Genomic DNA, 57,671 nt, shown 5'->3' on the forward strand with positions numbered 1-57,671 from the left:
GTACAGGCGCAGCCGCTGCTCGTCCCAGGCGGGATCGGGGCCGGTGCCGCGTCTGTCCAGGCCGGTGAGGGGGCGGACGTAGAGCGGGTAGAGGTAGAGCTCCTCGGGCCGCCAGGCCAGGGCCGCGTCCAGGGAGTGCAGCCAGGTCTGTTCGGTCTGGCCGTCGATGCCGTAGATCAGGTCTATGTTGAGGACCGGGATGCGGGCGTCGCGGACACGGGCGAGGGCCGCTTCGACGTCGGCGCGGCGCTGCGGGCGTACGGCGGCGCGGGCCTCGGAGTCGACGAAGCTCTGCACACCGAGGCTCAGCCGGGTGGCGCCCCGGTCGGCCAGGACGGCGAGGCGGTCGGCGGTGGCCGTCGCCGGCGAGGCCTCGACGGACAGCGGGACCGCGCGGAGGTCGGCGCCCATGCGGTGCTCGGCGATGTCGCAGAGGCGGTCCAGCTCGGCGGCGGTGAGGAAGGTGGGGGTGCCGCCGCCGAAGGCCGCCGTGGCGAACCGGACGTCGTCCGTCTCCCCCAACGCCTCCCGCACGGCGCTCGCCTGCCGCTCCAGGGCGTCCAGGTAGGCGCCGGTGAGGCCGTCGGGGGCGCCGATGCGAGTGAAGAGGTTGCAGAAGCCGCAGCGGACCTCGCAGAACGGTATGTGCAGGTAGAGGGAGAGGGCGTCCTTGGGCTCGGCCGCCCAGAGGTCCCGCAGCAGCGGACGGTCCGGCAGTTCGCGGTAGGCGGTCTTGTGGGGGTAGGCGTAGACGTAGTGCTGGTACGGGCTGGTGCGGACGGCCGGTTCGGCGGTGGTGGTCATCGGGCGGCCTCCGTCGGACGGGGTGCGGGGTCGAGGAAGAAGTGGGCGTACGGCACGGTCCACACGCACTCGTGGCCGAGGCGGTGGCCGGTGTAGCCGTCGTCGCCGTAGGCGGTGCCGTGGTCGGAGCAGACGATGGCGAAGCAGCGGCGGCGGCTGCTCGCGGCGGCGAACAGCCGGCCGATGTGCCGGTCCACGTACTCCAGCGCGGCGGCGTGCGTCTCGCGGCTGTCGCCGGCCTCACGGGTCGCGCCGGGCAGATGGAACCAGCTCGGCTGGTGCAGGGCGGACACGTTGACGAAGAGGAACAGCCGCTGTTCGTCCGGGAGTCGGCGTACGACCTGCTCGGCGCGGGCGATCTGGTTCTCGAAGGAGTGGGGCGAGGTGACGCCGAACTCCGTCGCCCAGTGGGACTCGTGGAAGAGGCCGGGCAGCACCGAGCCCAGCGGTCCCTGCTTGTTGAAGAAGCCCACTCCCCCGATGCACACGGTGTGGTAGCCGTCCTCGGCCAGGCCGGTGACGAGGTCGGGGGTGTCGTAGACGTAGGTGCCGTCGGCGGTGGTCTCGCTGCCGGCGAAGCTCGCCGCGAACAGCCGCGGATGCGGTCCGGGAGCGGCCGGGGTGGGCAGGAAGCCGGCGAAGATCGCCTGGTGGGAGGCGTAGGTGAAGCTGCCCGGGGCGTGCCGCTTCTCCCATCGGCCGCCAGGGAGGTGGCGGGCCAGGTTCGGGATGCGGCCGGCCGCCGCCAGCTCGGCGGCCACGTCGTGGCGCAGGGTGTCGAGCGTGACGAGGAGGAGGTCGTGGCTGCCCACGATCTCGTTCATGTCCGGCTCAGGCATTCAGTGTTCCTGTTCTGGGTCGGGCTGCTGTGCTGGGCGCGGTCACGCAGGACCGCGGCCACCTGGGCGGCGTAGGTGTCGAGGCCCTCGGCGCCGCTGCCGGGCAGGCCGGTGAGGCGGGGCAGCAGGTCGCCGAAGGCGTTGACCTCGCCGACCGCCGCTCTGCGCCAGCCGACGGCCGGCAGCAGATCGACGCCGACGCACAGGGTGCGCGGAAAGCAGGCCGCGGCCTGCTCGCACACGCCCAGCAGGTCGGCCCAGCGGGCGCCCGCCGCCTCGACGGCCGCCCGGGCGGCGTCCAGGTCGCCGCGTCGGCCGCCGAGGTGGAGGTTGGTCAGGGGCGAGCGGCTGGTGCGGACCACCGCGTGGGTGGCGCGGCCGGCCACCACGACGACCCTGAGGTCGGCGGCCCGGCCGTCCTGGGAGGCCTTCGGCAGCCAGCGTTCGAGGTGCAGGCCGTCCGGGGCGAGCGCGTCGACGATGGCCGCGATGTCGTGTTCGCGGTCGTAGCGGCTGACTCTGAGGGAGTTGTACAGGCGGCCGTCCGGGGCGAGTTCGACCGAGGTGGTGGCCCGGATGCGGCCGCCGCCGCCCGACTCGACGGCGAGGACGCCCGACGCGGACGATCCGTGCGCGGGTTTGACGAACAGCCGGTGCATCCGGTGCTCGCGCATCAGCGCCCGTACGTCGTCCCAGCCGCGCACCGGAGCGGCCGACGGGCCCGAGGTGGGCGATTGGGGGACGGGGACGCCCGCCGCGTCCAGGACCGCGTGGCAGCGCCGCTTGTCGAACAGCACGGCGAGGTCGTCCGGGTCGTCGAGGCGGATGCCGCCTCGGAGGCCGCCCAGCAGGGCGCTGAAGCGGGCGTACCAGCGGGCGGATCCCTCGACCCGGGTGGGGTCGTCGGTGCCGCGGAGCAGGCGGTCGATCTCGGCGTTCTCCCCCGGGGAGTCGATGCGGACGATCTCGTCGGCGGCGAAGTCGGCTCCCCCGTCGCGCACGACGTCCGTCCAGGCGACGACGCGCGGGCCGGGCAGGCCGGCCGCGCGCACCGCGTCGCCGAAGAGGGTGACGCGCCGGTTCTCGGGGTTGCCGACGACCGCGAAGCGCGACCCGGGAAGCGTCTTCACTCGCCCACGGCGACGTAGCGCCACACCGTGCCGTCGTCCGCCGTGTACTCGTCGGCGTCGCCGGCGTCGAGGTCCACCTCGACGCCGGCGGGCTCCAGGGTCTGCCGGATCCGGTCCTCGAACGGCTTGGTCAGGTAGTGGTGGTGCAGGTCGAGCTTGGTGAGGTGGGTGAGCGGCCGGCCGCCGAGCAGGGCTGCGGCCCCCGCGTCGGTGAGGATGCCCATGGACAGGTCCAGCACCTCCAGTCGGTCGACCATGGGCGCGGAGGCGACGGCGGCGGCGACGGCGTCCTGCGTCTCGCTGTTGCGCAGGGCGAGGTGACGCACCTTCGGCAGGCGGGCGCCGGACAGGATCGGCTCGAGGTCGGCGACCTCGCTGTCGCCGCCGTAGTTGGGGGTGCCGAGCCACAGGTCGAGGTGCTCCAACGCCGGCAGGTCGCTGCCGCCGACCCCGCGCACGACCTCCGCGGGCAGTCCGCCGGTCTCCAGAACGAGCTTGCGCAGCGCGCCGTGGGTGACGGCGGGGAAGCGCAGCCCGGATCCGCCGCGCACGCCGAACTCCTCCAGCTCGGGGAAAGCGGCCAGGAGGGGGGTGACGTCGGTCTGGTTGATCCAGGAGATCTCGCACTCCTCCCCCACCATGTCGCCGAGGAACACGGCCCGCAGCGCGGGGAAGCGGTCCCGGGCGGCCGTCAGCGCCTCGATGACGGCGGAGGGTTCTTCCTCGTACGCCTCCTCCCAGGCGCCGACGATCAGGGCCTTCACACGGGTGGTGTCGACGGCGGCGCAGAACCGGGCGAACGCGTCGGTCCAGCTCTCGCCGGAGTCGTAGACGTCGCTGCTGATCCGCCAGGCGACCGAGTCCGGCTCGACCGGGCGGGGCTTGTGCTCGACGCCGGGGAACGTGTAGGCGGGCAGCCCGTACAGCGCGTCGAGGTGGTGGCCGATGGTCATACGGCGCTCCTGAGGAGAAAAAGTGTGCGGTCCGTGATGTGTCCGCAGTTCTACCAACAGGCACTGACAACACCCCTCGCCGGGGCCTCGGTTCGGGGCCGGTTCGGCCCGCTACGGGGCGGCCCGGCGCCGGCCCACCCCGACCGGTTTCGCCTGGCAGGCGTGGCGTGGCATGGCGGTGCCGGCCGACTTCCTGCCGGAGCTGCCGGCCCTCTCCCCGGAGCGGATCCGCGCCGAGGAGAACGCCGAACCGCGCCGGGTCATGCCGGCTGCGGGCGCCCGTGCGGCAGACGTGAGCCGGAGGGTGCTGTGGGTGGGCCTCAGATGCCGGCGGCGCGGGCCAGCACGTCGGCGACCTCGTCTCGGACAGCATCGCGGGCCGTGGCGGGCAGGGCGCCCAGGTCCGTGCCCGCCAGGGTCTCGAGGACCTGGGCGGCGTCGGTGTCGTACGGCACGCTCTCGCTGAGCACCTCGTAGCCGTCGCGCACCGCCACGCGCAGGCGGCCGGGGCCGTTGCCGTCGGCGTGCACCGCGGCGGCGACGACGAGGGGCGGCGGGCCGCCCGCCGCGCCCTCCAGCTTGCGATAGCCGCTGGCCAGGGGCGTGCGCCAGCGCAGGGCGAGCAGCACATGACGCTTCGCCAACAGCTCGGTCAGGTCGGTCTCGTTCACGCCCTCGGGTTCCAGGACGACGGCCTTGGCGTCGAGGACGAGGGCGGCCGGGAGCAGACAGCGCAGGGTGCTGCCGACGATGTTGCCGCCGACCGTGGCCGCCCGGCGCACCGCGCCCGTGCCCACGCCGGAGGCCGCCCGGTGCAGTACGTCGGGCACGGTCGCGTCGACCTGGTGCAGTAGGACGGCCCCGCCGAGTTCCTCGGGGCCGACCGTGTTGGCCTCCGGCAGATTGCGCAGCGACACGGCCTGTTCGGGGAAGCCGTCGCGCTGCCAGCCGGCCCACACCAGTGTGGCGCCGCCCACCGGTACCGCTCCCTCGGCCAGACACCGCTGTGCTTCGGATATCGAGGAGGGAAGACGCAACTGCACGACAACCGACCTGCCTTCCCTGGAGGTTCGGGAGGAGGACCCGGTCACTCCCCCGCATGATCAATGGCAGAACGGATTCTGCCCAGGCGCGCGGGGGCGCATACAGGGCTCATGACTGCACCGCGTCGAGCCCCAGGGCCCTTTCAGCCGTTCAGGGCCAGCCAGGGCTGCGGGTCGGTGTAGGAGCCGTCGTAGATGACCTCGAAGTGCAGGTGGGGGCCGGTGGACAGGCCGGTGGAGCCGACCCTTCCGATCGGGGTTCCGGTCCGCACGGTCTGTCCGGCGGTGACCTCGATGGCCGACAGATGGCTGTACGTCGTCTCCAGGCGTTTGCCGTCGATGGCGCCGTGGTCGACGACGACGCGGTTGCCGTATGCCTTGGTCATGGCCGCGAACACGACCCGGCCGTCGCGGGCCGCGGAGACCTGGGCTCCCTGCGGGGCGCCGAAGTCGACGCCGGTGTGGAGTTTGGTGACGCCGGTGAGCGGGTGCCGGCGCGATCCGTACGGGGAGGTGATGGTGAGGGTGGTCACGGGTGGGGCCAGGATCGCGTTCGCCTGTCCGCCGCCGCTGAAGTCCTCCCGGTCGAACGCCTCGTACCGGGTGAACAGGGCTTTCACCTCGGTGAGGTAGGTCTGTGCCGCGGCGGGCACCCGCCCGGCCGCGGCCACCGCGTCCGTGCCGACGGCGTAGGCGGCGAGGGTGAGGTCCACGAGTTCGCCGACGACGGTCCCGTCGGTCCTGAGGTCCGTGATCTTCCCGGCGAGGGAGCAGTCCTGCCGGCCCAGGGCCATGATGGCGTCGGCCGGATCGTGTGGCGAGGAGCTGCCGTTGCCGTCGTCGTCCTTGCCCCAGGTCCGCCAACCGGCGGCCGTGAACGCGGCGATGCCCTGTGCGTCGGATGTCGTGGCGCTGTCGTTGTTCCAGCCGGACAGCTGGTCGATCTGGGCGGCGAGGAGGGAGGGGGTGACGACCGTGCAGGCTTCGGCCGCCTTGCGCAGCCAGGGCCCGTACGTCTCGTCGATGCCGTCGGCTGCGGGCTGCTCCGAGCTGTCGCCGGGCGTCCAGTCCGCGGGGAGACCGCCGGTCAGGACAAGGAATCCGGCCACCACCGACAGGGTGACCAGGCCCGGCAGCACCAGCAGGGTGAAGGGGCCGGGACCGCGCCGGCGGGGCCGGGGCGCGGGCGGCTGCGGTGGGGGCGGGGTCGCGGGTTCGCCGGCCGGGCGGGTCTCGAGGGCTTGCTCGTCGCTCACGCGGTGAGCTCCGGACGGTCCGTCACAAGCCGGTCCGGGAAGGTGCTGGTGTTCACGGCCGGAGGTTAGCCCGCCGGGCGGCGGAGGTCACCGGACGCGGGGGCAGAGCTGCTGTCCGCGAGGGCAGACCTGGCCGCCGGCGGGCGGTCGGCGGACCGATCCTGTCAGAGGGCCTTGATAGAACAGGCGGCGCACGGGCCGGAAACCTCCTGTCGCCGGCCGCCGTCCCGCACGGAAGGCTCCTGCCATGGCCCTGGGCCATCTCTCCGAACTGCACGGCCTGCCGGTGTTCGACTTCCCGCTCCCCGGCGAGGGCCCCGCGACCCTGCCGGAGCCGGGAGCCGTCGCCTGGCGGCTCTCCCGGCGCGGCGAGGGGGTGTTCGAGGAGGACTACGCCGAATGCTGGGATCGTTTCCTCGACACCGTGGACCCGGCCGGCGTGCGGGCGCTGGTCCTCGGCGCGGGCGCCTACGGTACCGAGCACGACGCCGCCGACCCTGGTGAGACCGCCGCACGGCTCGCCGCGGCGGCGGACCGGCTGACAGGTCTTCGGGCCCTCTACCTCGCCGACCTCGAATTCGAGGAGGCCGAGCTCTCGTGGATCGTCCAGGCCGACGTCAGCCCGTTCCTCGCCGCCTACCCCGGCCTTGAGGAGCTCGCCGTGCGCGGTTCGGGGGGCGGCTTCAGCGGCGAGCCGGGGCTGGAGTTCACGCCGTTGCGCCACGAGTCGCTGCGCGTCCTGCGTTTCGAGAACGGCGGGCTGCCCGCCCAGGTGGTGCACGGCCTCGCCGCCTCCGACCTGCCCGCCCTCGAGCACCTGGACCTGTGGCTGGGCGACGAGTCGTACGGCCGCAGCACCACGGTGGCCGACCTCGCGCCGATCCTGGACGGCTCCCGGCTGCCCGCGCTGCGCCGGCTGGGCCTGCAGAACGCGGACATCCAGGACGAGATCGCCGCCGCCGTGGCCTCCGCGCCCGTCGTCGCCCGTCTCACGGCCCTGCACCTGGGCCTCGGCACGCTCGGCGACGCGGGAGCCGAGGCCCTGCTGTCCGGCCGGCCCCTGCTGCATCTGCGGGAGCTGGACCTGCACCACCACTATCTGACGGACGCCATGATGGAACGGGTGCGGCAGGCCCTGGAGCCCCACGGGGTGGCGGTCGACCTCTCCGAGCAGGAGCGGGAGTACGCGGCCGGGGGACGGTACGTGTCCGCCGGCGAGTGAGCGCTCAGTCCACGACCACCAACAGGTCACCGCCCTCCACCTGCTGAATGCGGTTGATGGCCAGCCTGCTCACCCGTCCGGCCTTCGGGGCGGTGATCGTGGCCTCCATCTTCATTGCCTCGATGGTGGCGATCGTCGCGCCGACCTCCACCTCGTCGCCCTCCGTGACGGCCAGCGTGACCACGCCGGCGAACGGCGCGGCGACATGCCCGGGGTTGGCGCGGTCGGCCTTCTCGGTGACCGGGACGTCGGAGGCCGCCGCCTGGTCGCGCACCTGGATAGGCCGCAGCTGGCCGTTCAGGGTCGACATGACGGTGCGCATGCCGCGCTCGTCGGCCTCGCCGACGGCCTGCAACTCGATCAGGAGGCGGACGCCCGGTTCGAGGTCGACGGAGTACTCCTTGCCCGGGCGCAGGCCGTAGAAGAAGTCCTTGCTGTCGAGCACGCTGGTGTCGCCGTAGGTTTGGCGGTGGGTCTCGAACTCGCGTGTCGGGCCGGGGAAGAGCAGCCGGTTGAGGGTGGATCGGGGGGTCTTCTCCAGGCCTTCGCGGTCCTCGGCGGTCAGCTCCTGCACGGGCTTGGCGTCGGCGCGGCCCTGCAACGCCTTGCTGCGGAACGGCTCGGGCCAGCCGCCGGGCGGGGTGCCGAGCTCGCCGCGCAGGAAGCCGATGACCGAGTCGGGGATGTCGTACCGGTCGGGCGTCGCCTCGAAGTCCTGCGGGGAGACGCCGGCGCCGACCAGGTGCAGGGCGAGGTCGCCGACCACCTTGGAGGAGGGGGTGACCTTCACCAGATGGCCGAGGATGCGGTCGGCGGCGGCGTACATCGCCTCGATGTCCTCGAAGCGGTCGCCGAGGCCGAGCGCGACGGCCTGGGTGCGCAGGTTGGAGAGCTGTCCGCCGGGGATCTCGTGGTGGTAGACGCGCCCGGTGGGGGAGGCGAGGCCGGCCTCGAAGGGGGCGTAGATCCTGCGGACGCCCTCCCAGTAGGGCTCCAGGTCGCCGACGGCCTGGAGGTCGAGGCCGGTGGGCCGCTCGGAGTGGTCGGTGGCGGCGACGAGCGCGGACAGCGAGGGCTGCGAGGTGGTTCCCGCCATGGAGGCGACGGCGCCGTCGACGGCGTCCGCGCCCGCGTGGACGGCGGCCAGGTAGGTGGCGAGCTGGCCGCCGGCGGTGTCGTGGGTGTGCAGGTGCACCGGCAGGTCGAACTCGCGGCGCAGGGCGGCCACGAGCTTCGCGGCGGCCGGGGCGCGCAGCAGGCCCGCCATGTCCTTGACGGCCAGGACATGGGCGCCGGCCTCGACGATCTGCTCGGCGAGCCGCAGGTAGTAGTCGAGGGTGTAGAGGCGCTCGTTCGGGTCGGACAGGTCGGAGGTGTAGCAGAGGGCGACCTCGGCGACGGCCGTGCCGGTCTCGCGTACGGCGTCGATGGCGGGCCGCATCTGGCCGACGTCGTTGAGGGCGTCGAAGATGCGGAAGATGTCGATGCCGGTGGCGGCGGCCTCCTGCACGAAGGCGTCGGTCACTTCGGTCGGGTACGGCGTGTAGCCGACGGTGTTGCGGCCGCGCAGCAGCATCTGCAGGCAGATGTTGGGGACGGCCTCGCGCAGGGCGGCCAGCCGCTCCCAGGGGTCCTCGGCGAGGAAGCGCAGGGCGACGTCGTAGGTCGCGCCGCCCCAGCACTCCAGGGAGAGCAGGTTCGGCAGGGTGCGGGCGACCAGCGGGGCGGAGGCGAGGAGGTCCTTGGTGCGCACCCGGGTGGCGAGCAGGGACTGGTGGGCGTCGCGGAAGGTGGTGTCGGTGACGCCGATGGTGGGCGACTCGCGCAGCCACCGGGCGAAGCCCTCGGGGCCGAGGTGGACCAGTCGCTGGCGGGAGCCCGCCGGCGGCTCGGTGTCGGGCAGCGGCGGGAGCTTGGTGGCCGGGGTGATCAGTTCGGGGCGTTCGCCGTGCGGCTTGTTCACCGTGACGTCGGCGAGGTAGGTGAGCAGCTTCGTGCCGCGGTCGGCCGAGGAGCGCGCGGTGAGCAGATGCGGCCGCTGTTCGATGAACGAGGTGGTGACGCGCCCGGACTGGAAGTCGGCGTCGTCGAGGACCGCTTGCAGGAACGGGATGTTGGTGGCCACGCCACGGATGCGGAACTCGGCCACTGCACGCCGGGCCCGTCCGATGGCGGTCTTGAAGTCCCGGCCCCGGCAGGTGAGTTTGACGAGCATGGAGTCGAAGTGGGCGCTGATCTCCGTGCCGGCGTGGGTGGTGCCGCCGTCGAGGCGGATGCCGGAGCCGCCCGGGGAGCGGTAGGCGCTGATGCGGCCGGTGTCGGGGCGGAAGCCGTTCGCGGGGTCCTCGGTGGTGATACGGCACTGCAGGGCCGCGCCGCGCAGGGTGACCGTCTCCTGGGACAGGCCGAGGTCGGCGAGACTCTCGCCGGAGGCGATGCGCAGCTGGGCCTGGACGAGATCGACGTCGGTGACCTCCTCGGTCACCGTGTGCTCGACCTGGATGCGCGGGTTCATCTCGATGAAGACGTGGTTGCCGTCGGGGTCGAGGAGGAACTCCACGGTGCCCGCGTTGCGGTAGCCGATCCGGCGGGCGAAGCGCACGGCGTCGGCGCAGATGCGGTCCCGCAGTTCCGGGTCCAGGTTCGGGGCGGGGGCCAGCTCGATGACCTTCTGGTGGCGGCGCTGGACCGAGCAGTCGCGCTCGAAGAGGTGGATGACGTTGCCCTCGCCGTCGGCGAGGATCTGCACCTCGATGTGGCGGGGGTCGACGACCGCCTTCTCCAGGAAGACGGTGGCGTCGCCGAACGCGGACGCCGCCTCGCGGGCCGCCGCCTCGATGGACTCGCGCAGCTGTGCCGGGTGCTCGACGCGCCGCATGCCGCGCCCGCCGCCGCCGGCGACCGCCTTGACGAACACGGGGAAGCCGATGTCGTCCGCGGCGCGTACCAGTTCGTCGATGTCGCTGGAGGGCGCCGAGGAGCCGAGGACGGGCACTCCGGCCTCCCGGGCCGCGGCGACGGCCCGGGCCTTGTTCCCGGTCAGTTCGAGGGTCTGCGCGTCGGGGCCGACGAACGCGATGCCCGCCTCCTCGCAGGCGCGGGCCAGTTCGGGGTTCTCGGAGAGGAACCCGTAGCCGGGGTAGACGGCGTCGGCGCCCGCCCGGCGGGCGGCGGCCACGATCTCCTCGACGGAGAGATAGGCGCGTACCGGGTGTCCGGGCTCGCCGATCTCGTAGGCCTCGTCGGCTTTCAGCCGGTGCAGTGAGTTGCGGTCCTCGTGCGGGAAGACGGCGACCGTGCGCGCGCCCAGCTCATAGCCGGCGCGAAACGCACGGATCGCGATCTCACCACGGTTGGCGACCAGCACCTTGCGGAACATCCTGGGACCCCTTCAGCCTGCCGGTGACGGGACCCATCGTGGCGGTGAGTGACCGTGTTGGCCATGTGAGTCGGCCCACTCACCGCATGTCTCGCTCGTTCGGACCGTGTCCGACGACGTTCCTCCTTCACTCCACCCGATTCGTTCGACGCATCGGACATCGTTCGAGATCTCTTGACGCCACACCGTACGCCGTTTGACACTCTCGCAACATCACGTCACACGGCTGAAACGGCAGGCTCACATGGCGCACAGAGAACGACTCCGCGGACGCGCGAGACGCGGGGCGGGACAACTCGCCGCGCTGACCGCCGTCTCACTGCTCATGGGCCTCGCCGGCACGGCAACTCCCGTACACGCGGCGGATGTTGCGGATGCCGCCAACCTCTCCGACGGCCTGGCTCTCTGGTACAAGCTCGACGCCGCCTCCGGCACCACGGTGACCGACGCCTCCGGCCACAGCCGCGACGGCACGGTCAACGGCGCCGCCGGGTGGTCGTCCACCGGCCAGGGCCTCGCCTTCAACGGCTCCGACACCTACATCAAGATGCCGAACGACGTCATGAAGGGCATGAACGCGATCACCGTCGCCATGGACGTGCGGATCGACGCAAGCCAGTCGACGCCGTATTTCCTCTACGGTTTCGGCAACTCCAGCGGAAGCAACGGCAACGGTTACCTGTTCACCACGGGCAACTCCCTGCGCACCTCGATCGCCACCGGCAACTGGTCGACGGAACAGACCACCAAGCCGGCCGACTCCCACAACCTGGCCCGCTCGGTGTGGAAGCACCTCACCTACACGCAGTCCGGCACCACCGGTGTGCTGTACGAGGACGGCGTCGAGGTCGCCCGCAACACCTCGGTCACCATCACCCCCGGCACGATCGGCGCCGGCCTCACCACCGCCAACTACATCGGCAAGTCCGTCTACTCCGGCGACAGGCTCTTCAAGGGCGACATCCGCGACTTCCGTGTGTACGACCGCGCGCTGGCCGCCTCCGACGTGGAGCAGCTCGCCCTGCCCGTGGCCACGCAGGGCGTCGCCGACGACAAGGCCGCACTGGACCTCGGCGGCACCGACGCCGTCACCGCCGATCTGAGCCTGCCGAAGACCGGCACGGCCGGCGGCTCCGCGATCAGCTGGGCCAGCGACAACCCCGACGTCGTGTCGGACGCCGGCAAGGTGACCCGTCCCGCCGCGGGCCGGCCGGACGGCCACGCCACGCTCACGGCGACCCTGAAGAAGGGCACGGTCACCGACACCAAGTCGTTCGACGTCACGGTCCTGCCCGCCTTCGACGACGGGACCGCCGCCGAGCAGGCCGCCGAAGCCCTCAGCGTCCACAACCTCGACGACGTCCGCGGCAACCTCGCCCTCCCGGCGACCGGTTCCTACGGCACCTCCGTCACCTGGTCCTCCGCCACCCCGGACGTGATCTCCGCCGACGGCGTGGTCCACCGCCCCGTGCACGGCGCCGGCCCTGCCACGGTCGACCTGACCGCGACCGTCGCCAAGGGCACGGCGACGGCGACCCGCACCTTCACCGCGAAGGTCCCCGAACTGCCCGCGAAGGAAGCCCTGAAGGGCTACATGTTCAGCTACTTCACCGGCGAGGGCACCGCGGACGGCGAGCAGCTCTACGCCGCGCTGAGCAAGGGCAACGACCCGCTGAAGTGGCGGGAGCTGAACGACGGCAAGCCCGTCCTGACCTCCACGCTCGGCGAGAAGGGCCTGCGCGACCCCTTCATCATCCGCTCCCCCGAGGGCGACAAGTTCTACCAGATCGCCACCGACCTCAGGATCTACGGCAACGGCGACTGGGACGCCGCCCAGCGCACCGGCAGCAAGTCCATCATGATCTGGGAGTCCACCGACCTCGTCCACTGGACGAACCAGCGCCTGGTGAAGATCTCCCCCGACAGCGCCGGCAACACCTGGGCGCCGGAGGCCTACTACGACACCCGGCTCGGTGAGTACGTGGTCTTCTGGGCGTCGAAGCTGTACGACAACGCGGCGCACTCCGGCGACACCTACAACCGGATGATGTACGCCACCACCCGTGACTTCTACACGTTCAGCGAGCCCAAGGTCTGGATCGACCGCGGCTACTCGGTCATCGACTCCACCGTCATCCAGCACGACGGCACGTACTTCCGCCTCTCGAAGGACGAGCGCAACAACACCTCCTCCACGCCCAACAGCAAGTTCATCTTCGAGGAGAAGAGCGACTCGCTGCTGAACCTCTCCTGGAGCCCGGTCGCCGAGGGCATCGGCAAGGGCGCGATGAACGCGGCCGAGGGCCCGCTGGTCTTCAAGTCCAACACCGAGGAGAAGTGGTACGCGTTCCTCGACGAGTTCGGCGGTCGCGGCTACATCCCGTTCGAGACGACGGACCTCGCCTCCGGCGCCTGGACCCCGTCCACCGGCTACGACCTGCCGTCGAAGCCCCGCCACGGCACGGTCCTGCCGGTCACGCAGGCCGAGTACGACCGGCTGCTGCGCGCCTACCAGCCGGACCAGCTCGTCGGGAGCGTCGAGGGCGTGTCGGTGAAGACCCGGATCGGCGAGGCCCCGGTGCTCCCGGCGACCGTGATCGCCACCTACGCCGACGGCGTCAAGCGTCCGGTGGCAGTGACCTGGGACGACGTCCCGGCGTCGGCGTACGCGCAGGCCGGGACCTTCACGGTGACCGGCAGCCTGCCCGACGGCGCCGCGATACCGGTCCGGGCCGAGGTCACCGTGTCCGAGGAGGGCGCCGACGTCCCCGCCGACCTGCTGCTGGACTACGGCTTCGACGAGACGTCCGGCAACATCGCCGTCGACTCCAGCGGCCACGGCTACCACGGCACCTACGTCCGCACGCCCGACTTCGGCGCCGGCGTGGACGGCGGCTCGTTCAAGATGTCCGGCAACTCCGCGACGTCCCCCTACGTGAAGATCCCGAACGGCGTGCTGAAGAACGCCGACAGCGTGACCGTGTCGACGTACGCGAAGTGGAAGGGCGGCGACAACTTCCAGTGGCTGTTCGGGCTCGGCCCCGACAGCAACAAGTACCTCTTCGCCACCCCCTCCAACGGCAGCTCCAGCCTCTACTCGGCGATCAGCAAGGCCAGTTGGTCGGCGGAGTCGAAACTGACGGCCGGCCGGCAGCTCACGCCCGGCGAGTGGCGGCACGTCACCGTCACCCTCGACGGCGCGACCGGCACGATGATCCTCTACGTCGACGGCGTCGAGGCGGCCCGCACGACGACCACCATCAAGCCGTCCGAGCTCTACGACGCGAACAAGGACTACAGCGGTTACATCGGGCGTTCCCTGTACTCGGGCGACCCGTACTTCGGCGGCGAGGTCGACGACTTCCGCATCTACGGCCGCGCCCTGACGGCCGCCGAGGTGATGGAGCTCAGCGGCAACACGGCGGGCGTCGCCCGGGTGTCGGCCTCCGAGCTGAAGGTGGACGCGCTCATCGACAACGCGGGCAGCCGCATCACGCTCCCCGCGAAGGAGGGCACCGATCTCACCCGGCTGGCACCGGAGTTCACCCTCGCCCACGGCGCGGCGATCTCCCCCGCCTCGGGCAGCGTCCAGGACTTCAGCAAGCCGGTGACGTACGAGGTGACCGGCTCCGACGGCAAGAAGCGCACCTGGACGGTCTCGGCGCTCATCATGAAGAGCCCGGTCCTGCCGGGGCTCAACGCCGACCCCAACATCGTCCGCTTCGGCGACACCTTCTACATGTACCCGACGACCGACGGCTTCGAGGGCTGGAGCGGCACGCAGTTCAAGGCGTACTCCTCGACCGACCTGGTGCACTGGACGGACCACGGCGTCATCCTCGACCTGGGTCCCGACGTGAGCTGGGCGGACAGCAGGGCCTGGGCGCCGACGATCGCCGAGAAGGACGGCAAGTACTACTTCTACTTCTGCGCCGACGCGAACATCGGGGTCGCGGTCTCCGACTCGCCGACCGGTCCGTTCAAGGACGCCCTCGGACAGCCCCTGCTCAAGGCGGGCCAGTTGAGCGGCCAGATGATCGACCCGGCGGTGTTCACCGACGACGACGGCCAGTCGTACCTGTACTGGGGCAACGGCCACGCCTATGTCGTACCGCTGAACGGCGACATGGTCTCCTTCGACGCCTCGAAGATCACCGACATCACCCCGAGCGGCTACAACGAGGGCACGTTCGTGGTGAAGCGCAAGGGCACCTACTACTTCATGTGGTCGGAGAACGACACCCGGGACGAGAACTACCGCGTCGCCTACGCCACCGGCCCCTCCCCCACCGGCCCCTGGACCAAGCGGGGCGTGATCCTGGAGAAGGACACCTCACTGGGCATCCTGGGCACCGGCCACCACTCGGTCGTCCAGGTGCCGGGCACCGACGACTGGTACATCGCCTACCACCGGTTCGCGATCCCCGGCGGTGACGGCATGCACCGCGAAACCACCATCGACAAGCTGGAGTTCGACGCCGACGGTCTGATCAAGAAGGTTGTGCCCACGCTCACGAGCATCGACCCGGTCACCATCGTCCACGCCGGTCCGGACGCCACGGGCGTCGAGGGCGCCGCGATCGCCCTGAACGGCACGGTCTCCGGCGCGGGCGGCGCACGGTGGACGGTCGAGGCGGGCGCACCGTGCACGGTCGCGGACCCGGCCGCCGCCCGGACGTCGGTCACCTGCACCGACAACGGCGCCTACACCCTCACCCTGACGGGCGGGCGCAGCACCGACACGGCGACCGTCACCGTGACCAACGCGGCTCCGTCGATCACATCGGTCACCGGCCCGTCGGGCCCGGTGTCGGTCGGCCGGCCCACGGCCGTCACCGCCCGGTTCACCGACCCGGGCGCCGGTGACACCCACACCTGCGTGGTCGACTGGAAGGACGGCAGCAAGCCGGCCCCCGGCACGGTCACCTCGTCCGGCTGCCGGGCGGAGCACACCTACGCCTCGGCGGGCATCCGGCGTCCGGTGATCACCGTCACCGACGACGACGGCGGCTCGGTCGACAGCACGCTCCCCGAGCTGATCGTGTACGACCGGGCGGCCGGCCCGGTGGCGGGTGCGGGAACCGCCGGCAAGGCGGTCTTCTCCCTCTCCGCCGGCTATCTGGCGGGCTTCTCCGCCCCGGCCGGGCAGCTCACCTTCGATCTCAAGCAGCCCCGTCTGAAGTTCCGCTCCACCGGCTTCGACTGGCTGGTCGTCTCCGGCTCCCAGGCCGTCCTGCAGGGCTCCGGCACGATGGACGGCAAGAGCGGTTACGCCTTCCGCGTCACCGCGACCGACAACCCGGACTTCCTCCTCATGAAGATCTGGAAGAAGTCCGACGGCAAGGTGGTCTACGACAGCGGCCGCCCGGCGAAGGTCACCGGCGTCCTCACGGTCGGCCTGCGGCGCCGGTAGCGCAGTCGCCTGGCTCTTGATCGAGCCGGGCGGTTAAGGTCATGGGCCCCCTGTCCGAGGCAGGGGGCCCGATCGTTTCCTGGGGGGACACGACGCATGCCCACACCCGAGCAGATCTGGCAGGACGCCGATCTCGCGGCCCGGCGCCTGGCCGGCGTCGCGCTGAACCCCGCCGCTCCGCAGGACGTCCTGCTGCACCTGCTGGCGAACGCGCCGCTCGCCGTGCGGATGGTGCTGTGCCGGGACCGGATCCTGCCCGAGGCGGTCGTCGACGCCGTGATCGAGCATCCCGACCACCGCACCCGCAGCTTCTTCGCCCGCAACCCCCACGTCGACCCGGCGCAACGGGTGCGGCTGCTGGACGATCCGCACTGGTTCGTGCGCGCCCACCTCGCCGAGGCGCCCCGGGTCACTCCCCCGGCCGAGCCCCGGCCGCTGCCGGACGACGCCGTCGTCCACATGATGAACACCTACGACCCCGAGCACCTGGGCGGGAGCTTCTACCGGCAGTTCTCCCTCGGACTGCGCCGCTCCATGGCGACGCATCCGGACGCGAAGGTCCGCGCCTGGGGCATCGGCATGTGGGGGTGGCACGACCCGCGGACGCGGGCCGCACTGCTCGCGGACCCCGATGACGAGGTCCGCAAGCGGGCCGAGGACTGGCTGCGTCACGAGGATCCCGCGTGGGTGGAGAGCGAGCTGCCCGACCGGCCCTGTCACGCCCGCACCGGCATGCTGCTGCACGACGCTCTCAGCCGGGCCGTCGTGGACGGCGTCCTCACCGCCCCGGCCGGTCTGGAGGACCGGCGGATGATCGCGGGCAACCCCAGCCTCCCTCCTGACGTCGTGGTCCTCCTGGCCGCCGATCCGGACCCGGAGGTCCGCTGGCACATCGCGCGCCGTGCGGACCTCGGCGCCGTCGAGCGCCGCGCGCTGGTCGCGGATCCCGAACCTGACGTACGTCGGACGGTCGCCCGCCACCCGGACCTCGATCAGGACGACCGGCGTGTCCTCGCGGCGGACCCGGACCCGAAGGTGCGTCTGTCCGTGTCGGTCCACCCCGGATGGACCGAGGTGGAACGGGCGGCGATCGCCTACGAGGTCCCCCTGGACGAGCCGTTCTGCTTCTACCCCGAGCGTCTGGTGACCAGGGACCCCGAGGCCGTCCGCCGGGACGCGCTCTCCGGGCACCCGATGCTGCGCCGGGAGGCCGCGAAGGAGCACGCTCTGCCACCGGACCTCGTGGCCCGGCTGGCCGCCGACGACGACCTCGGCGTCCGTGTCCTGCTGGCCCAGAACCATCCGGACGCCCCGGCGGCCCTCCTGCTGCGCAGCTTCCTGGAGTACACCGGCCCCGAGCGCGCGCATCTCGGCACCCGGCCGCACTTCCCGACCGACGGGCTGGCCGTCCACGCCGACGACGAGGATCCGGCCGTGCGGGCCCTGGCCGCCCGCGACCCCGGGACCCCGCCGGCCACGGCGGAGCGGCTCAGCCGGGATCCCGAGGCCGCCGTGCGGGCGGCCTTCGCCCGCCACCCGAACCTTCCGCCCGCCCGGCTGACGGAGCTTCTCGACGACGAGGAGCTCGCCCACCACGCCGCCGCCAACCCGTCGTTGGGAGAAGGCGCGCTCCGCGCCCTGGCGGCGGCGCTGCCGGTCAGCTGAGGGCCAACAGCGCCGCCAGCGCCTGCGCGGTCCCCGGATGGCGGCCGAGGAGGGCCGCTCCGGACGGGGTGCCGGACGGCGAGCCGGACGTGGCGTCGGCGGTCTCCCACGTCCCGTCGTAGCCCAGCAGATCCGCCAGCGCGTCGCAGGTCGCGGGGTGGGCGGCGAGGAGCGGCAGACCGCCTGCGGCGCCCGCCGCCGACTTCGGCTGCGCGGGCGGCGGTTCCTGCCGGAGTCGCCACGGCGGAACCCAGGTGTCGAGCTCCGTGAGCCGGGCGGGAAAGACGCGGCCTGCCTCGCGGATCAGCAGCGGCGCCAGCTCGGTGCCGCTCGCGCGCAGGGTACTGATCAGCGTCGGCAGCCAGGGCAGCAGAACCGGGTCCGGGAGACGGGCGAACGCGTGGGACACGGCCTCGACGACGAAGTCGGCCAGGCCCGGCACCGGTTCCAGGGCGTGCACGAACCCGCTGAGGTAGCGGGGGTAGGCGGGGACGACCAGCGGGTTGCCGAGCAGTTCGGCGCAGCGCTCCCGCAGCGCCGTCCTCGCCAGGGTGCCCAGGTGGGTCTGCGCCGCCCACAGCAGTGCCATGCGGGAGGGCTCGGTCGGGTGGGACTGGGCGAGGGCGAGTTCGAGCTGGGCGCGGTCGCAGCCGAGGGACAGGGCGAGGCTCTCCATGCCGAACAGGAAGCCCAGCATCGCCGCGACCTGACGGACCGTCGCGTCCTCGTCGGTGAACGCCGTCGGCAGCAGGGTGCAGTAGTGCGCGTAGCCGGTCTTGACGAACGACTCGATCCAGGGCGGGAGCACCGGTTCGGCGGTGCGGTAGTGGGCCAGCAGGCGGCGGACGCGGCGCAGCACCTCCGGCGCGCCGTCGACGCTGCGTTCACCCGCCAGGACCTCCAGGGCCCGGGTGCCGAGTTCGTCGCCGAGGCGGCGGCTGCGCAGGAGGAGCGTGGCGTCCTCGACGGCCTCCAGGACCTGGGCGGCCGTGGCCTGCGGGGCGTACGCGGCACGCCGTAGCCGCTGTTCGAGGACCTGCTCGATGCTGACGCCCTCGTAGCCGAGTTCGATGAGGGCCCGCTGATGGGTGCCCAGGGCCAGGTCCCAGGACTCCTGGATGGGGCGCTCGCCGAGTCGCCGTTCGCCCATGATGGGGCGGGCGGCGCCGTGGGGCAGCAGGCGGCGCAGCATCCACAGCAGGTCGGAGCAGGGCTCCAGCTCCGGCCGTGAGGCGATGTCCAGCAGGGCTCGCTGCACTCCGCGCTGCTGGAGCCTCAGGTTCAGCGGGGCGAGCCGGTCGTGCACGTCACGGGCCAGCGGCGGCAGCGCGTCGTAGCCGACCTGGCCGACGCGGTCGCCGCCCATCATGATCTCGACCAGCCGGCCCACGTCCCGCCGGCCCGGTACGGCGTCCTTCTCGATGCAGGTGACCGCCGCGTCCTGGAAGTCGTACGGCGTCGGCTTGGCGCGGTCGCGCATTCCGGCCAGCAGGATCGACGTCTCGAAGACGGCGATGGCGTCGGCGGTGGAGGCGAGGTATCCGTTGCGGCGCGCGGCGCGCACGATGTCGACCGACCAGCCGAGCAGTTCGGCCTCGTCCAGGGCGTCGAGGGCGGGCGGGCGTTGCAGGAAGCCCGTGAGCCGGTCGGCGGGCGGGGCCGTGGGAGCGGGAACCGCGGGCAGGGCCTTCTTCGGCTTGGTGCTCTTCTTCGTGCCCGCCTGGCCCTCCAGGCGGTAGGGGCGGACGCCGGTGCGCTTGACGTTCTTCGCCCACTCGGTCGCCGCGATGGACACCGAGCCCGCGGCGAGGCCGAACTGCGCCTCGATCGCGGCGTGGCTGGAGGGGATGAGGCCGTGCCGCCACTTGGTGGGGCTCGGCGGACTGATGGTGAAGGAGTCGCTGCCGTGCACGCCGAACTCCGCGACGCGGCTGGCCGCGTGGAAGGCGCCGCAGACGTAGAGGCAGTCCGCGGGGTCGGCGCCGGTCGCGGTCAGGTGCTCGCGCATCCGCGTCCACATGTACCGCTCGCGGTCCTCGTCGACCCGCACCTTGGCGGGGTCGCCGGGGGCGAGACGGCGGAAGAGGCTGCCGATGAGCAGCATCACCTGGCGGTAGGTGTCGTGATCGCTGTCGCCAAGGGGCAGTTCGACGTACTGGTGCCACCACTCCGACCAGTGCCGCACCCGGCCGTGGCGCAGGAGGTGCTCCTCCAGTTCGGCGAAGCGCGGGCGCAGGTCGCCGATCTCCACGCCGACGGCGTCGCCGTGCAGCGCGGTCTGTTCCTCGGCCTGTGGCGCGTCGGGGTCGGCCGGCGCCGCGGGGTCGGCGTCCGGCTCGGTCTCCCACTGGAAGACATGGTCCGAGGAGCGGTCGACGAGGACCAGTTCGACGCCCGGGGTGTCGAGGGCGTAGGCGATGGCCTGGTACTCGGCGGAGGCCTCGGTGACCGGGGCGACCACCGAGAGCGGCGCCCAGTCGGCGGGGAAGCCCTCGACCTCGCTGGCGAACGCCTGGACCGCCACCGGGAGGCGGCAGTTGCGCAGCTCGGTGAGGAGGGGCGCCATGTCCTCGCACAGCTCCAGGTAGACCACCTTCGGCTGCTTCTCGCGCAGTCGGCGGGCCATGGCGATCGCCGAGGCCGGTGAGTGGTGGCAGACCGGGAAGATCTCCAGCGGTTCGCGCACCGCGCGCTCGACGTCGTCGACGATGCCGCGCAGGATGCCCTCCAGGGCTCCTGGCCCGTCGGCGAACGCCGTTGCCGCCTGGTGCAGTTGGCCGCGCAGCGCCTCGAAGGTGCCGCCGCTCCCGGCGCCGCTCACGACGCCGCTCACGACAGGGTCGCGATCGCGTCGCGGCCGCCTTCGAGGAACTCCGGCCAGGAGCCCCCTTGTTCTTTGCTGCGCGGTTCGACGACGCCGTGCAGGTACTTGTTGAGGATGGCGAGGTCCTCGGGCGCGCGCCGGGCCAGGGAGCCGACGAGGGAGGCGGCGAGGGTGTGGGCGGTCAGGGCGCGTTCGCCGAAGAAGTTGCTGTGCAGGATCGCGTCCTCTAGGACGCCGATCTGCTCGGCGGTGGACAGCGCGGACTCCAGTTTCTCGTCGTCGCTGCCGGCCGCCGCGGAGGAGGCCCGCAGGTCGGCGAAGCTCTGCAGCAGCACGTCCAGCAGGGTCGGCGGGACGTCGAGCTCGATCCGGTGGCGGCGCAGCAGTTCCTCGGTGCGGAAGCGGACGATCTCCGCCTCGCTCTTCTTGTTCGTCACCACCGGGATGCGGACGAAGTTGAAGCGGCGCTTGAGCGCCGAGGAGAGGTCGTTGACGCCCCGGTCGCGACTGTTGGCGGTGGCGATGACCGAGAATCCGGGCTTGGCGAACACGATGTTGTCACTGTCCTGGTCGCTGCCCAGTTCCGGGACCGAGATGTACTTCTCGGACAGGATCGAGATCAGCGCGTCCTGGACGTCGCTGGTGGAGCGGGTGAGCTCCTCGAAGCGGCCGATCGCCCCGGTCTCCATCGCGGTCATGATCGGCGAGGGGATCATCGACTCGCGCGACTGGCCCTTGGCGATGACCATCGAGACGTTCCACGAGTACTTGATGTGGTCCTCGGTGGTGCCCGCGGTGCCCTGCACGACCAGGGTGGAGTTGCGGGAGATCGCGGCCGACAGCAGCTCTGCCAGCCAGCTCTTCCCGGTGCCGGGGTCGCCGATGAGCAGCAGCCCGCGGTCGGAGGCGAGGGTGACGATGGACCGCTCGACGAAGCTGCGGTCACCGAACCACTTCTGGGCGATCTCCCGGTCGAGGCCGTCGGCGCGCTCGGAACCGAGGATGAACAGGCGGACCATCTTCGGCGACAGCCGCCAGGAGAACGGCTTGGGACTGTCGTCGATCGACTCCAGCCAGTCGAGTTCCTCGGCGTACTTGAGCTCGGCGGGGGCGCGCAGGAGGTCGGTCATGGGAGGGCCTTTCTCGTGACAGCGGAAGGGAGCGGAAGGGGGGAGTCCTAGGCGAGGAACGTCTTGAGTTCGTGGACGAGCTTGTTGATGTGGCCGGAGATCACCGGGGTGCCGAGGGCCTTGAACCGCTCCCGGAACCAGGGGTTGACCTCCTGGCGGCCGGAGCTGGTCACCGAGCCGACCGGGATGAACTTCACGCCGGAGCGGTGGACTTCCTCGATGCCTTCGAACAACGGCTGGGAGCGGTCGAACTCGTAGAAGTCCGAGATCCACACCAGCACGGTGTTCTTGGGTTCGGCGATTTTCGGCCGGGCCATGGCCATGGCGACGGAACCGTCGTTGCCCCCGCCCAGCTTGGTGCGCAGCAGCACCTCGAACGGCTCGTTCACCCAGGGAGTGAGGTCGAGCGCCCGTGTGTCGTACGCGATCAGGTGCACGTCGACCTTGGGCAGTCCGGCGAAGATCGACGCCAGGATGGTGCAGTTGACCATGGAGTCGACCATCGAGCCCGACTGGTCCACGACCACGATGAGCCGCTGCGGAGTCGTCTTGCGGGCGGTGTGGCGGTAGTAGAGGCGGTCGACGTAGAGGCGTTCCTCTTCGGGGCTGTAGTTGGTGAGGTTCTTCCAGATGGTCCGGTCGAGGTCGAGGTTGCGGAACACGCGCTTGGGCGGGACCGAGCGGTCGACCGCGCCGACCGTGGACTTCTCCACCTGGGTGCGCAGCACTTCGGCGACCTCGTCGACGAACCGGCGGATCAGGGACTTGGCGTTGGTCAGGGCGACGCCGGAGAGGTTGTCCTTGTCGCGCAGCAGCTGCTCGATGAGGGACATGCTCGGGGTGAGCCGCGCGGCGAGCTCGGGGTCGGCGAGCACTTCGCGCAGGTGCATGCGCTGGACGAGGTCCGCTTCGATGGCGCCGAGTTCCGCACCGATCCCGGGGGCGAGGTCGCCTCCGTCGGGCGTCGTGCCTCGTCCGCCGCGCAGCCCACCGGGCGGGCAGCCGAGGGCGCGCTCCAGCCAGCCGGCGTCGCCCTGCCAGCGGGACAGCTGCCCGGCGCTGACGGGACCGGAGCCGGTGGCGAAGACGTTCAGCAGCACCTTGGACACGAGGGCGGCGCGTCGCACCTCGGCCGCACGATCACGGGCGTCCCCGTCGGCCTCGGCCTCGGTCTCCGTCTCGGTCTCCGTCTCCGTCTCGGTCTCGGCCTCGGTCTCGGGAACCATCAACCGGTCGAACTCCGCCGCAAGTTCGGGGTGGCGTTGCACGATGGAGTCGACGGAGGTCTGCGGGTCCAGCAGTGCGGGCGGCAGGCCGATGTCCTGGACGACGGCGAGGCTCGCCGATTCCAGGCCGGCCTGCTCCTCGGGGTCGAAGAGGCGTGCCAGCAGCCGCCAGTAGAGGACCTGTCGGCGGTTGTCGTCGGGGACCGGCCCGGAGGGGTCTGTCTGTCGCATGTGGTCGCTCATTTCCGCAGCAGCCTCCCCGCCCGTTCCCGCAGGACGGTGACGGCGTCCGTGGCGGCCTTCTCGGCGCGGACGCCGACCTTGTCGGTGGTGCCGCCGGCCCACGCGCCCGCGTGCAGGGCGACGGGCTTCTTGCGCACGGTGGTCTCGACGGCGAGTGGCTGGAGACGGAACCCGCCGCCGTCCCAGCGGAGCAGGCCGATGCACGCGCCGGAGGCGGCGACGGCCTCGGGGGTGAGCGGACTCGCGGTGGGGATGCGGTCGGTGTCGACGGGGAGGGCGTGTCCGGCGACGGTGAAGGTGAGGGTGTCGCCGTCCTGCTCGCTGGTGTAGCCCTCCAGGAACACCGGCTCGGCGAGGCGCACGGGGTGGCGGTCCAGGGGCGCGGTGGGCAGGGCGTTGGCGGCCGGCAGGAGGACGCGTGCGGTGGTCAGGGCGTCGGCGGGGTCTCCCCCGCGTGCTCGGGCGTCGTCCCAGATCAGGTCGCCCTCGTCGGTGAGGGGCATGGCGTCGAGTTCCATCGCCCGGCCTTCGCCGACGGCCGCGAGCAGTGACAGATGGGGCCGCAGCAGCTGCCAGACGCCGGCCTCGACGACCGTGTCCGGCTTCGGCACCGAGACGCCGGCGCGGACCAGGCGGGGTGCGGTGCCGTCGGCGGGTTCGAACACCGCGTGGACCTGGGCCTGTGCGGCGGTGGCGTGTTCGTGCAGGTCGACGCCGAGCGGCAGCAGCCGGCCGGTGGCGGTGCCGACGCCGGTCGGCTCGGCCGCGCCGGGCCGGGTCAGCAGCAGGGCACGGGCCCACAGGTCGCCCCAACGGCGGGCCGGGATCCGTTCCAGGACGGCGCCGGGGCAGGAGGCGGCGAGTTCGGCGGCGAAGCCGTCGAGCAGGGTGGCCAGGCGGCGCAGTTCGGGGTGCGGCAGCAGCGCGGAGACGATCGGTGCGGCTCCGCCGACCAGGTCGTGGTCGATGCCCTGCCAGCCGGTGCGCGCGAGGTCCGACAGCCAGGTGCGGGCGGCGGCCTGCAGGTTCACCGTCGGGTGCTCGGCAGGGGACGCCGGTGCGCGCTCCTTGCGTGTGCGGCCCGTGATCTCGTCGACGCCTGCGGTGAGCGCGTCGTGCACGGCGCCGAAGAGGGCGGTGCGGGCGGCGGCCAGCGCCACGAAGTCGTCCTCGCCGGCGGCTCCGGCCGCGGCCTTCTCGGCGGCCTCGGCGACTCGGGCGGCCAGCGGGGTGCCGGCGACGGCGTGGGCGAGTCCGGTGAGGTCGCCCACCCGGTCGGGCCGCAGGCGCAGCAGGCCGGCGGCGAGGGTCCGGTCGAAGGCGTCGACCGCCGCCAGTGCCTCGTCCAGCCCCTCGACGGGGTCGGTGAGCCGGCCGATGCGCTCGTCGGGGCCGGCACCGGGCTCGCGCGGGGGCGCCCCCGAGGAGGCCGCGGCCCGCGTCGGCGGGAACCAGTGCAGCTCCGGCAACGGGGCGGTGACCGGGGCCAGTTCGAGGTAGGCGAGATGGCGCAGGAACCGGCTGAAGACGGGTGCGGCTGCGGCCTTGCCGTCCGCCTGCGGCGGGTGGGCACCGGTCATCGCGGCGGTGAGGGAGGCGGCGTCCGCCTCGGCGCCCGCGGGCTCGACGCGCAGGTAGCGGCCGACGCGGTCGGCGCCGTACTGCAGGACGGCCTCGGTGATCAGGGCGCGGATGTGGTTGCAGAACGAGCCGCGCGCGCCGCCGCAGGGGCGGTTGTTGTTGGTACTGCAGGCGAAGGCGTAGGTGCCGGCGGCGACCGACGAGACGTACACCCGCTCGATGTCCGAGCCGCTGGAGACCACGCCCTGCAGGCGTCCGTCGGCCAGTTCGACGAAGGGGACCTTGGCCAGCTTTCGCGGTCGCGCGGGCGGCACCACCCGGGCCGTACTAGCGTTCTCCCAGTCCGACAACGCACCGTCTCCTTTGCAGCACAAGGCTCCGCACGCCGAAATCGACGCAGCACAGGGGGGTTGTCGCACCCGATCGGCGCGACACCAACGAACTTACCGGCGACCACTGACAACGCCGTCCGACGCCCTTCATGACGCCGTCCGGGCGAGCGCGGACGACACCGTCCGCATCGCGGTCGGCTCGGGCCCGCGGCGTCCGGCTCTTCTAGAATTCCGATGATCATGCCCGGGGGCGACAGCGGGAGCATGCCGACGTGAAGGGGCGGGATTGAGCGGGGAGCAGGCGGCGTTCGGCGCGCTGCTACGGGAGTTGCGGTTGTCCGCGTCGCTCACCATCGAGGGTCTGGCCGAGGCGTCGGGCGTGAGTGTGCGGGGCATCGGGGATCTGGAGCGGGGGCGGCGGGCGGCTCCGCAGCGGCGGACGGTCGCCGCGCTCGCGGACGGTCTGGGCCTGGACGAGACGCTGCGGGAGCGGCTGCTCACAGCGGCGCGGACGGGGCGCACCGGGGGCTACAGCCCGGTGGGGGTGCGGGCGTTCCCGCGCGGGATCGACGACTTCGTCGGCCGGGAACAGGAGTTGACCCGGTTGACGGCGCTCGCCGAGCGGGGGGACGCCGTCCAGCCGGTGGTGGTGGCGGTGTCCGGGCCGCCGGGCACGGGCAAGACGACGCTGGCGTTGCACGCGGCGCGCGGCCTCGCCGACCGGTTTCCCGACGGGCAGTTGGTGCTGGACCTGCGCGGCACGGACGACGATCCGCCCCCTCCGGCCGAACTCGTGCTCAGCGTGCTGAAGGCCCTTCAGGTGTCCGACCGGGATCTCGCCCAGGCCGGGCCGGGCGGTCATCCCGCGCTGTACCGGCGGCTGTTCGCGGAACGGCGGAGTCTGCTGGTCCTCGACAACGCCAGTGACGAGGGCCAGGTACGCCCGCTGCTGCCGGCCGCGGGCGCGGGCATGGTGGTGGTGACGAGCCGTCGCTCGCTGAGCGGGCTGGACAGCGTGCACCGGATGGCGCTCGGGGAACTGAGCCCCGCGGAGGCCGGCGAGTTCCTGGCCTCTCTCGTGGGCTCCGAGCGTGCCGCCGCCGATCCGGGCGCCCTCGCCGATGTCGCCGAGCGCTGCGGTCATCTGCCGCTCGCCCTGCGGGTGGCCGGCAACTGGCTTGCGACCCGCACCGGTTGGACCGTGCGCCAGCTCGCGGACCGCCTCGCCGTCGAGGAACGCCGCCTGGAGGCGCTGGCCGCCGGGGACGTACGCGTGGCTGCCGCCTTCGACCTGTCCTACCGTCAGCTGACGCCCTCGGCGGCTCGCCTGTTCCGGCGGCTCGCCCTGGTCCCCGGCCTGGACACGGCGGCTCCCGGCGCCGCCCGGCTCACCGGACAGCCGCTGTTCGACGCCGAGGACACTCTGGAGGAACTGGTCGAGACCGGGCTGCTGGGGACGGACGGGGAGCGCTACCGGCTGCACGACCTGCTGCGGCTGTACGCCCGTACCCGGCTGGCGGCCGAGGAGGACCCGCGGGACGTGGACCGGGCCCGTGCCGCGTTCTTCCACTGGGCACTGGAGACGGCGGTCGTCGCGGGCCGTTGGTTCGAGCCGGACCACGGGGCTCCGCCGGACACCTGGCAGGCAACGGTGGACCTGTCGACCGCGGGCCGGGCCCGCGCCTGGCTGCAGGCGGAGGCGGCCAACTGGCTGGCCGCTCTGCACGCGGCCGAGGCCGCCGGTGAGCACGCCACGGTGGTGGAGGTCGCCGAGGCCCTGCACTGGTTCTCCGACCAGTGGATCTTCTGGGGGCACTGGCCCGAGGTCTTCGGCATGGCCGCCCGCTGCGCGCAGGCACTGGGCGATCCGGTCGTGGAGGCGACCCAGCTGAACTACCACGCCTGGGCGCTCCTGGTGTGCGAGCGCCGCCACCGGGACAGCCTGCTGCGCTCCGCCGAGGCCCTCGCCATCGCCGAACGGGCCGACGATGCCGGTCAGCAGGCCTGGGCCCACGTGTACCAAGGCTGGGCGCTGGACCAGCTCGGCGACCTCGGGCCCGCCGCCGACCACTTTCGCCACGCCGCCCGTCTGTTCGAGAGCGTCGGGGACCTGCACGGCGGTCTCCAGGCCCGGTCCGGTCATGCCGGCGTACTGGAGGAACTGGGCCGCCCCGAGGAGGCGCTCGCGTTCTACCGGGAGACGCTCGCCTTCCTGGAAGAGGTCAGGGACCGGCTGGAACCGCACATCGCCGACTTCACCCGGATCGGGTTGCACGCGGGCCTGGGCAAAAACTTCGGCACGCTGAAGCGCTGGGCGGAGGCGGTGGACCACCTGGACACCGCCGTCGCGATCTGCCGGACCGGCGGCAACACCGCCCTGGAGAGCCGCCAGCTCGTCCACCTCGGCAAGGCGTTGCTGTCCGCCGGACGTCCGGCGCAGGCACGCGCGGCCTTCGCGCGCTGTGTCGGCCTCGGTCTCCACGCCGACCCGCGACCGGTCGCGGAGGCCCGTGACCTCCTCGCCCGTCTCGACACGCCCTGACCCCGCCCGCCCGTTCCCGGGTCGCCGCACCACGGGGACGGGGGCGGGCTCGCGCCACCGACGGGCGAGGTCCCTCGCCGCGCCCCCATTCTGGTCGCGGGGGCTCTTGCGCGTCTTGTCCGACAGTGCACCGCGCTGTTCCCTCAGCGCACAGCGGACGGCCGTGCCGACGCCGTGCGTGTTTCTGCCTGCTTCCTGCCTGGAGCCCGCCGTGGGCCGCTGCTTGGCTGATGGCGGCGGGGAGAACGGGCCGCAGTGGCGATCCCTCTCCGCCGGTTTCGCACAGGTGGAGAGGAGAACCAGGTGGCCCTGGTGCTGTCGACTGCTTCGGTGCCCGACGGGGAGAAACGCGCCTTCTGGCAGGACGCGTTGGGCAACGCGCTGCTGCCGATGGCCGTCACGGTGCAAGGCGACGGCCCGTTCGAGGGCCGGATCGTCACCGGGCGGCTGGGGCACCTGCGCATCTCCACGATCCACGCCGACGCACAGCGCATGAGCCGCACGCCCGCCCACCTCGCCGGGGCGGCAGCGGCCCCGGCGGGGGATCAGGTGGCGGTCGCCGTCCAGACGGCGGGCACGGCGACGCTGGTCCAGGACGGCCGCCGAACCTTCGTGGGCGAGGGCGACCTCGTGGTCTACGACACGGCACGGCCGCACTCCCTGGACTATCCGCGACGTTTCTCCACCCACGTCGTGCACATGCCCCGCCGGGCGGTGGGCCTGCCGGAGGAGGAGTTGCGCCGGGTGACCGGGACCGCGATCGCCGGGACGGACAGCGTCGGAGCCCTGCTGGTGACCTTCGTGACCGCCCTCACCGCGTCGCTCCCGCCGTGCGCGCCGGCCGTCGCCCCCAGGCTGGCCACGAGTTTCGTGGACCTGTTCGCCACGTTGGTCGACGCGCGGACCCGGCGGGTCACGGCGCCCCAGGCGCACTCCGCCGAACACCTGGTGCTGCGCGTGCGCGACCACATCGACCGCCATCTCGGCGACCCGGACCTCTCCCCGCAGGCCGTCGCGGCAGCGCACCACATCTCCGTGCGCTATCTGCACCGGCTCTTCGAAGGCGAGGGCGTCACCGTTGCCCGCCTCATCCAGCAGCGTCGCCTGGAGCGGTGCGCGCGGGAACTGGCCCGACGCGACGCCTCGGTTCCCACCGTCTCGGCAGTGGCCCAGCGCTGGGGCTTCGCCAGCCCTGCCCACTTCAGCCGGGCCTTCCGCGCCGCCTACGGGCTCTCCCCGCGCGAGTGGCGCGGCACACGGAACGACCTGCTCCCGACCGGCTGAGCGGGCCGGCGGTCAGCGGCCTCCCGGGCGGTGGGACCGGCCTGCCGCAGCCCGCCCGCGGCCCGACGTCAGGGTGTACAGCACCGCCAGTCCGGCGACGGTCGCCACCGCGGCGGCCGCGCCCCGGGGGCCGCGGGCCAGGACCGAGCCGGTGGACCGGGCGGACAGGGCCGAGCCCGCGCTGAGCCAGGAGCCCACGGAGGCGAAGGAGGCGGCCGAGCCGACGGACCCCACGGACAGGAAGCTGCCGACCGAGGCGATGGACAGTGCGCTGCCCACGGAGCCGATGGAGAGGAACGAGTCGACGGAGCCGATCGACAGCGCCGAGTTCTTCGACCACAGCGAACGCCAGGAGGCGTCGGCGCCGTCACGCGTCGTCATGGGCGAACGGTCAGGCGGCGAGTCGTCATGGGTCGAGGATACGTTTGACGCGGTCACGTCGGCGGCCAGTCGCGGTAGGCGATGCGGGCCAGGTCGTGGATCTCGCCGACCGTGCCCCACTCGTCGCCGCCCAGCCGGGCCAGCGGCCGCAGACGCCGGATGTCGGGGTGGCCGTCGACGATGACGTCCTCCCGTACGGCTGCGTGCACGACCTCGCCGAGGACCAGCGTGGAGTTGCCGATGCCGAGGGTGGAGTGCAGTCGGCACTCGAGCGCCACGGGCGAGGCGGCCACCCGCGGCGGCGCCACCCGCAGCGAGGGTTCCCGCTCGATGCCCACCGCGTCGAACTCGCTTTCGTGTGCGGGGAAGTCGACGGCGCTCGCGTTGATCTGCTCGAAGAGCGGCTCGGACGCGAAGTTGACGACGAACTCTCCGGTGGCCTGCACATTGCGCAGCGAGTCCTTGCGGCCGACGGAGGTGAACTGGACGATCGGCGGGTCGGTGCAGGCGACGGTGAAGAAGGAGTGCGGGGCGAGGTTGGCGGTCGTGCCGTCCGCGGCCAGGGTCGACGCCCAGGCGATCGGCCGGGGCACGACGAGGGCGGTGAGCAGCCGGTAGAAGGCTCCGGCGCCAAGGGCCGCGGGATCGTGGTCAACGCGCATGTCGGCCAGTTCTACCCGACGGAGCCCCCGGAAGCGGAACGGGGGCTCCGCCCACGCCCTCGTTCCTTCGCACGGGGTCGTCGGGGAATCAGTCGCCCAGGCGATCGCTCCCGTCGCCGAGCAGGGGCGCGGCCTCCGCCCTGACCTTGGCCACCGCCGCGGCCACCTGTTCCTGCACGGCGTCGGCGGGCGGATCTCCCCGTACGGCAAGGACCAGGTCGTGGGCGAGGTGGTGCAGCTTGGTGTTGGTGTTCTGGGACGCCAGGACCAGGACCCGCCAGGCCTCCTCGACACTCAGGCCGAAGGACGCCATGAGGATGCCGCGGGCCATGTCGATCACCGGGCGGGTCTGCATGGCGCGTCGCAGTTGCACGACCTCGATACGCAGGTCCCGCAGGGCGCTGTCGTCCGCGGTGGTGGCGGACGCGCCGGCACGGCGCCCCTCGCCACCGTCATCCGAGTCGCCGTCGCCGTCGCCTCCGTCGTCGGAGCAGGGAGCGTCGAACAGTGTCCGGGTGCCGGTCAGGGTCAGCAGCCGTTCGACCGCCGGGCCGACCGAGCGCAGGGCGACCGTCTTCCCCTGCTTCAGGCCCTGGTCGCGCAGGCCGAGCAGGACGTTCAGGGCGGAGCAGTCGCAGAACGCGACCCCGCCGAGATCCAGGTCGACACCGCCGACCGAGGCGCCGAGAGCGGCGCGCAGGGCGTGCTCCAGCCGCTCGGCCGAGTCGAGGTCGAGTTCGCCCCGCACCACCACGACGACACGGTCGCCGTCGGGCCGGGCACCGATCTCGGGCCCGGAAGCAGGCCGCACGGATTCCGTACCGCTCGTCCTCGCCCCGATACGGGCGTCCCCGCCTTTGGCGTTCGCTTCACCGGCAGATTCCTGCATGACCGCCTCCCCCGGTCACTCCACATGTCACGTCAAGCCTCACCCCCCTGCCCGTCATACGTCAACAGATACATGAAATAAAGTTCCGGCCTTTGTATTCGTGAACGATCAGCCGTAGGATTGGCCCATGGAGGGAGTGCCCGAGTCGCACAACGGATGGACGTTTCTGACCAACCACGCCCGCGTGCTGGCCGCCATCGCGGACAATCACAGCGCCCGCATCCGGGACATCGCCGCGCACTGCCGGCTGACGGAGCGGGCCGTGCAGAAGATCATCGCCGACCTGGAGCAGGACGGCTATCTGTCCCACACGAGGGAAGGGCGCGGCAACACCTACCGGATCGAGCCCGACAAGGTGCTGCGCCATCCCGCCGAGGCAGGTCTGAGCGTGGCGGCCCTGCTCTCACTGCTGATCCAGGACGAGGCGGGGCGCGCCAGACACTCCGAGACCGACGCGCACGGCCCCCGCTCCTGACCGTCTCGCACAGCCGTTCGGCGGTCCACGGGCGAAGAGAGACGAAGGTCACGAATACGTATCGGACATTTAGCGTTTCAATCTTCACACCAGTCACACAAGTTGGCTAAGTTGACGCCCAGACCGCATGAACGACTCTGGCACGACCGCCAGGTCAAGCGGCCCAACAGCCCGACAGGGCACAGAGCTTGGGACGCCCTCGACTCGGGGAGCGTCCGGATCCGCGGGCCGGTTCCGCCCGCGGAGCACGGAAGGAGTACGTCTTCCATGGCGACGGAGGCCGACGAGCCCAGCCGAGCGGAGATCCAGCAGGCGGTCAACGCGCTGTACGACCGGGCCGAGAACGACACCGGGAAACACAACGTGACACGCGCTCAGTCGAGCGGCGGCCGCCGGTCCGGCATCTCTCTGACCCGGGGGCGCGGAGGGGCCGACCCGTCGTTGGAGGCAGTGACCCGCAAGTGGTTCGACGGGGCGCGCAACAGCATTGGTCCCACGGTCCCGGCAGTCCTGCCCAGCGACCGGATGCCGGCCCGTCCCCTCACCCCGTCCGCTCCCCGGGTGCCGAAGGAACTGGAGAGGGCCTTCGAGGGCAGTGCCTCGCGTGCGCGGCTCGAACTGGAAGCGCCCGAGCGCCGGGTACCGGAGCTGACCGCGCGAGCCGTCGCCGCGCTGCCCCCGGCGGCCGAGCAGGCGCCCGAGGCGCGCCGGGCGGAGCCCAAGGCCCTGGCGTTCGTGTCCCAGCCGTCGCCCGCGCCGTCGATGACGCAACCGATGCGTCAGCCGTTGAGACCGTCTGCCGCCCCGGCGGCGCCTGGCCCTGACGCGGCGACAGAGCTCGGCGGAGGCGGCGGCGACCAGCTGCCCGAGTTCAAGATCATGACGCCGGGCGCGGGCTCCGCACTCGGCGGCGGTGAGCGCGCGTCCGCGTTCCCGACGTCCGAATTCGGCGTCGCCAAGCCCGCGTTCAGCTTCCCGATGCCCGAAGTCGATCCCACGACGGGCACGTTCATCCTTCCCGACTTCGATGCCATGGACGCCGGCCCGGCGTCGGGTGCCCCGGCTCCGCAGAACGGCTCCGACACCGGCCCGTTCGCCTTCCCCATGCCGGACACCGCCGCGACCACGCCCGCGGCCGGCACCCCGATGCCCCAGGCCTCAGCGGCACCCGGGTTCAGCTTCCCCATGCCGGAAGCTGCCGCCGCCGCACCGGACTTCGGTGCCCCGATGCCCCAGCCCGGGCCGGCGCCCGACTTCAGCTTCCCCATGCCGGACGCCGCCGCCACACCGGACCGCGGCACCCCGATGCCCCAGGCCCTCCTCGCGACGGGCTCGTTCGGCTTTTCCATGCCCGACGCCGCGATGGCCCAAGCCGGGCCGGGAACCGGCTCGTTCGCCTTCCCGATGCCCGACGCCGGTCTCACCACCCCGGCCGCCGGCATCCCGGTCGTCGCTGCCGCGCAGGCCGGGGTCGGCTTCCCGTCCTCCCAACCCGATGCGGCGCAGCCTCCGTTCAGCTTCCCGTATCCCGCGGCCGACGCCACCGCGTCGGCCACCGGATTCCCGATGCCCCAAGCCGGACCGGAAACCGGCTCGTTCGGCTTCCCCCCGCAGGACGCCTTCTTCGCCGCACCCCCGGCGAGCGCCGCGATGCCCCAGGTCGGCTTCGCGACGCCGCCTGCCGGCATCCCCGTGCCCGAGGCGGCCCTGACCGCGGCTACGGCGGGCCTGTGGGAACCCGAACTCGTGGGCGCCGCCGCCGTGTCCGGATACCCGGCTCCCGGGGTCGGCGTCGCCGCCCCGATGCCGGGCATGGCCCTCCCCGTGACGGACGTCATGGGGGCGGCGATGGGCACCCCCGCGGGGCCGGTTCTCGTGGCGCCCGCACCCGCGCCGGCGCCGATGCCTGCTCCGGCCCCGATGCCCGCTCCCACCGCGGCCCCCGTCGGCACGACCTTCAGCGCGACCGGCACGGCCTATCTGGGCAAGGCGGACAAGGCCCTCGCCTTCGCGCGTGCGCAGATCGGGCGGCCCTGCCTCCCGGGCGCCACAGGACCGGAGTCGTACGACTGCTCCAGCCTCACCCAGGCCGCCTGGCTGGCCGCCGGGGTGAGTCTGCCGCGGTCCGCCATCGATCAGGCGAAGGCCTTCACCCGGGTCGGCCTGGACGAGCTCCGCCCCGGCGACCTGGTGTTCTTCCACGACGACCTCAGCCACGTCGGCCTGTGCACGGACGGCGCCACGATGGTCCACGCCCCGGGTCCGGGTGCGTACATCCGCGAGGAGGCGATCCTCCCGTTCGGAGAGGGTGCGCTGCGTGGTGCCGTCCGGCCCGCTTGAGCGGGCCGCCTCCGTGCCGGGGTGTGGCCGGTAAAGAGGCATCGCGGGGCCGCTCGTCCCGGTGACACTGGCCTTCGGGGCGGCGAACCGGGAGGGCGGTCCGATGGGGGACGCGCGGGACAGCGTGCGCAAGGTCGAGCGAGGGGGCGGCCGGCCGGGCTGTCCGGTGCGCCGCGGCGCGGACGGGAGCTGGGAGGTCCGGGGATACGCCGCCGCCCGTGAGGTCCTGCGTGCCACAGAGACCGTCCAGGCCGGTCTCGGGATCGAGACGGTGGAGAAACTGCCGTCCCGGATCCGGCGGCCCGTGCTCTACCAGGACGGCCCCGGGCACCGTGAACAGCGGCGGCAGACCGCCCGGTTCTTCACACCGCGGCACGTGGACACGCACTACCGCGAGCTGATGACCCGGGTCGCCGAGGAGCAGGTGGCGGTGGTGCGGGCCGCGGGCACGGCACAGTTGTCCGACCTGAGCTTCACCATGGCGATCGAGGTGGTGAGCGACATCCTCGGGCTCACACACAGCCGGCCGGGCCTGAAGTCGCGGCTGGAGCGCTTCTTCCCCGAGGAGTTCGGCCGGCCCGGGCTGACCAGCCTGCACGGCCTGCGCTGGCTGCTGCGTCAGAACGCGAACTGGCTGCGCATCCACCTGGCCGACGTCCGCCCGGCGATCCGCGCGCACCGGGGCCGGGAGCGGGAGCGGGACGACCTGATCGCGCATCTGCTCGCCGAGGGGTGCTCGGGCGCGGAGATCCTCGGCGAGTGCCTGACCTACGCCGCGGCGGGCATGGTCACCACCCGTGAGTTCATCTGCGTCGCCGCCTGGCACCTGTTCGACGACCCGCGCCTGCTGGAGCGCTACCGTGCGGCCGAGGAGCCGCAGCGGCTGGAACTGCTCCGGGAGATCCTGCGGCTGGAGCCCGTCGTGGGCCGTCTGTCGCGCCGCACCACGGCTCCGATGCGGGTCGGCGGGGCGTCCGTCGGCGCCGGGGAGCTGATCACCGTCTTCGTCGACGAGGCCAACGCCGATCCGGACGTCGTGGGCCGCGCCCCGTGCCTGCTGCGCCCGGGCCGGGAGCTGGAGCTGGGCCCGGGGGCGGCCGGGCTGGCCTTCGGGGACGGCGCCCACCGCTGTCCGGGCGCCGGGGTCGCCGTACTGGAGGCGGACGTCCTGCTCAGCAGGCTCTTCGCGCTCGACGGTCTGCGGATGACCGGCTCACCGCGGGTCTCGTTCAAGGACGAGATCGGCGGCTACGAGATCAGGAACCTGACGGTGACGGTGCCCCCGCGGCGGGGCTGAGCCGTCGGTTTCCTCAGCGCGCCGTGGAGTTCGGGCGCGCCTGGGCTCTTCTGGCGTTGTTGTAGATGCGCAGCAGGTGCTTGGAGACGGCGCACGGCGACATGTCGAAGTGGCACTGACGGCACGTGCGCACGTGCTCCTCGTAGGCGGTGCGGGCCTCTTGCAGGGCATCCTCGGGAGAGGGCATGGGGGGTCCTCCGAACGGAAACGGCGGTTACCGGGGCCGTACCTACTCACCAGTAGGCCCACGTCAAGAGGATTGCATCATGTTACTTACGGTAGCCGAAAATAGGATTCCGGCCGGTTCCTGGAACCGTCTGCACCTCCCTGGCGTGAACTGATCAGTTCGTGACGACCAACGGGGGTGCCGGATGCGGTGGGGAGCCAGGCGACGACAGAGCGCGTCCGAGGGGGACGGTCGCGAGCGCGTGGTGCAGGAGCTGCACTCCGCGGGGGCCCGGGCGCGGCTGGGCGGCCGGCATCCGCTCACCCTGCGGCTCTCGGTGTCGTACGCCCTGTTGGGGTGTGCGGAGCCGGGTGGGGTCGATCGCGCCGAGCGGGCGGTGGCCGAGGCCGCCCGCCTGCTGGGCGAGGGGCATCCCACCGTCCGCGACGCCCGCGCGCTGCTGGCCCTGCTCGACTCGGGCGGGGCGGGATGAACGGCCCTGCCGACGCGCCGTTGTGAGGCCCCCTCAGGAGTGCGAGGATGCGCGGACCTGCACGACACGACGGGGAGGCCGGCTTGACGGACGAGGACGACCGGCAGCGGGCGGCGCGCGTGTTCGACGCCCTGGGAGCCGCGTACGAGAAGGCGTTCGCGCACGCGGAGGCGCACCACCGCTCCCTGGAGTGGCTGCTCGGCCGCCTCGCACCGGGCAGTCGGGTGCTGGACGTCGGCAGCGGGACCGGGCGGCCCACGGCCGAGACCCTCGCCCGGGCGGGTCACCGGGTGCTGGGCGTGGACGTCTCCCCCGTGATGGTCGACCTCGCCGCGCGCCAGGTGCCGCAGGCGACGTTCCGCTGTGTCGACGTGCGTGAACTTCCTCTGGAGGAAGGCTCGTTGGACGCGGTCTGCGTGTACTTCTCGCTGCTCCAGATGGAGCGTGAACAGCAGAGCGCCCTGATCGGCAGGCTGTCGCGGACGCTGCGGCCCGGCGGCAGTCTCGTGCTCGCCACCGTGCCGCTGGACGTGCAGGGGGTCGACGCCGTGTTCATGGGGCAGCCCGTGCGGGTGACCAGCTTCGCGGGCGGGGATCTCGTCGACGTGGTCGCGGGCGCCGGACTGACCGTCCTGGCCGAGGAGAACGTGCTGTTCACGCCCGACCATCCCGAGGCCGTGCCCGAGCCCCACCTCTTCCTCTGCTGCGCCAGGCCGTAGGGCCGTAGGGGCGCTCAGACGTCGGCGCGGGCGGCGAGCGCCAGGACCAGCGCCGCCGCGCCCGTGCCCAGCAGCGCGCCGGCCACCACGTCACCCGGATAGTGCACACCGGTGTGGACCCGCGAGTAGCCGACCGCGCAGGCCAGCAGGCCCAGCGGGACCGCGGCGACCGGCAGGGCCGGGCCGACGGCGGCGGCGAAGGCGACGGCCGAGGCGGTGTGGCCGGACGGGAACGACGCCGACTGCGGCATCGGCACATGCCGGCCCGGGAACGGCGAGTCCTCGGCCCGGTGCGGTCGCGGACGCCGGACGAGCTGCTTGCCGAGCAGGTTGGCGGTGGCCGAGGCGACGCCGATGGCCGCGACGCCGAGGGCGGCTGCCCGGCGCGGGCGGCCGCCGCGCAGGGCGAGCGCCCCGGCGACCGCGAAGGAGAGCTTGGAGTGGTCGGCGGCGGCCGACAGCCGGCGCAGCGCGCTGTCCAGGGTGGGCGTCCTGGTCACGGTGACCGCCTCGTACAGGGCCTGGTCCAGGGTGGCGAGGTCGCTGACCAGACGTAGGGTGGACAGCTTCTGCCGACGGTCAGACATCGTAGGCCTCCTTGATCGTGCGGGGGTCGGGGTGGCCGAGCGCGAGGCGGACGACGCGTCGCCAGTCGACCGTGGGGGGCGCGTAGGCGGCGCCCGGGCGGTGCCGAGGCACGCGGACCCGCAGCGTGGCGGGCCGTACCGTGCACACGACGGGGGTGGCCAGTTCGAGTGCCTCGCCGTCGACGGCCACGGCGATGCGCTCCCGGTCGGCCTCGACGACGACACGCCGGGAGGTCACCGAGATGATGCTGCCCGCACGCTCGCCGAGCAGGGCCAGCTCGGCGGCCTGGGCAGCGCCCTCCACCCGGATGCCGATCACGCCGAGCAGTCCGGCGTCCAGCCGGGGGCGGCGGCCGCCGCCGAGCGGGTCGGCGCGCGCGTAGGCGTTGTTGCTGACCAGCAGGGCCTGCGGCGCGTGGACACGGGTGTCGTCCGTGTGGATGTCCAGGGTCGGGCCGGAGCCGCCCTGCAGCAGGTCGGGCAGCTGGTCGAGGGCGGTGGATGCCTTGGCGTCACGGTATTCGGGGCTCTGCACTATCTCCGCGTACGCCCCGAAGGAGACCGTGTTCACAAAGGGCCGTCCGCCGACGTCGCCGAGATCGACGCGGAGTTCGACGCCGTTGGTGAGGGCGTCGAGGCTGCGCACCGGGTCGGTGCGGTCGAGGCCGAGATCCATCGCGAAGTGGTTGCGGGTACCGGCCGCGATGACCAGGAACGGCACATCGTGCTCCGCGGCCACGGCCGCGACCAGCGCCTGGGTGCCGTCGCCGCCCGCCACGCCGAGCAGGTCCGCGCCCTCGGCGACGGCCCGGCGGGCCTCCGCCTCCGGGTCGACGTAGGTGTCGTCGGCGCCCAGCAGGACGACCTTCGCGCCGAGCGCCTCCGCGCGCTCCACGAGGCCGTGCTTCTCGACCTTCCCGCCGCCGGAGCGAACGTTCATGATCAGGACCGGTCGGCTCGGCGGCGGCGTCCGGCGGCCGTGCGTGCCCTTGGGCCGGCGCACACTGCGCAGCGAAGCCCGGGCCGAGGCCAGGGCCCCCGCCCACAGACCGAGCGCGCCCACCGCCACCGGCCACAGGCCGGACAGGGCGTACAGCACCATGACGCCCACCGGAGCCGTGACGGCCAGCAGGCCGCCGAGCATCCGGAGTCCGCCCCGGTGCGCCAGCATCCACCACACGCCCGCGCCGGCCAGCGCGAGGAGGGCGAATCCGGCGAGCAGGACCAGCCAGCCACCGGATCCCGCGCCCGCCATCACCACCGCGACGCAGCCGGCGACCAGCACCAGGGCGAGCCGGGCCCAGCCCCGCGCGCGGCCGACGGCGTCCTGCTGCGCCCGGCCGAGGTGCGGCAGTGCCCATTTCGTCCTACGTGTCTCGTTCACCGTGCGCCCGCCATGCCCCGAGGCTCCCTGTTGTGCGTCGACAGCGCCAATGATCTCGATCAATTGTCCATGGCCCAGCACCCTGGCGTGACCGCGGTCCCGGTGCCGTCGCCCGTGTCGGCGACGGCCTCGATGCGGCAGCGGCAGGACGCCCGTACGGGTACGTCGGCCAGGGCGGCGGCAAACTTCGGCTGTCGCGCCACGACCCGCGCCTCGGCCGTCCGGCGCCGGTTCGAGGACCATTGACAGTGCTCAGGGCCCGTCGGCGGTGCGACGGGCCCTGGTCGGAGTGGCGGAGCCTCAGTGCGTACGGCGTGCGTTGCGCCAGAGCACGACGAACCCGGTGATCACCAGCAGGCCTCCGCCGGCCGCGGGCCACAGGTTGGCGCCCGTCTCGGCGAGTCCGCCCTGTACGGCCTGGGGCTGGGTCCCCCCGGGGATGACGACGGTGCCGGGAGAGGTGGTCGCCGGAGCGGTGGTGTCGGGAGCCGGGTCGGCGGGGGCCGGGTCGGCCGGGGCCGGCGTCTGCTCGGGAGCGGTCGCGGGGGTGCCGATCTCGCCCTGCGAGCCGCCGGCGGGCGGCGCCGAGGTGGCTGCCTTGACCGAGGGCTCGGTCGAGGCGGGCTCGTTGGTCGCGGGGGCGTTGGTGGCGGGCTCGTTGTTCGAGGGTTCGTTGGTGGCGGGCTCGCTCGCGGGCGCTTCGGGAGATTGGGACGGCTCCTGCGTGGCCTCGTCGGAACCGTTGCCGTTGCCGTTGCCGTTGCCGTTGCCCGCGCCGTCGTCCGAGCCCGGTTGCGTGCCCGCGCCGCAGGTGCGGCCCGTGTTGATGCAGTCGACCATCTGGCGCATCAGGTCGTCGTCGAAGACGTTGATGAAGTCACCGTGGTCCGTGACCGGCTTGTGCAACTGCTCGGGAAAGGAGTCCACCGCGAACAGCGGGGTGGTCCGGCCGCCGTCGGCGAGGCTCGGCGCGTCGACGTCGTACACGATGCGCTGCACCAGCTGCGGGACGGCCTTGAAGCCGGCCGGGCAGGAGCCGTCGGTGGCGGCGAAGGCCACATGGGTGCGGTGGTTGGCGCTGTCGATGTTGGCGCCGTCCCAGCAGCTCTGGAAGTGGAAGGTGCGCACCACGTCGCTGCCGGCCGGGCACAGCGGGTACTTGTCCTTCAGTTGCCGGTCCTCGAACCCGGTGCAGCTCCAGGACGCGTTGGCGTTGGCCGGGCCGTTGACGAACGCCTTGGCGTCGCCGGTGATGATGCGCAGCAGCCGGGGCATGGCGGCGACCTGGGTGCGCGGGTTGCCGACGAAGGTCAGCGTGACGTCCTTCGGGGTGACGATCTCGCCGGCGTTGCCCTCGATCCCGCCGCCGGGACTGCCCGCGTCCTGCTCCTGGGCGCCGTTCTGCAGACGCAGCACGGGCCAGTAGTAGGTGGACTTGTCGCCCTGGTCCACGCAGCTCGTGCGGGCCTTCGCCAGGTCGTCGTCGGAGGCGAACGCGTTGTTGGACTGGTTGCCGACGTAGTCGTGGAAGTGGTGGGCGCCGTTGGTGACGCCCGGGGCGACGATCACGTTGTCGGAGTTGAACAGGCCGTTCGCGTTGACGCCGCAGCTGGTGACGAACGTGCCGCGGGAGGGGCCGGAGCCGGGATCCGGGGTCTGCTGCGCGGGCTGGACGGTGGTGATGTCCGCGTAGTCGGCGGCGACGGGCCCGTTACCGGCCTGGCCGCCGTTGCCCTGGCCGTTCTGCCCAGCCCCCTGATCCTGTCCCTTGCCCTGATCCTGGCCCGCACCCTGGTTCTGGCCCTGGTTCTGGCCCTGGTTCGGATCCCGGCTCTGCTGCTGCCCCTGGTCCTGCTGCTGCCCCTGATTCCGGTCCTTGTTCCGGTCCTGGTTCTGCACCTGCTCTTCGGTGATCCGCAGCGTGCAGGCGGTGAGCGCTTCCAGGCCCTCAGGGCGGTCGCCGGCCCGGTCGATGGCGTCGGCGATGCGCTGGATCGTCGCGCCGCGCTTCTCCTTCAGCGGGTTCATCACCGCGTTGTCGGCGAAGGAGTTGTCCTCCCGCACGGCCTGCGCCTGGTCCTGGAGCTGTCGGTAGGCGGCGGCGATCTGCTCGTCGAGAAGGGCGAGTTCGCGGTCGACCTCGGGTCGGGCCGCCTCCGGGACGGACGTCAGGCCGTTGCCGACGTCGGGGCAGTCGATCGTGACGGCGCCGACTCCGGCCAGTTCCACGGAGCCACCGTCGGTGGCCGAGGCGTAGACGTTCGCCGCCATCAGTCCGCCGCCGCCGAGGATCAGCGCCACGGCCGCGAAGCTCGCGCGTCGTCCGCCCGTCGGACGTCTGCGCCTGTTCTGTACCAAGGAGTGCTCCTACGCGTCGTCGGCGGCCGCGGGCATGAAATCCCCCGGCGTTATACGCAGGAGCAGGCGGAAGTGTTCAACCGCCCCACGCATTCATAGCAACATCTCAGGAAAACGCTCTGGCCTGGACCTTTGCTCATTGCGCCGATATGTCCGCGGGCGCGGACCCGATCCGCCGCCGGCGCCACTGGGCACGCTCGTGCAGCAGGCCCAGGACGACGGCGGCGGCCACCGCGATGAGGTGCTCGCGGCCGGCGAGATTGGGCTTGGCGATCGACTCCATGACCATCGAGCCACCGGTCAGGAAGAAGACGATGGGCGCGCGGCGGACGACCGCGAGGTACGTGAACAGCCCGACGACCGCCGCGGACGGACCCGTGTCGAGCACCTGTCCGATCCCGGGCGGCAGGCCGAGACCCCACCAGCCCGGCCCCATCGCCAGCATCACCCGCACGGTGAGCGTTCCGGCCACGGTGGACGCGTAGGCGATCAGCAGGGTCCTGCGGCGGCCGAGGGCCAGTTCGGCGACGGCGAAGGCGAGGAACAGCTGAGTGATGCCGGCCCACACCGGCAGGTCGAGTGCCGGGACGTACAGGGAGACCGGGGTGCGCAACAGGGCCACCCACAGGGGCAGGTCACCCTGGACCCCGCCGAGGATCCGCACCGCCGTCTCGCCGGCGGGGTGCTGGGCGATGGCGTGGAAGAAGATCACGCCCGCGCAGGCCACGAAGGCCAGCAGCAGCGCACCGGGGCCGCGCCGGCGCAGCTGCCGTAGGGGGTCGACGACGATGCCGTACCACTCGCCCCGCAGCGTCCGGGCGACGAACGCGGCGGCGGGCGCGAGCACGCGGATGCCGCCGCGCGGTCTGTCCTCGGCACGGCCGCCGCGCGATCCGTCCTCGGCGCTGCGGTCGCGAGGCCCGCCCTCGGCGTGGCTGTCGCGGGGCCGCTCCACGTCCGGACGCAGGATGCTCAAGGTCTCCCCCCAGGCACTCGTCGCACGATGTTTCGTACGAGTCACGTCCTGGAAGACGCAAAGACGGCCCGCGAGGCTCACTCCGTCCGCAAGCCGTTTACCTCACATTTCGCCGGAGTCCGCGATGACACCAGGTCACACCGGCGTAACTCAAGTGGGTTAATGTCACTTCCGTGGAACGCACTGACCAGCGGAACATGACTCCCGCCAGGTTACGTCGCACAGCGGGCCCGACCGGCCCGCGGCGCCCCTGGCCCCCGACCGTCCCGGACGAGCACCGCGTGAACCGCCCGTCGCCCGTGGAGGCCCGCTCCGCCGACGAACCCGTACCGGCCCTGCTCGCCGACGGCCTCCTCACCGAACGGCTTGCTCTGGACGTCCCCGAGGACAGCAGGGTCGTGGTGACGGACTACGAGATTCCGCCGGGCGGCTCGCTGCCCTGGCACTACCACGAGGGCCGGGTCGTCGCCGTGGTGACGGCGGGCGTCCTGACCCGGACCCTGGCGGACGGGTCCGAGTGCGTGACGCCCGCCGGCGGGTGCATCGTCGAGCCGGTGGGGCCGCAGGGCGTGCACCGGGCGGAGAACCGGGAGCGGGAGCCCCTGCGCATCTGCGCCCTCTTCTTCCTTCCGCAGGGCGCTCCCCTGTCTACGCGCGCAGAACCGCCGGACGCCGTCGCCCGAGGGTGAGCCGGGCCGTCCTGCTCAGCGGTGTGGCCGACGGCCCGGCTCCTGGTACCGGAGGAAGCGGTGGGAACGCCGTGACGAGGGTCGGCGCGATCTTGCTCGTGCGGCTATGGATTCCCAGCCGGGCAGGGATGTGACGGCACGTCACTCCTGCGCGTCGCAGACCGGTCGGGGGCTCTCGGCTACAGTTCCCCGTCGGCATCGGGCCGGTGGCGAGAGGAGACACAGCGGTGCGCGTGGGGGCGGGGAACGTGGGGTACAGGGGGCGGGGGCTGACACTGGCGGTCCTGGTGGCGGGTCTGGTGACGGGATGTGGCACAGACGGCGGGCGCCCGGACGCCGCCTCGACGGCGTCGGCGAAGGCGACCGCGAAGGTCGCGCAGCGCGGCGGGTCCGTCGGGGCCAAGGGGTCCGCGTGCGAGCTTCCCGTCACCTTCGACATCGCCGAGTTCTGGAAGGCCAAGGCCGTCGACGCCGGGAAGGCGAGCAACGCCGACGGCGACCTGGCCGACCTCGCCGACGCGCTGCTGCATCAGGGGCCGGTCACCATGGCCTGCGAGATCGACGCCAAGCCCGCGGGCAAGATCGGGTTCCTGCGGGTGTGGACCGGCAAGCCGGGCGACGCCGACGCGCGCGCCACGCTGGAGGGCTTCGTGGCCGCCGAGAAGGAGGCGCGCGGGGCGAAGTACAGCACGTTCACATCGGGCGACGTCACCGGCGCCGAGGTCGAGTACATCGTCACGAGCAAGCTGCTCGATGAGCCGAGGACGCAGCACGCCCTCGCCGTCACCACGCCCGAGGGTCCCGTCGTGCTGCATCTGGGCGGGCTCGACGACGGGGAGCACACCGCGATGCTCCCGGCGTACGAACTCGCCAAGAGCACCCTGCGCACCACCGCCGCCTGACGGTCGGCAGCCGGGCGGGCAGCCCTCGGCCCGCGGCCCGTCCTCGTGCGGCGCGCGGATGCGCATCCGGCCGGATGTGGCGCATTCTTGCTGTGTCGCCCCAAGCGGCGGCGCACGGACGAGGTAGGGCCGATGACTGGGAGCGCCGGGGACGAGCGGAAGCCGTCCGGACCGCCGCCCGCGCTGCTGACCGGGGCCGTGGCGGACGCGCTGCGGGCGACGGACGGCCGCGCCGGTGGCGTGTACCTGTGCTCGGCCACGTCCGGACTGCTGCGCCTGGCGGTCCTCTCGGGGCTGCCCGGTCCGCTGTTCCGCGCCTGGTGGCGGGTGCAGGTGGACCGCCCGTTCCCGGTGGCCGACGTGTTCCGGACGGGCGTGCCGGTGGTGCTGGCGAACGCCGCCGAGACGATGCGCCGCTATGCGCAGTTCGCGGCGGGCCTGCCCTTCCAGTTCGGTTCGCTGTACGTGCCCGTGGTGGCGGACGGCCGCTCGTTCGGAGTGCTGACCGTGCTGCGCCCGGCCGCGGGCGACGCGACGGAGGTGCTGGCGGAGCGGGAGCGGCTGACGGCCGTGGCGGACGCCCTGGGCGCGGACCTGCTGCGGCTGGGGGCCGGCGGCCGGGCCGTCACCTGGGACGACGAGCCGCTGTGCGTACGGCCGCCGGCCGCGGGACCGCCGCCGGGCCGGGTCGGGCGGTTCTCATGGGACCCGGCCACTGACGCCGTCACCCTGGACGAGCAGGCACGCGCCCTGCTCGGGCTGCCCCCGGGCGAGTTCCCGGGCACGCTGGACGCCCTGGCCAGGGCCGTCGACCCGACGGACGCCCACCGCCTCCCCGGTCTGCTGCACCGGACGGCTCTGGGCCGGCCCCCGCCGCTGCCGATCCAGGTGCGCACCACCGAGGGCGGGCTGCGGCTGCTGGAGCTGTGGGAGGCGACGAGCACGGAGGCCGAGCCGGCCGCGTCCTGCGCCGCGCCCCGCCCCATCGCCGGCGTCCTCCTCGACCCGGGGCCGGGCGCTCTGGCCGACGGCGCCGCCGACCTGCTCCCCGAGGGCGTGTTCTGTCTCGACCGGCTCGGGCTCGTCGTCTACGCCAATCCCCGGGCCGGGCACCTCCTGGGCGTGCCGCGGGAGCGACTGGTCGGGCGGCCGTTGTGGGAGACCGTGCCATGGCTGAACCAGGCGACGTCCGAGGAGCATCTGCGGGGCGCCCTGCTGACGCCGGATCCCGCGCACTTCCATGTGCGGCTGCCCGCCGCCGAGCCGCCCGCCGGCAACGAGCCGCCCGCCGTCCCGCGGCCGTACGAGGGCGACTGGCTGCATGTGTCGCTGTACCCCGGCCCCGACCTGGTCACCTGCACGGCGGCCCCGGCGAGCCGGGTACCGCACGACGCCCCCGAGCCCACGGCCCCGGACGCTCCCGCGCCGGACTCCGCCGCCTCGACGGCCCCGCAGTACCGGCCCATCGTCCTGGCCATCGCGCTGTCGGAGGCGGTGACCGCCCGGCAGGTGTCGGCGGTGGTCATGCAGGAGCTGCTGCCGGCGTTCGGCGGCCGTCGGCTGGCCATCTACCTCCTTCAGGAGCGGCATCTGTATCTGGCGTGGGAGTCCGGCTTCCCCGAAGGCTTCCTGGCACCCTTCGAAGGGGTGGCCCTGGACGCCCGGCTGCCCGGCGTGGAGACGCTCACCACGGGCCGCCCGCTCTTCTTCGACTCGATGCAGCAGCTCGCGGCCGCCTATCCGGGCATCGCCCTGGACGCGGTCGAGGGCTCCCGCGCCTTCCTCCCGCTGATCGCCTCCGGCCGTCCGGTCGGCTCGTGCATCCTCGGTTTCGACGGTCCGCGCAGCTTCACCTCGGAGGAGCGCACGGTGCTGACCGCGCTCGCCGGGCTGATCGCCCACGCGATGGAGAAGGCCCAGCGCTACGACACCGAGGCGGCCCTCGCCCGTGGGCTGCAGCAGGCGCTGCTCCCGCGGCGGCTGTCGCAGCACGCCGGCGTGGAGACCGCCGGCCGCTACCTGCCGGGCACGGAGGGCATGGACGTGGGCGGCGACTGGTACGACGTCGTGGAGGCCGGCGACGGACTGGCGCTGGTCATCGGGGACGTCCAGGGGCACGGGGTGCAGGCGGCGGCCACCATGGGGCAGTTGCGGAGCGCGGTGCGGGCGTTCGCACTCGGGGACCGGCCCCCGGAGGAGGTCATGGGCGGCACGAACCATCTCCTCATCGACCTGGACCCCGGTCAGTTCGCCAGTTGCTGCTATGTCCGGCTGGATCCGGCCACCGGGGTGGCCCGGGCGGCCCGCGCCGGGCATCTGCCGCCGCTGCTGCGCCACGCCGACGGGCGAACCGAGGTGGTGGAGCTGCCCGGCGGTGTGGTCCTCGGGGTGGATTCGCGCGCCCACTACCCGGTGACGGAGCTGCGGCTGGAGCCGGGCGCGATCCTCGCCCTGTACACGGACGGACTGGTCGAGCGGGCCGGCCATGACATCGACGAGGGCATCACGGCGCTGCGCACGGTCCTCGCCGAGGCCGAGGGTCCCGTGGGCCGTTCCCTCGCGGACGTCGCCGACCGGCTCACCGCGACGGCCCGGCAGGCCGTCGACCGGCCCGACGACATCGCCCTGCTGCTGGCCACGCGGCGCGGCGCCGGGGCTCACCCGGGGCGAGCGTGACCCTGACGACCTCGTCGGGACGGCCGGTGACCCTCTGTGATGCCTCTCGCCTCACGCGGCCGGGCAGTGTAGACATGGCACATGGTCCGACTCCTGGGGCGCTCGGATGCCCGGCCGGCCCGTCGTCCCCGGGGCCCGCGGGTGCGGCGTACACCCGAATCCGCGCTGGGCGGGCGCTCTCTCGCCGCGCAGGTGTTCGTCCTGCAGGTGGTCATCGTGCTGGTGCTGGTGGTGGCGGCCGTGGTGGCGCTGCTGCTCCAGGTGCGGCACGACACGACGCAGGAGGCCCGCAACCGCTCCCTCGCCGTCGCGGAGACCTTCGCCAACTCGCCGGGCATGGTGGAGGCGCTGGCCGGCCCGAACCCGACGGCCGTGCTCCAGCCCCGGGCCGAGGCCGCCCGCAAGGCCGCGGAGATGGACTTCATCGTCGTCATGAACACCGACGGCATCCGCTACACCCACCCCAAGCCGGACCGCATCGGCAAGAAGTTCGTCGGAACCATCCAGCCGGCGCTGGACGGCGGTGTCGTGGTCGAGGAGGTCAACGGGACCATAGGCCGGCTGGTACAGGCCGTCGTGCCGGTGAAGGCGGCCGACGGGCGGGTGGTGGGGCTGGTGTCGTCCGGGATCACCACCGCGCACGTCGGCGGCAACGCCGACCGCCAGCTGCCGCTGGTCCTCGCCAGCGCGGCGGTGGCCCTCGCCCTGGCGACGGCGAGCACGGCGCTGGTCAGCCGTCGGCTGCTGCGCCAGACGCACGGTCTGGGACCGCGTGAGATGACCCGCATGTACGAGCATCACGACGCGGTGCTGCACGCCGTGCGGGAAGGCGTGATCATCGTCGGCGGGGAGGGCGATCTGCTGCTCGCCAACGACGAGGCGCAGCGGCTGCTCGACCTGCCCCCGGACGCCGAACGCCGCCAGGTCCTGGATCTGGGACTGGACCCGGACACGGCCGAGTTGCTGGCCTCCGGGCGGATGGTCACGGACGAGGTGCACCTGGTCGGGGACCGGCTGCTGGCGATCAACCAGCGGCCCACCGATCTGGCGGGCGGACCGGCCGGCAGCGTGGCCACGCTGCGCGACTCCACGGAGCTGCGTGCCCTGTCGGGCCGCGCGGAGGTGGCCCGTGAACGCCTGGACATGCTGTACGCGGCCGGGGTGGGCATCGGGACGAGTCTGGACGTGGCCCGGACGGCGGAGGAGCTGACGGAGCTGGCGGTGCCGAGGTTCGCGGACTTCGCGACCGTCGACCTGTTCGACGCCGTCCTGAGCGGTGAGGAGCCGGAGGCGCGGGGCGCGCTGCGGCGCACGGCGATGAGCGGGATCCGCAAGGGTGCGCCGCTGTACGCGGTGGGCGAGCGGATCCGGTTCGTGGACTCCGCCCCGCAGGCCCGCAGTCTGGGCGGGGAGCAGGCGGTTCTGGAGGCGCGTCTCGCCCAGTCCCCGGGCTGGCGGGCCCAGGATCTGGAACGGACCGAGCAGGTCGTGGAGTTCGGCATCCACTCGCTGATCACCGTGCCCGTGCGGGCCGGGGCGCTGATCCTGGGGGTGGTCAGTTTCTGGCGGTCGGAGCGGCCCGATCCCTTCGACCCGGACGAGGTGGCGCTCGCGGAGGAGCTGGTGGCGCGGGCGGCGATCTCCATCGACAACGCGCGCCGCTTCACCCGTGAGCACGGTATGGCCGTCACGCTGCAACGGAGTCTGCTGCCGCGTACCCTGCCCGAGCAGAACGCCCTGGACATCGCCTACCGGTATCTGCCGGCCCAGGCGGGCGTGGGCGGCGACTGGTTCGACGTGCTGCCGCTGTCCGGGGCGCGGGTGGCGCTCGTCGTCGGTGACGTGGTGGGTCACGGGCTGCACGCGGCGGCCACCATGGGCCGGCTGCGCACCGCGGTCCACAACTTCTCCGCCCTGGACCTGGCGCCCGAGGAACTCCTGGGGCTGCTCGACGAGTTGGTGGCCCGGATCGATCAGGACGAGGCGGCGGACGGTGTCAACGCGCCGGTTTCCGGGGCGACGTGTCTGTACGCCATCTACGATCCGGTGGCCCGGCGCTGCACCGTCGCCCGGGCCGGACATCCGCCGCCGGCGCTGGTCCACCCCGACGGCCGGGTGGAGTACCCAGAGGTGCCCGCCGGGTTGCCGCTGGGGCTGGGCGGGCTGCCGTTCGAGACGGTCGAGCTGGAGCTGGCGGAGGGCAGTTCGCTCGTGCTGTACACCGACGGGCTGGTGGAGGACCGGTCGCGGGACATCGACACGGGTCTGCAGATGCTGCACACCGCCTTGGAGCGGGGTGCCGACGGCTCGCCGGAGCAGACCTGCCAGGCCGTCCTGGACGCAATGCTGCCCGCCCGTCCGAACGACGACATCGCGCTGATCGTGGCGCGCACCCGGGCGCTCGGCGAGGACCGGGTCGCCGAGTGGGACGTGCCGGTGGATCCGGCGGCGGTGGGCGAGGTGCGGGCGGCGGTGGTCCGGCAGCTGGCGCGCTGGGATCTGGAGGATCTGTCGTTCACGACGGAGCTGATCCTGAGCGAGCTGGTCACCAACGCGATCCGCTACGGCAGCGCGCCCGTGCGCGTGCGTCTGCTGCGGGACCGGACGCTGATCTGCGAGGTCTCCGACGGCAGCAGCACGTCACCGCACCTGCGGTACGCGGCCATGACGGACGAGGGCGGGCGCGGGCTGTTCCTCGTGGCCCAGCTCACCGATCGCTGGGGAACCCGCTACACACCCAACGGAAAGATCATCTGGGCTGAACAGCCGCTGCCGTGACGGGGGTTGATTCCCGAGTTACTCATAAATGATGTTTATGAGTCCATAGACCGGACCCGCGTACCGGGTAAGGCTTGCCTCAGCTTAGGCTTCCCCCGAGTCGATCTGTCGCCACTCGAAGGGAAACTGATCATGCCCCGCCCCCTGCGGGTAGCCATAGTCGGAGCCGGCCCCGCCGGGATCTACGCCGCCGACGCGCTGCTCAAGTCCGATGTGGCCGCCGACCCGGGTGTCTCCATCGACCTCTTCGAGCGCATGCCGGCCCCGTTCGGCCTGATCCGTTACGGTGTCGCCCCGGACCATCCGCGCATCAAGGGCATCATCACGGCCCTGCACCAGGTCCTCGACAAGCCGCAGATCCGCCTCTTCGGCAACGTCGACTACCCGGGCGACATCAGCCTGGACGACCTGCGCGCCTTCTACGACGCGGTGATCTTCTCGACCGGCGCGATGGCCGACCGCGAGATGTCGATCCCGGGCATCGAGCTGGCGGGCTCCTACGGCGCCGCGGACTTCGTCTCCTGGTACGACGGCCACCCGGACGTCCCGCGCACCTGGCCGCTGGAGGCCGAGAAGGTCGCCGTCCTGGGCGTCGGCAACGTCGCGCTGGACGTGGCCCGCATCCTGGCCAAGACCGCCGACGAGCTGCTGCCCACGGAAATCCCGGCGAACGTCTACGAGGGGCTGAAGGCCAACAAGGCGCTGGAGATCCACGTCTTCGGCCGCCGTGGCCCGGCGCAGGCGAAGTTCTCCCCGATGGAGCTGCGGGAGCTGGACCACTCCCCCACCATCGAGGTCATCGTCGACCCCGAGGACATCGACTACGACGACGGCTCGATCGCGACCCGGCGCGGCAACAAGCAGGCCGACATGGTCGCCAAGACGCTGGAGAACTGGGCGATCCGCGACGTCGGCGAGCGCCCGCACAAGCTGTTCCTGCACTTCTTCGAGTCCCCGTCCGAGATCCTCGGCGAGGACGGCCAGGTCGTCGGCCTGCGCACCGAGCGCACCGCCCTCGACGGCACGGGCAACGTCAAAGGCACCGGCGAGTTCAAGGACTGGGACGTCACGGCGGTCTACCGCGCCGTCGGCTACCTCTCCGAGAAGCTGCCGAAGCTCCCCTGGGACCTCGACTCGGGCACGGTCCCGGACGAGGGCGGCCGGGTCATCGAGGAGTCCGGCGCGCACCTGCAGTCCACATACGTCACCGGCTGGATCCGGCGTGGTCCGATCGGTCTGATCGGGCACACCAAGGGTGACGCCAACGAGACGGTGTCCAACCTGCTGGACGACCACGCGAACGGCCGTCTGCACACGCCCGTCTCGCCCGAGCCGGAGGCCGTGGAGGCGTTCCTCGCCGAGCGCGAGGTCCGCTTCACCACCTGGGAGGGCTGGTACAAGCTGGACGCCGCCGAGAGGGCGCTGGGCGAGCCGCAGGGCCGCGAGCGCGTGAAGATCGTCGAGCGCGAGGACATGCTGCGGGAGAGCGGCGCATAGTCCGAGAGCAGGGTCCGGCGAGCAGGTCCGGGGAGCAGGGTCCGGGGGTCGCTTCAGGCGGCCGCTTCGGGCCCCCGGCAGGCTTCCCGGCGTGCCGGCAGGGGCCCGGCCCCGAACCCCGATTCACCGGCGACCGGGGGCGGTTGCCGGTATTCGCTGGGCCGCGTGATCGACACCTGTTAGCGTCCCGGGGTGTTCTCCCTCCACGAACCGCCCTTCTTCACCCGGCTGCGCGAGGCGCGCCGGGTGCTCGTCGCGGGCGCGGGCGGCGGCTTCGACGTGTACGCGGGCCTGCCGCTGGCGCTCGCCCTGCGGTCGGCGGGCAAGGAAGTCCACCTGGCCAACCTCTCCTTCGCCGACCTGTACGGCCTGCCCACCGACGTGTGGCAGGAGCCGGACGTGGCGGCGGTCCGCCCCGGCACCCCGGCCCGCGGCGACTACTTCCCCGAGCACACCCTGGCCACCTGGCTGGACCGACAAGGCCTGCCCGCGACGGTGTACGCCTTCCCGCGGACCGGTGTGAAGCCCCTGCGGGACGCCTACCGCGCCCTCCTGGACCACCTGGGCGGGATCGACGCCATCGTCCTGGTCGACGGCGGCACGGACATCCTGATGCGCGGCGACGAGCACGGCCTCGGCACACCCGAGGAGGACATGGCGAGCCTGGCGGCCGTACGCGCCCTCGACGAGGTCCCGCACCGGCTGGTGGCCTGCCTCGGCTTCGGCGTGGACGCGTACCACGGCGTGAACCACGCCCTGGTCCTGGAGAACCTGGCCGCGCTGGACCGCGACGGCGCCTGGCTCGGCGCGTTCTCCCTGCCCCGCGACAGCACGGAGGGCGCCCTCTACCTCGACGCGGTCGCCCACGCCCAGGCTGCCACCCCCGGCCATCCGAGCATCGTGCACGGCTCGGTCGCGGCCGCCGTGCGCGGCGACTTCGGCGACGTGCGTTTCACCGAACGGACCCGCGACAGCGAGCTGTTCGTGAACCCGCTCATGGCGCTGTACTTCTGCGTCGACGCCGTGGGCCTGGCCCGCCGCAACCTCTATCTGGACCGGCTGGACGACACCGTCCTCATGCGTCAGATCAGCACCCGCATCGAGGAGTTCCGGGACGGCCTTCCGGTGCTGCGGCAGCCCCGGGCGTTCCCCCACTGACACAGTCCGTCAGCGGGCCGAGAGGTCCCGTCCGGCGGTGACGGCCAGCGCCGCGGTCAGGAGCAGTGCGGCCGCGCCCTGGGAGACGAACGCTGCCAGCGTCACGGCGGGGAGGACGTCGAGCCACGAGTACAGGGCGGCCAGGCGCAGCGCGAGAACCAGCAGACCGAGGACGGCGAGGGCCAGCGTGGCCTCCCCGTTCGCGGCAGGGTGGCGGGTGCGCCACACGAGCCGGCCCAGGGCAGCGACGAGGAAGCCGGTCGTCGGCGCCCACACCGGGTCGGCGGCCATCGGCACCAGCACGGTCGAGGCGCCCATCACCACACAGCACGCCAGGTAGGCCAGGCCCGGTGGCATCGCGGGCAGAGCGGCCGCGGGGGCGTCGCGGTGATGGGCGGCGCACAGGGCCAGGGCCGACAGCCAGGCGAAGACCACGGAGACGGAGGCGTACGGCGTCTCCGGCAGGAAGGCGTCCGTCACCAGTGGCGCGAGGAACGGCCACAGGCTGGGCAGTGCGGCGAGGAGCGCGGCGACCTGCGCGAGGCGGCGGCGGTCGTGCAGCAGCGCGAAGTAGGCGACGGTCCACAGCAGGGGCAGCAGCCAGATCGCCACGGCGGCGACCCCTCGGACGGCTCCCCCGCCGGTGAACCCGGTGAGGAACATGTGCCACGGCGCGGACCCGCCGGTCGTCGCCCAGGTCAGCTCCAGCACCCGGTCGACGACGGCGGCGGTCGCCTGCAGCAGCACCGCGAAGAGCGCGAAGAGACGGACGGACGAGCCGAGCAGGACGTAGCGGCGGGGCGCCCCTGCGGTGCCCAGCCGGGTGCGCACGGCGAGGGCGGCGATGCTCGCCATCTCGCCGAGCGTGGGCCGGCTCTGGTCCTGCGTGTCACGATCGATGTCCCAGAGGTAGACCTCGACCATCTCCTCCTCGCGCTCCCTGCGGTAGTACGCGGGCAGCAGACGCAGGACGGTGCGGTAGCGCGCTTCGAGCAGGCTCGTGGTGCCAGTCGCAGTCGTCATGCCAGACCTCCGGCGAGTCCGTGCCCGGTGGCGGGCGGAGTGACGGTTCCGGGAGCGCTGCGGCCCTCGGCGATACGGCGCCGGGCCGCACTGGCGCCGGCCGCCATGCGCTCCGCCTCCGCGTCGAGGGCCTGCACCCCGTCCTCGGTGACGCGGTAGTAGCGCCTGAGCCGGCCCTGCTGGACCTCCTCGCGGTCCAGGGCGATGAGGCCGTCGGCGGTGAGCCGGTCGAGCACGCCGTACAGCGTGCCGACTCTCAACTGGACCTCTCCGTCCGAGAGTTCCTCTATCTCGCGCAGAATGCCGTAACCGTGCCGGGGCTGGTCGGCGAGGGCCGTCAGCACGAAGAAGGCTGCCTGGGTCATGCTCCTCGATCCCATGGACTGAATATATCGGCTTCCGATATATCCTGCACGGCGAAACACCGAGTCGGGGCGATCCGGACCGTCACAAGCTCCGCAGGACACCGCCGCCGGTGAAGGAAGGCCGGTCGGCGCTCGCCCTGGCTCCGCTTCTGCTCGCCCCGTGCGTCCCCGCCGCCGCTGCCCCTCTCAGCCTGGCGGTTCGGCCGGCTCGACGGCATCGTGCGGAACGGGATGGCCCGCACGGGCGTGCCCGGGGTCGCGGTCGCCGCCGTCCACTAGGACCGGGTCGTCCACCTGGAGGGCTTCGGCGTCCGCCACGAGGGCCGGTCCGGGCGGATCGACCCCGACACGGTGTTCGAGCTGCACCCCCGCCCGCCGCCGGCCGCGCCGGCTTCTACGGCCTCGGCCGGACTGTCGGTTACGACGCCCTCGGCCGTCTGCGGCTGAGTCACTCGGGCGCCTTCGACCTCGGCGCGAACACCAACGTCACCATGCTGCCCGGCGAGGACCTGGGCATCGTGGTCCTCGCCAACGGCCCCACCGACTGCTCCAGGCCGCCCGCCGCCGCGGCCCGCCCCCTCGCCGCCTGCACCGGCACCTACGCCAACGGCTACTACGGTCCGCTGACCGTCACCGCGTCCGGCGGTGAGCTGACCATGCGGCTGGGCCCGAAGCCGACCAGGTTCCGGCTCACCCACTACGACGGCGACACCTACAGCTTCCGGACCGTCGGCGAGAACGCCGTGGGGCTGTCCGGCGTCACCTTCCAGGGTGACCGGAACGGCAAGGCGACGCGGGTGGCGGTGGAGGCGTTCGACGAGAACGGCCTCGGCGTCTTCACCCGCCGATGACCGGACCGCCGGATCGCCGCAGGGCACCACCGGATCGCCGTCGGACGTCCGGACGTCCGCGGTCAGCCGTCCTCGCGCGGGTGGGTCTCGATCACCCGGCCCCGCACGTCGGCGCGGAGGTAGGCGCTGCCGTAGTCGTCGGAGAGGTACACGCTCATCGACGGATCGGTGTGGAAGACGGTGGAGGCGGGATTGATCGTCAGGTAGCGGTTCGTGGGCTTGGGCACGCCGAGTGTCCTTCCGGCCCGGGCGAGCAGCGCGGGCACGGCGTCCCAGTCGTAGAGGTCCAGGTCGACGGGGACGGCGCCGCCCATGACGGTGCCGCCCGGCCCGTCCTTCACCGCCACGTCCCCGCCCCGGTAGATGTACCGGTCGTAGAGCTTCGGGTGGCCGGCGACGGGTGCGTCGGCGATCGCGTACTCCCCGTACACGGCGAGGCTGGTGACCTTCGTCCCGCCCATGGCCGCGGTCAGTTTCGCCACCGTCGTCCGCACCCCGTCGCCGGTGAGCAGGTCGACGGTCTCCGCGGCGGCGGCGCCGGACGAGCCGCCGGAGGACGCCTGCCGGACGCTCTGCGACGGGGAGGGGCCGGTGGTGGGCGCACCGCCGGTGTCGTCGTGCTTCGTCTGCGGAAGCAGCGCCCACACCAGAACTCCCGTCAGCGCCACGGCGACGACGGCTCCCGTGACCGCCGCGGCGCGGACCCGGCGGCCCCGCGCCGGGACGCCGACCTGCGACGGGGTGAGCGTGACGGCGGCCGCGGCCGGGGCCGGGGCTGCGAGGGGGTAGGAGGTCGGCTGCGCCTGCTGGGGCTGCCGGGCCTGCTGGGCCTGTGGAGCCCACCCGGACGGTCCCGGGGCGTCCTCGGTCACGGCCGCCAGCATCCGGTCGACCTCCGCCGCGTCGGGGCGGACCTCGGGGTCCCGGACGAGCAGCGCCGTGAGGACGCCGGTCAGCGGTCCGGCCCGAAGTGGCGCGGGCACGTCCTCACCGAGTACGGCAGCGAGCGTGGCGAGCGTGCTCGCCCTGCGCAGCGGATGGTGGCCCTCCACCGCGACGTACAGCAGCATCGCCAGTGACCAGAGGTCGGCGGCGGGACCGCCCTCCTTGCCGCTGACCCGTTCCGGCGCCATGAAGTCGGGCGAGCCGATGACGGCGCCGGTGGCGGTGAGACCGGCGGACTCCCGGACGGCGGCGATCCCGAAGTCGGTGAGCACAGGCCGCCCGTCGGGGCGCAGCAGGACGTTGGCGGGTTTCACGTCACGGTGTTCGATACCGACGGCGTGCGCGGCGCGCAGCGCGGACAGCACACCGCGGCCCACGCGCGCAGCCTCGATCGGGGTCATCGGGCCCCGCTCGAGCCGGTTCTGGAGGGAGCCCCCCTCGACCAGCTCCATCACGATCCACGGGTAGGTGTTCTCGCCGCCGTCGACGATGTGGTGGATGGTGACGACGTTGGGGTGGTGGACGCGCGCCAGCGCACGCGCCTCGCGCAGGACGCGCTCGCGCAGCGTGCGGGCGCCCTCGGGGTCGTACTCGGCCAGGTCCGGATCCGGGGGCCGGACCTCCTTGACTGCCACGTCCCGTTGCAGGGCCAGGTCGTGGGCCCGCCACACCAGTCCCATGCCTCCGCCGCCGAGCCGCTCGACCAGTTCGAAGCGGCCGTCGACGACACGTCTGTGGGGTTCCCCTGTGCTCATGGCAGGAGCTTAGGGGTACGCGCCGACAGGCGGCGTGTCCGCCAGAGGGGGCACACCGCGAATGGTCCGCGGGGTCACGGGCATGCTGTGAACGAGGTCACTTCCGCCGGTCCGTGCCGGAACCGCCACCCCGGACCCCTCCCCCACTCGCCGTCACCCTTCCCTGCCCGTTCTCTCGCCCGCGAAGGACATGTGCTTTGGCTCTTATGCACCCTGACGCTCCCTCGGCCCGCCGTCCGGGCCGCTCCTGGACGATCCGCGTGGTCGGACACCGGGACCGCAGCGCGTCGGTCACCTGCTCCTCGGCGTGCGCGATGCCGCCGCGTTCCCGTGACATCGCGGCCCTGCGCCGCTTCGCCGAGGCCCACGCGGCCGCGCACGCCCGAGCGGCGGCGGTGCATCACGACGCGGCCTGCTCGTGCCGCCGCCAGCGGTGCGCGCTGCACGAGGGCACCCGGATCAGCTGCGCGGGCGCGGTCGTCCTCGTCCTGCGGCACGACCCGTCGGTCGGCCAGGTCTGGACACTGAGCGAAGTCTGCTCCGCGTGCGCCGCGTTGATGCCGCACACCCGTCTGCTGAGCCGGGCGGTCCCGCGACCGCCGCGCGTTCCCGACGCGGAGACGGACACCTCCACGAGCCGGGGCACAGGCCCAGGCACAGGTCCGGCGATGGGTCGGGAGGCTCACGGCCGTCCCGTTCCGTCCGGTCCTGCGACGCCGACCGTGGGGCCGCCGCGACTCGTCCCCGGCGGGTTCAGCGCACCCTCGTCGGGCGTCGGCGCCGGCCCGGAGCGGCGGGCCGGCCGACGGCGCGGACGCGCGGAGGCGGAGGGCGGCGCGGCATGACCGGGCCGGGCGTGACCCGGCCGTGGTTTTCCCTCAGGGCTGATGCCGGGACTGCGGCGGTATGCGCACCGGCAGGGCGCCGAGGATCCGGCCACGGGCAGTCGGCGGCGGACCCGGCTGCCCTCGGGTGACGGCCGGCCGCTCGCCCGCGAACCGTGTCGCCACGAGTTCGGCGATGCGGGCGCCGCTGCGCCGCCCCTCCAGGTGCAGACGGCCGACGTTGGTGCGGTCGTCGGCGAGCAGCGTCAGGATGGCGGACGGCCCGGCGGCGTACGTCGCGAGGTAGCCACCGGCGCCGCGCACGATCATTTCGCGGAACTCGCCGCGGGCCGCGACATCGACCATGCGGCGCCCCACGCCGAGCGCCGCGGCGGTGAGCGCGGCCAGCCCTTCCGGCTCTCCGTCCGGCATGTCCTGGGCGAGGACGAATCCGTCGACGCTGGCCGCCAACGATCCCGTCAGCTGCGGCATACGGCTGCGCAGCCGGTGCAGTTCGTTCAGAACCTCGGCCTCGACGGCCATGACCGGTGTCCCTTCGGCGCGTTGTCGACTATGCGGATCAAGTGCGGTGCGGCGGGGGGTCGTTCAGGTGACCCTGAGGCTACGGAAAGTGTCGGCCGAAAGCGACACGTTTGGCATTTTCCTCAGGAACATTCCGCGCAGCCCAAAGGAGACCTCGACACCAGGCCCTCTGCCTGCATGAGTGCAGGTGGCACCCCGGGTCGTGGCCTGTAGTGCACGCTCCGTTGCGTTCGAGCGGAGTTCGAGGGGGGAACATGTGGGGGCAGACCGCGGCCCGAGGCAGTAGCGGAACGGACTCGATGACGCGGTAGGAACCACACCGGCTCGAGCCCGCCGCCGAGCCGCCGCCCTCTCATGCGGAACTCGGCCAGGAGGCCGAGGAGGTCACGCTCTCCGTCATGGCGGCATCCAGGCTGCTCGTGGCGGTCTCCGCCCGCGCGCTCGCCTCCACCGGCGACACCCTGACCCTGCCTCAACAGTCTGACGCCGGCGGTGGCGGTGTGCGTCCGCTGCGGCGCGTCTCAGCCCGTCCTCCGAGGTCGGGCATCGTGACCGCCGTGCTTGATCGCTTGACGTTCAGCCCTGCCGGCCTCGCCCGGTGAGCATGTCGCGGAAGCGGTCGACCATGCCGGCTCCCGGTGCGAGGAGTTTGTTGAGCGGCGGTGTGTCCGGTGCCGCCGGGTGGGGACGGGTCGGAGCGGTCTTCTTCGCCGCCCGGACCTTGTCGCCCAGCTCATTGAGCGACTCGGCCGGGCATGACTCGGCGAGCAGCGGGAAGAGACGGTCCTCTTCGTCCCTCACATGTGCCGTGACCGACGACTTCAGCTGGGTGATGAGCAGGTCGAACCGTGCGTCAGCGGGCTGGCAGTCCTCCAGTTCCTTCAGCATTCGCTCGACCTCGCTGTGGTCGGCGAGCTCCTTGTCGGCGAGATCATCACCATCGTCGACATACCGGCGGACCGCCGGGTACAGGTGCTGCTCCTCGGCCACCGAGTGCCGGACCAGCTCCATCGTCAACTGGTCGGCGAGGGCGCGGCGCGCGTCGGCGTCCGCCGTCTGCCTTCCGATCTGC

At 72.7% G+C, this 57,671-nt stretch carries 43 protein-coding genes and 3 pseudogenes (2 of these 46 only partly in view); 19 read left to right on the forward strand and 27 right to left on the reverse strand.

From position 1 onward, the window contains the following. The 4 genes in view from ACZ5SK_RS32570 to ACZ5SK_RS32585 are tightly spaced (each overlapping or abutting the next) and all read right to left on the reverse strand, a layout consistent with a single transcriptional unit that may run on beyond the window. On the reverse strand, positions 1-804 hold the 5' portion of the coding sequence (locus ACZ5SK_RS32570; protein WP_334574423.1) for an STM4012 family radical SAM protein. The gene continues 540 nt to the left of window position 1, outside the view; 804 of the gene's 1,344 nt are visible here — the first part of the coding sequence; the start codon lies at positions 802-804; its stop codon lies off the left edge, out of view. Further along, positions 801-1,628, reverse strand: coding sequence for an STM4013/SEN3800 family hydrolase (locus tag ACZ5SK_RS32575; protein ID WP_468576780.1), 828 nt, complete (start codon positions 1,626-1,628; stop codon positions 801-803). The genes ACZ5SK_RS32570 and ACZ5SK_RS32575 overlap by 4 nt, the downstream gene beginning before the upstream one ends. Then, complete coding sequence (locus tag ACZ5SK_RS32580; protein WP_334574424.1) at positions 1,625-2,773, reverse strand: STM4014 family protein; 1,149 nt, start codon at positions 2,771-2,773, stop codon at positions 1,625-1,627. The genes ACZ5SK_RS32575 and ACZ5SK_RS32580 overlap by 4 nt, the downstream gene beginning before the upstream one ends. After that, positions 2,770-3,726, reverse strand: a complete 957-nt coding sequence (locus ACZ5SK_RS32585; RefSeq protein WP_334574426.1) for an STM4015 family protein — start codon at positions 3,724-3,726, stop codon at positions 2,770-2,772. Before ACZ5SK_RS32585 ends, ACZ5SK_RS32580 begins: the two co-directional genes overlap by 4 nt. Positions 3,727-3,868: 142 nt before the next feature. Here ACZ5SK_RS32585 and ACZ5SK_RS32590 point away from each other — a divergent pair. Beyond that, positions 3,869-3,991 (forward strand): annotated as a pseudogene (locus tag ACZ5SK_RS32590) (DUF6745 domain-containing protein); the annotation flags it as partial. 55 nt (positions 3,992-4,046) lie between these two features. Here the strand turns inward: ACZ5SK_RS32590 and ACZ5SK_RS32595 are convergent. Then, positions 4,047-4,769 carry an FAD binding domain-containing protein gene (locus tag ACZ5SK_RS32595; protein WP_334574428.1) on the reverse strand — a complete coding sequence of 241 codons (723 nt, stop codon included), beginning with the start codon at positions 4,767-4,769 and terminating at the stop codon, positions 4,047-4,049. Positions 4,770-4,912: 143 nt separating this feature from the next. Beyond that, positions 4,913-6,025 (reverse strand): M23 family metallopeptidase, encoded by a 1,113-nt coding sequence (locus tag ACZ5SK_RS32600; protein WP_334574430.1) that lies wholly within the window; start codon positions 6,023-6,025, stop codon positions 4,913-4,915. A gap of 247 nt (positions 6,026-6,272) precedes the next feature. Between ACZ5SK_RS32600 and ACZ5SK_RS32605 the strand changes: the two genes are divergently transcribed. Beyond that, positions 6,273-7,247: an STM4015 family protein gene (locus tag ACZ5SK_RS32605; protein WP_334574432.1), complete on the forward strand. Its 975-nt coding sequence runs from the start codon at positions 6,273-6,275 to the stop codon at positions 7,245-7,247. Between the two features lie 4 nt (positions 7,248-7,251). Here ACZ5SK_RS32605 and ACZ5SK_RS32610 read toward each other — a convergent pair whose 3' ends face one another. Further along, positions 7,252-10,626, reverse strand: coding sequence for a pyruvate carboxylase (locus ACZ5SK_RS32610; protein ID WP_334574434.1), 3,375 nt, complete (start codon positions 10,624-10,626; stop codon positions 7,252-7,254). Between the two features lie 244 nt (positions 10,627-10,870). On the opposite strand from ACZ5SK_RS32610, the gene ACZ5SK_RS32615 reads away from it, so the two are divergent. Together ACZ5SK_RS32615 and ACZ5SK_RS32620 are read left to right on the forward strand one after the other, a co-directional pair. Further along, positions 10,871-16,039: a family 43 glycosylhydrolase gene (locus ACZ5SK_RS32615; protein ID WP_468157335.1), complete on the forward strand. Its 5,169-nt coding sequence runs from the start codon at positions 10,871-10,873 to the stop codon at positions 16,037-16,039. A gap of 96 nt (positions 16,040-16,135) precedes the next feature. Further along, positions 16,136-17,704, forward strand: a complete 1,569-nt coding sequence (locus tag ACZ5SK_RS32620; RefSeq protein ID WP_468417164.1) for a hypothetical protein — start codon at positions 16,136-16,138, stop codon at positions 17,702-17,704. Here ACZ5SK_RS32620 and ACZ5SK_RS32625 read toward each other — a convergent pair. The 5 genes and pseudogenes from ACZ5SK_RS32625 to ACZ5SK_RS32645 form a co-directional block, all read right to left on the reverse strand. Then, on the reverse strand, positions 17,697-20,525 hold the full coding sequence (locus ACZ5SK_RS32625; RefSeq protein WP_468576775.1) for a DUF5682 family protein: 2,829 nt from the start codon (positions 20,523-20,525) through the stop codon (positions 17,697-17,699). The two genes, ACZ5SK_RS32620 and ACZ5SK_RS32625, sit on opposite strands and share 8 nt — an antisense overlap. Before the next feature lie 8 nt (positions 20,526-20,533). Continuing rightward, positions 20,534-21,658 carry an ATP-binding protein gene (locus ACZ5SK_RS32630; RefSeq protein ID WP_334574441.1) on the reverse strand — a complete coding sequence of 375 codons (1,125 nt, stop codon included), beginning with the start codon at positions 21,656-21,658 and terminating at the stop codon, positions 20,534-20,536. 47 nt (positions 21,659-21,705) lie between these two features. Further along, a complete protein-coding gene (locus tag ACZ5SK_RS32635; RefSeq protein ID WP_468576776.1) occupies positions 21,706-23,115 on the reverse strand; it encodes a VWA domain-containing protein in 1,410 nt (469 codons plus the stop codon). Between the two features lie 8 nt (positions 23,116-23,123). Then, positions 23,124-24,506, reverse strand: a complete 1,383-nt coding sequence (locus ACZ5SK_RS32640) for a hypothetical protein (protein WP_468576781.1) — start codon at positions 24,504-24,506, stop codon at positions 23,124-23,126. Between the two features lie 48 nt (positions 24,507-24,554). Continuing rightward, positions 24,555-25,058: pseudogene (locus tag ACZ5SK_RS32645) on the reverse strand (hypothetical protein); the annotation flags it as partial. Between the two features lie 268 nt (positions 25,059-25,326). Between ACZ5SK_RS32645 and ACZ5SK_RS32650 the strand changes: the two are divergent. Further along, positions 25,327-27,582: an ATP-binding protein gene (locus ACZ5SK_RS32650; protein WP_468417160.1), complete on the forward strand. Its 2,256-nt coding sequence runs from the start codon at positions 25,327-25,329 to the stop codon at positions 27,580-27,582. 303 nt (positions 27,583-27,885) lie between these two features. Beyond that, positions 27,886-28,866, forward strand: coding sequence for an AraC-like ligand-binding domain-containing protein (locus tag ACZ5SK_RS32655; protein ID WP_334574446.1), 981 nt, complete (start codon positions 27,886-27,888; stop codon positions 28,864-28,866). 12 nt (positions 28,867-28,878) lie between these two features. Here the strand turns inward: ACZ5SK_RS32655 and ACZ5SK_RS32660 are convergent, their stop codons facing one another. From ACZ5SK_RS32660 to ACZ5SK_RS32670, 3 genes are all read right to left on the reverse strand, one after another. Continuing rightward, positions 28,879-29,247, reverse strand: a complete 369-nt coding sequence (locus ACZ5SK_RS32660) for a hypothetical protein (protein ID WP_334574448.1) — start codon at positions 29,245-29,247, stop codon at positions 28,879-28,881. Positions 29,248-29,300: 53 nt separating this feature from the next. Continuing rightward, positions 29,301-29,909 carry a flavin reductase family protein gene (locus tag ACZ5SK_RS32665; RefSeq protein WP_361703941.1) on the reverse strand — a complete coding sequence of 203 codons (609 nt, stop codon included), beginning with the start codon at positions 29,907-29,909 and terminating at the stop codon, positions 29,301-29,303. Positions 29,910-29,997: 88 nt separating this feature from the next. Beyond that, on the reverse strand, positions 29,998-30,798 hold the full coding sequence (locus ACZ5SK_RS32670) for an anti-sigma factor antagonist (RefSeq protein WP_334574452.1): 801 nt from the start codon (positions 30,796-30,798) through the stop codon (positions 29,998-30,000). A gap of 127 nt (positions 30,799-30,925) precedes the next feature. On the opposite strand from ACZ5SK_RS32670, the gene ACZ5SK_RS32675 reads away from it, so the two are divergent. From ACZ5SK_RS32675 to ACZ5SK_RS32685, 3 genes are all read left to right on the forward strand, one after another. Further along, positions 30,926-31,273, forward strand: a complete 348-nt coding sequence (locus tag ACZ5SK_RS32675; protein WP_334574453.1) for a helix-turn-helix transcriptional regulator — start codon at positions 30,926-30,928, stop codon at positions 31,271-31,273. A 267-nt stretch (positions 31,274-31,540) separates the two neighbouring features. Then, on the forward strand, positions 31,541-33,613 hold the full coding sequence (locus tag ACZ5SK_RS32680; RefSeq protein ID WP_334574454.1) for a C40 family peptidase: 2,073 nt from the start codon (positions 31,541-31,543) through the stop codon (positions 33,611-33,613). A 103-nt stretch (positions 33,614-33,716) separates the two neighbouring features. After that, on the forward strand, positions 33,717-34,910 hold the full coding sequence (locus tag ACZ5SK_RS32685) for a cytochrome P450 (protein ID WP_468576777.1): 1,194 nt from the start codon (positions 33,717-33,719) through the stop codon (positions 34,908-34,910). Positions 34,911-34,923: 13 nt separating this feature from the next. Here ACZ5SK_RS32685 and ACZ5SK_RS32690 read toward each other — a convergent pair whose 3' ends face one another. After that, positions 34,924-35,097: a hypothetical protein gene (locus tag ACZ5SK_RS32690; protein ID WP_319339921.1), complete on the reverse strand. Its 174-nt coding sequence runs from the start codon at positions 35,095-35,097 to the stop codon at positions 34,924-34,926. Between the two features lie 241 nt (positions 35,098-35,338). Here ACZ5SK_RS32690 and ACZ5SK_RS32695 point away from each other — a divergent pair, with 241 nt between their 5' ends. Next, positions 35,339-35,569, forward strand: a complete 231-nt coding sequence (locus ACZ5SK_RS32695; RefSeq protein ID WP_334574457.1) for a hypothetical protein — start codon at positions 35,339-35,341, stop codon at positions 35,567-35,569. Positions 35,570-35,616: 47 nt separating this feature from the next. Further along, positions 35,617-36,288: a class I SAM-dependent methyltransferase gene (locus ACZ5SK_RS32700; protein WP_334574459.1), complete on the forward strand. Its 672-nt coding sequence runs from the start codon at positions 35,617-35,619 to the stop codon at positions 36,286-36,288. Between the two features lie 14 nt (positions 36,289-36,302). On the opposite strand, the gene ACZ5SK_RS32705 is transcribed toward ACZ5SK_RS32700, so the two are convergent. From ACZ5SK_RS32705 to ACZ5SK_RS32725, 5 genes are all read right to left on the reverse strand, one after another. Further along, complete coding sequence (locus ACZ5SK_RS32705) at positions 36,303-36,875, reverse strand: phosphatase PAP2 family protein (RefSeq protein WP_334574461.1); 573 nt, start codon at positions 36,873-36,875, stop codon at positions 36,303-36,305. Further along, complete coding sequence (locus tag ACZ5SK_RS32710) at positions 36,868-38,259, reverse strand: diacylglycerol/lipid kinase family protein (RefSeq protein ID WP_443041183.1); 1,392 nt, start codon at positions 38,257-38,259, stop codon at positions 36,868-36,870. The genes ACZ5SK_RS32705 and ACZ5SK_RS32710 overlap by 8 nt, the downstream gene beginning before the upstream one ends. Before the next feature lie 59 nt (positions 38,260-38,318). Continuing rightward, entirely contained in the window at positions 38,319-38,462 is a 144-nt protein-coding gene (locus ACZ5SK_RS32715; RefSeq protein WP_334574462.1) for a hypothetical protein, read from the reverse strand. A gap of 97 nt (positions 38,463-38,559) precedes the next feature. Further along, a complete protein-coding gene (locus tag ACZ5SK_RS32720) occupies positions 38,560-40,530 on the reverse strand; it encodes a DUF1996 domain-containing protein (protein WP_468576782.1) in 1,971 nt (656 codons plus the stop codon). A 223-nt stretch (positions 40,531-40,753) separates the two neighbouring features. Next, positions 40,754-41,593 (reverse strand): hypothetical protein, encoded by an 840-nt coding sequence (locus ACZ5SK_RS32725; RefSeq protein ID WP_443041184.1) that lies wholly within the window; start codon positions 41,591-41,593, stop codon positions 40,754-40,756. 281 nt (positions 41,594-41,874) lie between these two features. Between ACZ5SK_RS32725 and ACZ5SK_RS32730 the strand changes: the two genes are divergently transcribed. The 6 genes from ACZ5SK_RS32730 (at position 41,875) to ACZ5SK_RS32755 (ending at position 51,293) form a co-directional block, all read left to right on the forward strand. After that, complete coding sequence (locus ACZ5SK_RS32730) at positions 41,875-42,282, forward strand: cupin domain-containing protein (RefSeq protein WP_334574464.1); 408 nt, start codon at positions 41,875-41,877, stop codon at positions 42,280-42,282. Positions 42,283-42,530: 248 nt separating this feature from the next. Further along, on the forward strand, positions 42,531-43,184 hold the full coding sequence (locus ACZ5SK_RS32735) for a lipoprotein (RefSeq protein ID WP_334574466.1): 654 nt from the start codon (positions 42,531-42,533) through the stop codon (positions 43,182-43,184). A gap of 132 nt (positions 43,185-43,316) precedes the next feature. Next, on the forward strand, positions 43,317-45,860 hold the full coding sequence (locus tag ACZ5SK_RS32740; RefSeq protein WP_334574468.1) for a SpoIIE family protein phosphatase: 2,544 nt from the start codon (positions 43,317-43,319) through the stop codon (positions 45,858-45,860). A gap of 81 nt (positions 45,861-45,941) precedes the next feature. Further along, on the forward strand, positions 45,942-48,638 hold the full coding sequence (locus ACZ5SK_RS32745) for a SpoIIE family protein phosphatase (RefSeq protein WP_334574469.1): 2,697 nt from the start codon (positions 45,942-45,944) through the stop codon (positions 48,636-48,638). 132 nt (positions 48,639-48,770) lie between these two features. After that, positions 48,771-50,135 (forward strand): FAD-dependent oxidoreductase, encoded by a 1,365-nt coding sequence (locus ACZ5SK_RS32750; RefSeq protein WP_334574471.1) that lies wholly within the window; start codon positions 48,771-48,773, stop codon positions 50,133-50,135. A gap of 192 nt (positions 50,136-50,327) precedes the next feature. Continuing rightward, complete coding sequence (locus ACZ5SK_RS32755) at positions 50,328-51,293, forward strand: DUF1152 domain-containing protein (RefSeq protein ID WP_334574472.1); 966 nt, start codon at positions 50,328-50,330, stop codon at positions 51,291-51,293. Positions 51,294-51,302: 9 nt separating this feature from the next. On the opposite strand, the gene ACZ5SK_RS32760 is transcribed toward ACZ5SK_RS32755, so the two are convergent. From ACZ5SK_RS32760 to ACZ5SK_RS32770, 3 genes are all read right to left on the reverse strand, one after another. Then, complete coding sequence (locus tag ACZ5SK_RS32760; RefSeq protein ID WP_334574474.1) at positions 51,303-52,316, reverse strand: hypothetical protein; 1,014 nt, start codon at positions 52,314-52,316, stop codon at positions 51,303-51,305. Further along, positions 52,313-52,681 (reverse strand): PadR family transcriptional regulator, encoded by a 369-nt coding sequence (locus tag ACZ5SK_RS32765; RefSeq protein ID WP_334581053.1) that lies wholly within the window; start codon positions 52,679-52,681, stop codon positions 52,313-52,315. The genes ACZ5SK_RS32760 and ACZ5SK_RS32765 overlap by 4 nt, the downstream gene beginning before the upstream one ends. Positions 52,682-52,867: 186 nt before the next feature. After that, positions 52,868-53,047, reverse strand: coding sequence for a hypothetical protein (locus ACZ5SK_RS32770; protein ID WP_468157423.1), 180 nt, complete (start codon positions 53,045-53,047; stop codon positions 52,868-52,870). Here ACZ5SK_RS32770 and ACZ5SK_RS32775 point away from each other — a divergent pair. Beyond that, positions 53,047-53,532: pseudogene (locus ACZ5SK_RS32775) on the forward strand (DUF3471 domain-containing protein); the annotation flags it as partial. The gene ACZ5SK_RS32770 and the pseudogene ACZ5SK_RS32775 overlap by 1 nt on opposite strands. A 62-nt stretch (positions 53,533-53,594) precedes the next feature. On the opposite strand, the gene ACZ5SK_RS32780 reads toward ACZ5SK_RS32775, so the two are convergent. Continuing rightward, on the reverse strand, positions 53,595-55,232 hold the full coding sequence (locus tag ACZ5SK_RS32780; protein WP_468157317.1) for a serine/threonine-protein kinase: 1,638 nt from the start codon (positions 55,230-55,232) through the stop codon (positions 53,595-53,597). Between the two features lie 206 nt (positions 55,233-55,438). On the opposite strand from ACZ5SK_RS32780, the gene ACZ5SK_RS32785 reads away from it, so the two are divergent. Beyond that, complete coding sequence (locus ACZ5SK_RS32785; protein WP_334574478.1) at positions 55,439-56,077, forward strand: hypothetical protein; 639 nt, start codon at positions 55,439-55,441, stop codon at positions 56,075-56,077. A gap of 33 nt (positions 56,078-56,110) precedes the next feature. Here the strand turns inward: ACZ5SK_RS32785 and ACZ5SK_RS32790 are convergent, their stop codons facing one another. Beyond that, positions 56,111-56,599, reverse strand: coding sequence for a roadblock/LC7 domain-containing protein (locus ACZ5SK_RS32790; RefSeq protein ID WP_361703967.1), 489 nt, complete (start codon positions 56,597-56,599; stop codon positions 56,111-56,113). 576 nt (positions 56,600-57,175) lie between these two features. Next, positions 57,176-57,671: the 3' portion of a hemerythrin domain-containing protein gene (locus ACZ5SK_RS32795; protein WP_334574482.1), read on the reverse strand. The gene runs 68 nt beyond the window's last position; 496 of the gene's 564 nt are visible here — the last part of the coding sequence; its start codon lies off the right edge, out of view — the gene reads right to left on this strand; the stop codon is at positions 57,176-57,178.

The organism is Streptomyces sp. NPDC031474 (assembly GCF_055581185.1).

What these genes read in the sequence shown, in the direction of transcription:
- ACZ5SK_RS32575 (WP_468576780.1), bottom strand. Translation starts at nt 1,628, where the DNA reads ATGAACGAGATCGTGGGCAGCCACGACCTCCTCCTCGTCACGCTCGAC.
- ACZ5SK_RS32585 (WP_334574426.1), bottom strand. Translation starts at nt 3,726, where the DNA reads ATGACCATCGGCCACCACCTCGACGCGCTGTACGGGCTGCCCGCCTAC.
- ACZ5SK_RS32605 (WP_334574432.1), top strand. Translation starts at nt 6,273, where the DNA reads ATGGCCCTGGGCCATCTCTCCGAACTGCACGGCCTGCCGGTGTTCGAC.
- ACZ5SK_RS32610 (WP_334574434.1), bottom strand. Translation starts at nt 10,626, where the DNA reads ATGTTCCGCAAGGTGCTGGTCGCCAACCGTGGTGAGATCGCGATCCGT.
- ACZ5SK_RS32615 (WP_468157335.1), top strand. Translation starts at nt 10,871, where the DNA reads ATGGCGCACAGAGAACGACTCCGCGGACGCGCGAGACGCGGGGCGGGA.
- ACZ5SK_RS32620 (WP_468417164.1), top strand. Translation starts at nt 16,136, where the DNA reads ATGCCCACACCCGAGCAGATCTGGCAGGACGCCGATCTCGCGGCCCGG.
- ACZ5SK_RS32630 (WP_334574441.1), bottom strand. Translation starts at nt 21,658, where the DNA reads ATGACCGACCTCCTGCGCGCCCCCGCCGAGCTCAAGTACGCCGAGGAA.
- ACZ5SK_RS32635 (WP_468576776.1), bottom strand. Translation starts at nt 23,115, where the DNA reads ATGCGACAGACAGACCCCTCCGGGCCGGTCCCCGACGACAACCGCCGA.
- ACZ5SK_RS32660 (WP_334574448.1), bottom strand. Translation starts at nt 29,247, where the DNA reads ATGACGACGCGTGACGGCGCCGACGCCTCCTGGCGTTCGCTGTGGTCG.
- ACZ5SK_RS32665 (WP_361703941.1), bottom strand. Translation starts at nt 29,909, where the DNA reads ATGCGCGTTGACCACGATCCCGCGGCCCTTGGCGCCGGAGCCTTCTAC.
- ACZ5SK_RS32670 (WP_334574452.1), bottom strand. Translation starts at nt 30,798, where the DNA reads ATGCAGGAATCTGCCGGTGAAGCGAACGCCAAAGGCGGGGACGCCCGT.
- ACZ5SK_RS32675 (WP_334574453.1), top strand. Translation starts at nt 30,926, where the DNA reads ATGGAGGGAGTGCCCGAGTCGCACAACGGATGGACGTTTCTGACCAAC.
- ACZ5SK_RS32680 (WP_334574454.1), top strand. Translation starts at nt 31,541, where the DNA reads ATGGCGACGGAGGCCGACGAGCCCAGCCGAGCGGAGATCCAGCAGGCG.
- ACZ5SK_RS32685 (WP_468576777.1), top strand. Translation starts at nt 33,717, where the DNA reads ATGGGGGACGCGCGGGACAGCGTGCGCAAGGTCGAGCGAGGGGGCGGC.
- ACZ5SK_RS32690 (WP_319339921.1), bottom strand. Translation starts at nt 35,097, where the DNA reads ATGCCCTCTCCCGAGGATGCCCTGCAAGAGGCCCGCACCGCCTACGAG.
- ACZ5SK_RS32700 (WP_334574459.1), top strand. Translation starts at nt 35,617, where the DNA reads ATGCGCGGACCTGCACGACACGACGGGGAGGCCGGCTTGACGGACGAG.
- ACZ5SK_RS32705 (WP_334574461.1), bottom strand. Translation starts at nt 36,875, where the DNA reads ATGTCTGACCGTCGGCAGAAGCTGTCCACCCTACGTCTGGTCAGCGAC.
- ACZ5SK_RS32720 (WP_468576782.1), bottom strand. Translation starts at nt 40,530, where the DNA reads ATGGCGGCGAACGTCTACGCCTCGGCCACCGACGGTGGCTCCGTGGAA.
- ACZ5SK_RS32740 (WP_334574468.1), top strand. Translation starts at nt 43,317, where the DNA reads ATGACTGGGAGCGCCGGGGACGAGCGGAAGCCGTCCGGACCGCCGCCC.
- ACZ5SK_RS32745 (WP_334574469.1), top strand. Translation starts at nt 45,942, where the DNA reads ATGGTCCGACTCCTGGGGCGCTCGGATGCCCGGCCGGCCCGTCGTCCC.
- ACZ5SK_RS32750 (WP_334574471.1), top strand. Translation starts at nt 48,771, where the DNA reads ATGCCCCGCCCCCTGCGGGTAGCCATAGTCGGAGCCGGCCCCGCCGGG.
- ACZ5SK_RS32760 (WP_334574474.1), bottom strand. Translation starts at nt 52,316, where the DNA reads ATGACGACTGCGACTGGCACCACGAGCCTGCTCGAAGCGCGCTACCGC.
- ACZ5SK_RS32765 (WP_334581053.1), bottom strand. Translation starts at nt 52,681, where the DNA reads ATGACCCAGGCAGCCTTCTTCGTGCTGACGGCCCTCGCCGACCAGCCC.
- ACZ5SK_RS32780 (WP_468157317.1), bottom strand. Translation starts at nt 55,232, where the DNA reads ATGAGCACAGGGGAACCCCACAGACGTGTCGTCGACGGCCGCTTCGAA.
- ACZ5SK_RS32785 (WP_334574478.1), top strand. Translation starts at nt 55,439, where the DNA reads ATGCACCCTGACGCTCCCTCGGCCCGCCGTCCGGGCCGCTCCTGGACG.
- ACZ5SK_RS32790 (WP_361703967.1), bottom strand. Translation starts at nt 56,599, where the DNA reads ATGGCCGTCGAGGCCGAGGTTCTGAACGAACTGCACCGGCTGCGCAGC.